The following is a 54,839-nucleotide window of genomic DNA, read 5'->3' on the forward strand; positions in this document are numbered from 1 at the left end:
CCGGCGGCGGCGCTCCGGCGGCGGCGCTCCGGCGGCGGCGCTCCGGCGGCGGCGCTCCGGCGGCGGCGCTCCGGCGGCGGCGCTCCGGCGGCGGCGCTCCGGCGGCGGCGTCAGGTGACGCGGCGCAGCCAGCGCCGCTGCCAGGGGGTTTCCACCGCCTTCGGGTGGTAACCGGCCCGCACCCACGGCACCGCCCGCTCGACCGGCAGACCGTCGAGGATCGCCAGCGCGGCCAGGGCCGTCCCGGTGCGACCCAACCCACCCCGGCAGGCCACCTCGACACGTTCACCGTCGTGGGCCCGTCGCAGCGCTTCCCGTAGGACGTCGAGGGCTTCGGCGCGGTCGAGCGGCACCCAGAAATCGGGCCAACGGATCCGCCGGTACGGCCAGGCGGGCTCCGGACCAGGTGCCAGCAGCACGGCGAAGTCGGCGGGCGAGGTCGCAGCAGCGATGCGGCGACCGCGCACCGTCGCCCCACTGGGGAGTACGAGTACGCCCGACTGCTCGGACCACGACTGTGCGTCAGTCACCCGGACATTGTGCCGCGACGATCTGACAGGTGAGCACAGACAGCGCCGCCCCCGGCCGGTGGGCCGGGGGCGGCGCTGGTGTCGGTGTGCAGGTCGCCTCTCGGCGAGTGGCACGACGCGGCTCCAGCCGAACGGTATTCCGCGAGGGCGATATTAGGTGAGGCCCGGGGACACTGAGTCACACCGACACCCTCCACAACCAGCCCGCCACCGCCATTGTTCCCGCACCCCGCCTCACCCACCCATCCGATCGCCGCCCGCCCGGCCCTCCGCCTAGTGGTCACTCCACCAGGCCGTCCCGCCGCCCCGCGCTGGTGCCGCCCGCCCCGCCATGGTGCCGCCCGCCCTGCCCTGGTGCCGTGGTGCCCTGGTGCCCTGGTGCCCTGGTGCCCTGGTGTGCCGTGGTGCCGCACCGATGGCCGAGGGCACTCCACTCCCGCCGCACCGCCTGCCGGAGTCGACCGGGTCGGCCGGGCGGGCCGCGCAGGCAGGCCGCGCAGGCAGGCCGCACAGGCAGGCCGCACAGGCAGGCCGCACAGGCAGGCCGCACAGGCAGGCGCATCAACGCCCGCTGCATCACCGGTGGTGCGGCGGTCGGTCTCAACGCCCCGCCGCTCTGCCGGACCGTTCTGCCGCCGGTCTCCATCGCTGCACGCCAGTCGCCTCACGACAGCGATACCCGCCCTCGCGCCGTGCTTCGGCCACAATCCACGAGATCTTGGACAGTTTCCGTTCTCGCCTAACGGAAACTGTCCAAGATCTGCTGACAGCCACCCACACCATCCGCTCTGCCGACGCTTATCCGCTTCCGGGCTCGCCCGACGTCGTGGCACCCACGAGCAATGACCAACGACATGTGGCTGCCACACGGAAACGGAAGCGCCGCTGGCCGGCACCCCCGGGTTGCGGGTGCCGGCGCTCCCAGCGTCTGTACCCATCGCCGGGGGCCGGTGGTGTGGGAACGGCGGTCAGCGTCAGCGGCCGCGAGGTGGCGGTCGGCGATCGGTGGCGGCAGGAAGGCCGCTGGCCGGCACCCCGGGTTGCGGGTGCCGGCCAGCGGCCGACGTCCTGGTGCGGTGGTGCGGTGGTGCGGTGGTGCGGGTCAGCTGTTCCAGTACTGGCCGACCAGGTCGGTGGCCTGCTGCTCCCACTGGGCGTAGGCGTCCGGGTAAGCCGACACCTGCACGGTCTGCGCGGCGTCGGTCAGCGCCATGTCCTGCCATCCGTCGACCTGCTTGAGGCCCTTGAGGAACGCGGTCGTGGAGTACTCGGGGTCAGTGATCTGCTCGGGTGTGCCCCAACCACTGGTCGGGCGCTGCTGGAACAGGCCCAGCGAGTCGTGGTCGTTGGCGTCGCCCAGGTGGCCGAGGTTCTCCAGCTTCGACTCCTGCAGGCTCGTCGCGATCGAGATGACCGCGGCCCGCTCCGGCAGACCAGCCTTCTTCGTCGCGGCGATGATCGCCTTCACGTTGGCGGTCTGCTCGTCGTTGAGGCTGATGTGGGACTGGTCACCCTGCGGCTTCGGCGCGGCCGACTGCACGGCCACCGCGACGGGCTTGGCGTCCACGGCCGGGCTGGCGGCATGGGCGGCGATCGGACCGGCGAACACACCACCGGCGAACGCGAGACCAGCAACAGACAGGACGCTTTTACGCAAGATCGTGTTCATGAGGGGTAGCTCCTTCGGGGGTAGGACACCCCGACCGCCAAAAGGGGGACGGCGGCAGGGTGTGAGCACCTCGTCCGGCGCTGCACCTACAAAGGGGAAAAGTCGAGGGGGTGACGCCTGATCGGGCGTCGGGGTCGGCGGCCTGGCGAGCGGGGGGCTCGTGGCGCCGGGACCCTGTGTAACGACCGGGGGGCCGGGGTCATTCCGGGGTGGCCCGTCCATCGGCACCCTCATCGCGGCGGTGCCAGCGGTCGTGGGGGTTGTAACGACCGGGTGGAGGCTGCCATTCCCACCTGCGCGACCCGCCCTCAAAGGTCGGGCGGCGAGCCGGTGGTACTGCGATCGTCAGAGTATGTAACGACCCCGCCCCGGCCATGATTCCAGCCCAGGCGTGCGGCCGGTCACCACCCACAAACGCCCAGCAACCGACAAACCACCCACGCCCCGCCGGTTCGGTGGTGTCGAATCGCCCCACACTCGGGTGGTCCACTCGGGTTCACGGAAGTCGGGGCATCCCGGACGCCCGGACACCCCGACATCAGGAAACCCGAGTTGATCATGCCTGGCCGGCCGCCGCATGCCCTGCCTAGAGCCCGAACGGGTCAGGAGCCCAGGTAGCGCAGGATTGCGAGGATTCGTCGGCTGTAGCCCGTTGCGTGTGCGAGGTCGAGTTTGTCGAAGATGGCGTTGACATGCTTCTCGACAGCGCTCTGCGATACGTGCAGCCGCTGGGCGATGGCGAGATTCGTGTGCCCCTGGGCCATCTCGTGCAACACGTCCCGTTCCCGCGGCGTGAGCCGACCGAACGGGTCGGGACGGTCCGAGCCGGCTACCACCTGACGGACCACCTCCGGGTCGAGGGCGGTGCCTCCGGCGGCCACCCGGTCGAGGGCGTCGAGGAAGTCGTCCACCTGGGCGACCCGGTCCTTGAGCAGGTAGCCGACCCCCTCGGGACGGTCCGCGAGCAGCCTCCCGGCGTAACGCCGCTCCACGTACTGGGAGAGCACGAGGACCCCGGTGTCGGGCCACCGGCGACGGATCTCCAGGGCGGCCCGCAGCCCGTCATCGGTGTGGTTGGGTGGCATCCGGACGTCGGTGACGACCACGTCGGGACGGGATCGTCCGACCGCCTCGACAAGCTGGTCGGCGGTCCCGACCGCCGCGAGCACCTCGTGCTCCTCGTCGGCGAGCAGCCGCGTCAGGCCCTCCCGGAGCAGTGTCGAGTCTTCGGCGAGGACTAGGCGCACGGCAGCTGCGCCAGCACGGTCGTCGGACCGCCGGCTGGGCTGGTCACCAGAAGTCGGCCGTCCAGCGCGGCGACCCGTCGCGCCAGCCCGGACAACCCGCGTCCGGTCGGTTCCGCCCCGCCGACGCCGTCGTCGTGTACGCGCATCCGGATCCACCCATCCCGTACTCCGATTTCGACGGTGACCAGGGTAGCGGCGGCGTGCTTCGCGGCGTTGGTGAGCGCCTCGCAGGCCACGAAGTACAGCACCGTCTCGACCTGCCGCTCGGGGCGGACCGGCAGCTCGCAGCGGATTCGCACCGGCACCTCGGATCCGCGGGCGACGATGGCCAGGACCTCACCCAGATCGCTGTCGTCCAGCGCTGACGGGTAGACCCGCCACGCCACCTCGCGCAACTCTTCGATGGCCCGCTGCACGTCCTCGTGTGCCTGAGCGAGCAGTGCGTGTGTGCGGTCGGCGTCGCGGGCGCGGCGGGCCCGGCCGAGCAGCATGCCGAGGGCGACCAGCCGCTGCTGGAGGCCGTCGTGCAGGTCGCGTTCGATGCGCTGCCGTTCGGCGTCGACAGCGGCGATGACCCCGGCCCGACTGGTGGTCAGCTCGTGGACCCGGCGGGTCAGCTCCGCCCGACTTCCCGCGCCGAGCAGTCGTCGCGCCAGCCAGATGTCCAGCGCGGCGATGCTGGCGACGGCCTGAACGTTGAGCAGTAACAGCACCGCCCCGACGGCGACCTGGGACAGGGCGTCGAGAACACTCAGCTCTCCGCGCACGGCCGCGCGCAGCACGATCCCGGCCAGCACCACACCGACGCCGAGCACGGCGTACGCCAGCAGACCGAGCGCGCCGGGTAACAGTCGGGCGGCCAGGTAGCCGAGCTGCCGCCGGGTCGCCACGGTGTGCGGCACGGGCAGATCCTGCGCGGCGAGCAGCCCGGCGAGGCGGCGGTGTTCCATCCGCACGAGCCACCCGCCGTACCTGCTGGTCAGGCCGGTAACCCGACGGCCCGCCGAAGGCGCGACCGCGAACACACCGCAGGCTGTGACCGCGACGGCGAGGAAGGCGAACTCGACGGCGGCCGTCGCGATTCCGACGGCGACACCGAGCGGCAGCCGGAGCCGGAGCAACCACCTGCCGGTCTGCCGCTCCCCCACCGCCTCGCCCGCCTTCCGCACCAAGCCTGCTTCCCCTTGCTCCGCTTCATGCGACGCGCCCGCAGGAAACGTCGGCGCGATGTGGGGCGTCACGTGACCCGTCCGCACGCGACGCTGGTGCAGTCTGGGGTGCAGAGCAAAGGAACAAGCAAACCAGAAGGGCTGGCTAGCGCTCGTCCGACGCCCACGATCCGCTTCGGTAGAGGGTGCCGCGACCGCCCGGGTCGGGCATCCCGTTCAGTGCGCCCTGCTCGGGTTCGGTCGGCTCGGGGTCGCGGGCAGCGCGGCGGGCCTTCAGCACGCGGGACCCGACGAACCAGGCGGCCGCCGCCGCGCAGACGACGATCACCACCTTCTGGAGCATGCCGGCGTAGCCCTCGACGAGATGCCAGTTGTCACCCAGCAGGTAGCCAGCGAGCACGAACGTGGTGTTCCAGATCAGGCTGCCCAGCGTGGTGTAGAGCAGGAACGTGCTCACCGGCATCCGCTCCACCCCCGCCGGGATGGAGATCAGGCTTCGGAAGATCGGGATCATCCGGCCGAAGAAGACGGCCTTCACACCGTGGCGCAGGAACCACGCCTCGGTCCGGTCCACGTCGCTGAGCTTGACCAGTGGAAGCCGGGAAACGGTGTTGCGCATCCGGTCGCGTCCCAGGGCCGCGCCGATCAGGTAGAGCGCGAGCGCGCCCACCACCGAACCCAGCGTGGTCCAGAAGATCGCACCGACCAGACTCATCCGTCCCTGTGCGGCGACGAACCCGGCCAGCGGCAGGATCACCTCACTGGGGATCGGCGGGAAGAGGTTCTCCAACGCCACTGCCAGGCCAGCGCCCGGTCCGCCGAGTCGTTCCACCAGGTCAGTGACGTAGCCGACGATCCCGTCCTGTGGTGGCTCCGCTGCGGCGGCGGGGGTTCCGGTGGCGAACACGGCGTGGGACGTTCGAATCATGCGCCCACGTTACGAAGTCATCCTGAGAGCCGACCATGGGGCCGACCGCCCGACCGCGCGGGTCGACCACACCGGTGGGGGTGCGGAAAGCCGCACCCCGCTGCGGCTCGCGGTGGTCCAGCCGCCGTGCGTACCCCTGGACGTCGCGGCAAACGCGCGGGCGCACGCCGCCGCGGTCCGCGCGGCGCGCGCCCGGGTGGTGGTCTTTCCGGAGCTGTCGCTGACCGGGTACGAGTTGGACGCGCCGGTCGTGTCTGTCGACGACCCGCGGTTGGCGCCGCTGGTCGAGGCGTGCGCCGAGGCGGGTGCGCTGGCCCTGGTCGGCGCGCCGGTCACCGGCGACCACATCGCGATGCTGGCGGTGACCGGTGGCGGTGCGACGGTGGCGTACCGGAAAATGTGGCTGGGGGACGCGGAGGCCCGCCGGTTCCGGCCCGGTGACACCCCGGTCGTGCTCGATGTGGACGGTTGGCGGGTGGGGCTGGCGATCTGCAAGGACACCGGCGTGGCCGCGCACGCGGACCGGACGGCCGCGCTTGGGATCGACGTGTACGCCGCGGGCGTCCTGGAGTCGGCCCGCGACGCCGCAGTGACAGACCAGCGGGCGCACCGGATCGCCGCCGCGCACCGGGTCTGGGTGGCGGTGGCGAGCTTCGCCGGGTCGACCGGCGGTGGCTACACCGAGGCGGCGGGGCTCTCGGGCGTCTGGACGCCGAAGGGCGAGGTGTACGCCCGGGCGGGCACCGACCCGGGCGAGTCGCTAAGTGTCAGCCTCACATGGCCCGACCGTGGCGGCGGGCGCGGCTAGGGTGGCGGACGGCGAAGGCGTTAGGGTCAGCCATGAGCACCGTCCCGTCCCGACTGTCCGTGGTCACACTGGGAGCGCGCGACGTCGCCGCGCTGCGGTCGTTCTACCGGTCGTTGGGATGGCCCGAGCTGCCGGCCAGTGACGACGGCTGGTCAGCCTTCCTGCTGGGTGGTGTGCTGTTAGCGCTCTACCCGCTACCGGAGTTGGCCGCCGAGGCGGCGCCGGGCGTGCCTGCGCCGGCCGGTGGTTGGTCGGGGGTCACCCTGGCCTGCAACGTCGACAGCCCTGAGCAGGTCGACGAGGCCTTCGCGGCGGCCGTCGCGGCGGGCGCGACGGTGGTGGCGGAGCCGACCGACCGGTCCTGGGGTGGGCGCTCCGGCTACATCGCCGATCCGGAGGGCAACCGGTGGGAGATCGCCTGGGCGGGCACCGCCCGCTTCGACGAGCGCGGCGCTCTTCTCTCCTTCGGCTGAATGTGCTGTTTGCGCGGCGCCAATGACCTTGGAATGCTTCGGGAATGACCTCCTTTCCTCCGACCTTCGACGATGATGTCGTCGGCCAGTCAGCCCAGACGCAGTTCGAGGCGTTCATCGACGAGCACCGCAGAGCGCTCAACGGCTACCTGGACGGGCTGACCGAGGAGCAGGCGCGGCGGTCGTTGGTGCCGTCCCGGACGACGCTGCTGGGTCTGGTGAAGCACGCCGCGTTCGTGGAGAAGGTCTGGTTCGACGAGGCCGTCACCTGCCGGCCCCGCTCCGAGATCGGCATCCCGGCCACGCCGGACGAATCGTTCATCCTGGACGACGGCGACACGATCGCCACCGTCCAGAGCGCGCACCGGGAAGCCTGCGAAGCCTCCCGCCGCGCCACGTCCAGCCTGGGCCTCGACGACCTGCTTCGCGGCAACCGGCGTGGTCCGCTGCCGCTGCGCTGGGTCTACCTGCACGTGCTGCGCGAGATGGCGCAGCACTGCGGACACGCGGAGATCCTGCGCGAGCAGATCCTGGCCGCCGAATAGCGTCGCCCGAGACACCGAATTCGGTCCGGCCCGGCGGTACTGGATCACGCTCTGGCCCACCCCCCGGTGTCGGCGAAGCGACGCAGCGTCCAGCGGGCCGGCGGCCAGCCGCCGGGGTCGTGGTCGGTGGTCCATTCGGTGATCGAGGCCGGGGGCACGTCCAGGTCGAACGCCCGGAAGACCGGCTGCGCGCCGAGCGCGTGGAAGGCGCCCTCGACGGTTTCGCTGTGGCCGACCAGGACCACTGTGGAGCCCCGGTGCCGGTGGGCGATCTCCATGATCGCGCGGCTGACGCGGACCACCAGTTCGGCCCAGCTCTCGTTGCCCTCCTCGAACGGTCGGAACACGCCGCCGCCCGCAATCGCATGGTCGGTACGGAAGAGGGAGGTCGGCAGGCCGTCGGCGTACGGGGGTGTGTGCCAGGTACAGAGACCACAGTCGGCCACGGGCCGGACGCCGAACGCCGCGCCGATCGGTTGCGCGGTCTCGACGGCCCTGCGCAGCACGGACGAGTAGACCGCCACCGGCCCGTCGGCGGCGATGTCGCCGGTGAGCCGGTTGGCCAGGTCGTGTGCCTGCTCGTGGCCGAGGGCGGTGAGGCCCCGACAGCCACGTGGCCCACCGATGATTCCTTCGAGCTGGTGGACCGACTCGCCGTGTCGCACGAAGATCAGACGTGTCCGCATCGGGACATCATGCCAGCGGTATCGACGGGGGTATCAGTCGTCCGTCCGGCTGGTGGAGAACGTGCCGGTCCGGGCGAGCAGAGCGTCCAGTTTCTCGCCCGTCTGCGCTGGTAGGCGGTTCCGCCGCACCAGCTCGGCGATGCGGTCCCGTAGGTCGGCGACGCGCTCGGCGCGGTCCCTGGTGCGGCGGTTGAGGTCGGCCAGGTCGTCACGCAGGTCTTCGGCGGTCTTCCGGTCGATGTCGTCGCGGGCGACGGCGGTGGCGAGGATGGCGGCGAACTCGCTGCTCACCTCGCGGAAGCTGACCGGTACCTGCTGCCCGACGGTTGAGGGCGCGGTGCTGGCGGCGGGGGGTGGCGAGGACGGTGCGGCCGGCGTCGGCGAGTGTGTCGTGGGCGCGGGGGCCGGGGCGGAGGTCGACGGCGCGGCGGCGATTTCGGTCGGGTCGGGTGTGCCCGGGTTGCCGAGCGGATTCTGCGCGATCAGGGTGCCGACGCCGATCAGCACGGCGAGCACGGCCGCGACGAGCACGCCGACGGGCCGACGCGACCGGCGTCGGGGCGGTGCGGTGGTCGCCGGGACGGGGCGGGCCACCACCGACCTGTCGATCAGGGTGGGCGGGTGGGCGGCCGGCCGGATGCGCAGCAGCTCGGTGGGCGGCTCGACCGGCTGACCGGCGCCGAAGCGGCGGGCCAGATGCGCGGCGCTCGGCCGGTCGGCCGGGTTGGCGGCCAGGCAGGCCACGGTCAGCTCGGCGATGTCGGCGGGAAGGCCGGGCACTCGCAGCGGCGGCACCGGGGTGCCGCGCCGGTGCACCTCCAGCGCGTCCTCCCAGCTCTGCACGGGCAGCGGCGCCCGCCCGGTGAGGGTGCGGTAGAGCAGTGCGCCGAGGGCGTACACGTCGCTCGCCGGGTCGGGCGGGCCGGCGGTCAGCCGTTCCGGGGCGAAGTAGGCGGGGGTGCCCATCAGCGGTTCGCCGGACTGGCTGTCGAGGCCGCCGAGCGCGGCGATGCCGAAGTCGAGCACCTTGGCGCCGTCGTCGGTGAGCATGACGTTTCCGGGCTTGACGTCGCGGTGCACGACGCCGATGCGGTGTGCGGCGGCCAGTGCGGCGGCGATCTGCCCGGCCACCCGGACCGCCTCCGGCCAGGGCAGCGGCCCGGTCCGCAGCCGGTCGGCCAGGTTGTGACCGTCGACAAGCTCCATCACCAGGTACGGGACCACGACGCCGCCGGCCAGTGTCGCCTCGGCGTAGTCGTACACCTGGGTCACGTGTGGGTGGGTCAGCCGGGCGGCCGCGCGGGCCTCGCGTTGGATGGTGGCCCGCAGTTGTGGGTCGGTGGCGAACTGCCCGGCTAGCACCTTGATCGCCACCGGCCGGCCGAGCACCTCGTCGTCGCCTCGCCACACCTCGGACATGCCACCGAGACCGATCCGCTCGTGCAGTACGTAGCGGTCGTGGAGGCGGAGAGTGGGCGTGAGCGGCGACATAACTTCACCAGTCTGCCTGGCAACACCGCAGTCGACCACTCTGCGTGCCCGGACCCACACTGTTCGTCCCGTGCGTACCGGAATGGGATTGGTGCGGGTCAGGAGCAGCGCGGGGTGCCGGGCAGCGGTCGCGGTTGGATGCGGTCGGCGAGCCGGCGCAGGGCGAGGGCGGTGGCCTGCCGGGTCGGGGCGAGCAGGGCCCGGCGGGGGTGTTCGACCTGGACCGGCGCGTCCGGTCGGGCCGAGTTGACGTGCCGGTTCATGGCGTCGAGCGCGGTGATGTACCCGGTGGGAAGTTCCATGGTCAACTCCTTGGGACCGGTCCGGTGGATTCCCGGACGACGAGTGCGGTGGGCAGCAGCACGTGACCGGCCGCGGCGTCCGCGGGCGGGTCGAGCAGCAGTTCGGCGGCGATGCGGCCCTTCTCCTCGGCCGGTTGCCGGACGGTGGTGAGGCCGGCAGCGGCGGCCTCGGGGACGTCGTCGAAGCCGGTCACCGAGACGGGGGGACGATCATGGGCCGGCCGTGCGGCCAGGGCGTCCAGCACACCGAGCGCGAGGACGTCGGAGCCGGCCAGTACGGCGGTCGGCGGTGCGGGTTGGTCGAACAGCCCAGCGACGGCTGCGGCTGCCGCCGGGCGGCTGTTGCCGGGGACGTTGACAAGTGTCAGCTCGGCCCAGCCGACGCCGACCTCGGCGAAGGCGTCGGCGAACCCGCTGAGCCGACCTCGGGTGGTCGGATGCGGCACCTGGTCCACCCCGGCCACTGTGAGCGGGCCGGCCGGCGCGTCGGGCAGCACGGAGTCGGCGAGCAGCGCCACCCGACGGTGCCCGAGCCCCGCGACGTGCGCGGCGGCGCTGCGTGCGGCGGCCCGCTCGTCGATGCCGACGAACCGTTCGTCAGCGCCGGCGTCGTCGCGGGCTGCGGTGCTGACGAACGGCAGCCCGCGTTGGCGGATCACGTCCAACGCCCACTCTTCGTCGGCGACGCAGTAGACGCAGAACCCGTCGACGGCGGCGTTCTCCACCGCCTGCCGGGCGTCGGTCACCGCCGGTGGCAGCGGCACCAGCAGCATGCTGGTGCCGTGCCGCTCGGCCGCCGCGCCGACACCGGCGAGGAAGCGGACCGCGAACGGGTCGGTGAAGGCGTACGACAGTTGCGAGGTGAACAGCACCCCGATCGACCCGACGAAACCTCGGCGCAGGGAGCGCGCGGTGGGGTTGGGGCCGGGGTAGCCGAGTTGCCGGGCGGCGTCCAGGATCCGCTCGCGCAGGGCGGCGGAGAGCTGGTCGGGGCGGCTGTAGGCGTTGGACACGGTGCTGCGCGAGACGCCGACGGCGTCGGCCACGGCTTGCAGTGTTGGCTTCACCGGCACCTCTCTGAATCGATCCAGTCTGTATCGATTCAGAGACTAGCTCGACCGGTCGGCGTCGGTCAATACGTGAACGGAGAGTGGGAGCGCGGTCGGGAGTCAGGCCGCGTAGAGGTCGTTCAGCAGGCCGCCGAGGATCTCCGCCGTACGCTCGGGCGGCTCGGCCTCGACGCAGAGCCGCTCCATGGCCACCGCGTAGTAATCCAGATCGTCGCGCTTGTCCAGGTAGATGGCGCTGGTGAGCTGTTCGATGTAGACGATGTCCGGAAGCTCCTGGTCGCCGAAGCGCAGGATGGTGAAGGCACCCCCGGCGGCGGCGTGGCCACCGGCGGCGAACGGAATGACCTGCAACCGGATGTGGGGCGACTTGGTCGCCTCGATGAGCGCGGTGAGCTGGCCGCGCATGACCTCCGCGCCGCCGATGGGCCGGCGCAGGGCCGCCTCGTCCACCACGGCCCAGAGCTGCGGCGGGTTCTGCCGCTGGAGCAACTGTTGACGCTGCATCCGCAGCGCGACACGCCTGTCGATCTCGCCCGGACCGGCAGTGCCGTGCCCGAGCAGCACGACCGCCCGGGCGTACTCCCCGGTCTGCAGGAGGCCGGGCACGAACTGCACCTCGTAGCTGCGGATCAGCGCGGCGGCGGCCTCCAGGCCCAGGTACGACTGGAACCAGGACGGCAACACGTCGCCGTATCGGTGCCACCAGCCGGGGCTGTTCGCGTCCCGCGCGAGCTTGAGCAACGCGTCACGCTCATGGTCGTCGGTGACGCCGTAGAGGGTCAACAGGTCGGCGACGTCGCGCTCCTTGAAGCCGACCCGGCCGAGCTCCATCCGACTGATCTTGGATTCGGAGGAGCGGATCTCCCAGCCGGCGCCCTCCCGGGTCACCCCGCTGGACTCCCGGAGACGGCGCAGTTGGGCGCCGAGCAGCATGCGCAGCACGGTCGGCCCGGTTGTCGGGCCACCCTCGGCGGGAACCATCGTCACGTGCGGACCTCCGGACACCGACCCACGACGGCCGGGCGCCCCGGCCCGGCCGACGTGTAAGCATGCCATGGACCGACAGTGAGGTGAACTCCTCCGCGCCGGTGAATCAGTCTCGTCGCCGGGACGACCCGCCCCCGGACGGTCAGTTGATCAGGTGGTCGAAATCTCCGTCCCGCGCACCGAGAACGAAGGCGGCGATCTCATCCACCGTATAGATGAGCGCCGGCCCTTCCGGGTGTCGTGAGTTGCGGACCGCGATGCCCGCTCCCTCGGGCAGTTCGGCCAGTTCGACGCAGTTGCCGCTGGGGTTGCTGCGGCGACTCTTCTGCCAGCTCAGCGGAGGCAACTGGTGGATCGGTACGCCATTGGGTGGCTGCTGCATGGGGGCGTCTTTCTGTTACGAGCCCGCCGGTGGCCGTGGGAGGAGCGGTGACGGCGAGGGGGTGCGGTATCGACATTGGACGGTTCTGCACGTGCATCTGCTATTGCATCTGCACCCGACGGCGAGCATGATAACGCACATGATCGGTGCCCATCCGTTCACTTTGTGTTACCCCCACACGGGCAACGATCAGGCAAAACTGGGCCCGACGCGGCGTACCGCGTCAACCGAAGGCTGGAGGCGGTCGCGGCGATGGGAGGGTTCGTGCCGGATCCGATGAGTGTCGCCTCCGGCGTCTGCGCGGCGGGCGCGCTGCTCTCCTCCTGGCAACTACGCCGACGGGCGGTGCGCGCCGAGGCCGAGATTGGTCACCTCCAGGCAGAACTGGCCGCCGAACGGCACGCCGCCAGTCACGACCCGCTGACCGGGCTGCCCAATCGCCGCGCCTTCTACCGCCTGGCAGCCGCACTGCTCACCGACGCCGCCGGCCAGCCGCTGATCGCCGTGGTGCTCGATCTGGACGACTTCAAGCAGATCAACGACCGGTACGGGCACGCCGCCGGCGACCAGGTGCTGATCAGTGTCGCCGAACGGCTGGCCGGCTTCGCCGGGGACAATCTCGTGGCGCGCCTCGGCGGCGACGAGTTCGCCGGGTTGCTCTCCAGCCCCACCGTCGACCGGCGCTGGATCGAGCATTCGACCCGCCGGCTCAGCGAGACCGTCGCCGCGCCGATCCGGCTGAGCGGGTGCAGCGTCCGGGTCACCGCGTCCGTCGGGCTCGCCCCGGTGACCGGCCCGGCCCAGCTCACCGACGCGCTCAGCCGCGCCGACGCGGCCATGTACCAGGCGAAGAGCCTCGGTGGCGCCCGATCGCCCCGCCAACTGGTCGACAGCGCGTTCCTCGGCGAGCGCTGACCGTTCAGCTGACGGGCGCGCCGAACCACCTGGGCAGCTGGCTGAGCAGGTCGCTCTGATCGTCGCCCACCCACGCCACGTGACCGTCGGGCCGTAACAGCACGGCGGGCACCTCCACCTCATCGCTGACGTCGACGACGTGGTCGACCCGCTCCGCCCAACCAGCGACCGAGAGCTGGCCGGTCTGATCGAGCAGCAGGCCACGGCCGCCGCGCATCAGCTCGTAGAGGCGCCCCCGCCGCAGCGGTACGTCACGCATGTGACGCCCGAGCAGTTCGTGCCCCGCGCCGAGGTCGTAGCGGACCCCGATCGCGGTGATCTTCTCGATCAGGTACCGGTTGACGTCCTCGAAGTCCAACAGCTCCGACAACAGTTGGCGCACCGACCGCGGCCCCGGCTCGGGTGAGAGCAGCACCATCTGCGCCCGGGTGTTGTTCAGCACGTCCGCGGCCACCGGATGCCGTTCGCTGTGGTAGCTGTCCAGCAGCCCCTCCGGCGCCCAGCCGTTGAGCTCGGCGGCCAGTTTCCAGCCGAGGTTGAACGCGTCCTGGATGCCGAGGTTGAGCCCCTGCCCACCGGTCGGCGGGTGGATGTGCGCCGCGTCGCCTGCCAACAGCACCCGGCCGACCCGATAACGCTCGGCCAGCCGGGTGGCGTCACCGAAGCGGGAGAGCCAGCGCGGTGAGTGGACACCGAAGTCGGTGCCCGCGTACACCCGCAGTTGGTGTTTGAAGTCCTCGATGGTCGGTGGGACAGTGCGGTCCTCGACCACCCCCTCGGCCGGGACGAGGACGCGGTAGACCCCGTCTCCGAGGGGCCCGAGACCGAATCGGAGATGGGTCTTGCGGACCTCGGCCACCACGTCGGCCACCTTTTCCGGTGGCACGCCCACCTCCATCTCCCCCAGCAACGTCTCGACGCTGCTGGGCTCGCCGGGAAAGCCGACACCGAGCAGCCCGCGGACGGTGCTGCGACCGCCGTCGCAGCCGACGAGGTAGCGGGAACGCACCTGCGTGCCGTCGGCCAGCCGCACGGTCACCCCGTCGTCGTCCTGGCTGAGCCCGACGAGTTCGCTGCCGCGCCGGATCTCGACGCCGACCTCACTGGCGTGCTCGCCCAGGAGACGATCGGTGATGGTCTGCGGAATGCCGAGGACGTACGCGTGTGCGGTGTCCAGCCCGCCCGGCGACGGCTTGGGGATCGCGGCGAAGAAGCCCCCGACCGGGTACTGCGTTCCGAGCGCGAGGAACCGCTCCAGCAGACCTCGCTGGTCCAGCACCTCGATGCTTCGCGCGTGCAGGCCGAGCGCACGGACGTAGCTGGTCGGCTCGGTCTCCCTCTCGAGCACGAGCGCGTGCAGTCCGTGCAGCCGCAACTCGGTGGCCAACATCAAGCCGGTCGGCCCGCCGCCGGCAATGATGACATCGATCATGTAATCCCCCGATTTTCCCAGATTGGGCGTCGGATGGAGATTCTGCGGCATCACCCGGGTCTTGCCGCAAGGCCCCCAGTGCGATATATGTTGGAGGTGGCAGAGAGCGCATCCGCTCTTTGCCTTACTTTTTGTCCGGCGTAGACGGCGACGTGGTCGCCGCTCAGAGCCGCCGGTCGAGGTCGCGCACTGCCGCGTCGGCGAGGGTGACCAGACCCACCGGTGACACCAGCCCCCGCACGATCCGCGCGGCCCGGTCCCGGTCGGCCGGCTCGACGTCGAGGTCCAACGCCTGGCGGGTCCAGTCGCTGAGGTCGTCGAGAGCGCGGACCGCGAGAAACCAGGCCAGGCGCAGCGGGTCGACGTCGGTCCTGCCGTAGCCGGCGAGCACCGCCTGCTGCTGCTCGGCAGTGATCGGCGCGAAGGCGAGCACCCCGCCGAGGACGAACATGAGGTCGCACTCGGGTGGGGCGAGCACCGCGTCGTCCCAGTCGATCAGCCAGACCTGCCCGTCCGCGCCGAGCAGCAGGTTGCCCAGGTGCGGGTCGCCGTGGCAGACCACCGCCGGCCCCGACCGGTCGACGGCGAGTCGCTCGACCCCACGGAGCAGCGTGGACACCCGGTCGGCGTTCGCCGCCCAGACGGCGGCCAGTTCGGCGACCAGCGGATCGCCAGAGTCGGCCTGGTCGCGGAGCCGTCCGGCCATGTCCCGGGTCGCGGCCACGATCGAGGGGTACGCGTCACCGCCGCCTGGCAGCAGCCGTTCCAACTCGTCGGTCACCGGCACCGCGTGCACGGCGGCCAGCAGTTCGCCGTAGGCACGCCAGTGCGCCTCGCTCATCGGGCCGTCCAGCGCCCGCAGGTCGGACACCCACGGGACCCACGGACAGGCGGTGCCCGTCACGCTCGGCGTACAGGCGTCCGTCGCAGGTGCGGACCTGCGCCGCTACACCTGGCACGCCCCGCTCGGCCAGGTGCGCGGTCACGATCAGGCCGGCCGGCGTACCGCCACCGCTGACCTTGACGGCATACCGCTCGCCGTCGCCCGTCTCACCCCGCCAGAGCCGAGCCCGCAGATCAGCCCCGTGCGAAACCTCATCCACGGTGGACAGCCAAAGCCCAAACTCCTCCCGGACCCACCCCACCACGTCCACCGACCCACCCCCACCCCACCCCGCCTGCTCGCGGTGATCAAGAAGTTCGCGTCACTGTCGGCCCGGATTCTGACGCAAACCTCTTGATCACGTGTGCCTGGTGGGGGGCGTGGGCGGAGATGATTCGGGTACGCGAAGGGACGGCCCAGCCGACCGACGAGAGGAACCCCTCGTGCCGAGCATCCGTGCCCTCGTACTCAACTGCACCCTCAAGCCGTCGCCTGCCCCCTCCAGCTCCGAGCAACTGGGCCGGGAGGTGTTGGCCGAACTGGCCCGTCAGGGCGTGGACGGCGAAATCGTCCGGGTGGTCGACCACGACGTGCGCTTCGGGGTGTCGACCGACGAGGGCCACGGCGACGGTTGGCCCGCCATCCGCGCCAAGCTGCTCGCCGCCCAGATCCTCATCATCGCCACCCCGATCTGGCTCGGCCAACCCGCGAGCGTCACCAAGATGGTCCTCGAACGCCTCGACGCCGAGCTGTCCGAGACCGACGACGAGGGACGGCTGCTCACCTACGGCAAGGTGGCCGGTGTCGCGGTCGTTGGCAACGAGGACGGCGCGCACCACAGCATCGCCGAGGTGCAGGGGGCGCTCAACGAGGTGGGCTTCACCGTCGCCGCCGCCGGCGCGACCTACTGGGTCGGCGAGGCGCTGCACACGGTGGACTACCGCGACGCCGGCCCGAAGCCCGACACCACCGGCCGCACCACGAAAGCTTTGGCGCTCAACAGCGCACACCTGGCCCGGCTCCTCGCCGACCAGCCGTACCCGCCGCCGGACGCGAAGGGCGCGGCGGTCGGTCCGAGCCGCGAATAGACCTCACCGCCAGGGGCGTCACCGCCCGGGCCGCCTACTGTTGGGCAGCTCCGCGCGCGGCTCGCCGCCGATCCGCGCCCGGCGCGGTCAGCGCCAGCCGTAACCGGCGCGCAACGCCTGCCCGACCCGGTCGAACCGGGGCCGGTCCAACACGGCACCCTCCCGGCGGATGCTGTCCTCGCGCATGGTGAGCACCCGATCCAGCCGGACCCAGCTCGGCCGGTTGTCGCGGTCCCACTCACCCGGCCCGAGCGCGAACCAGTGCCGCTGCCCGTCCCGGTCGCTCTGGCTGGACAGCATCAACCCGAACAGTGTCCGGCTGTGCCGACCGACGACCAGCACCGGCCGGTCCTTGCCCTGGCGGGGGTCGTCCTCGTACGGCACCCACGTCCAGACGATCTCGCCCGGGTCGGCCTGACCGTCCCGCTCCGGAGCGTAGGTCAACTCCCGACGCTGCAAGGCGCTCACCTGACGGCGGCGGGCGACCTGCGCGGGCGCCGGCCCGGTACGCCGGGGCAACGGGATCACCGCACCGACCCGGGAGATACGCGCCGCGACATTCCTCAACAGACCAGCCACGGCGGGCAGCCTACCCGCCGCCGAAGGAAACGCTACGACAGACTGGCCCCATGAACGAGCTGCCCCGCGACCTGCCGATCCTGGAGCGACGCACGGTGCGGGTGGTGGTCACCGACGGCACCGACCGGGTGCTGCTGTTCCACACCCACGACCCGGACCATGCCCGGCTGGGCACCTGGTGGGAGCTGCCGGGCGGTGGCATGGATCCCGGTGAGACCTATCGCGACACGGCGGTGCGGGAGCTGCGGGAAGAGACCGGCATCGTGATCACCGCTGACCAGGTGGGCGCGCCGGTGTGGCGGCGGCGGGCGAGCTTCCTGCACCGCCAGGTGCGGCACGTCCAGGACGAGGTCGTCGTCGCGGTACGGCTGGCCGGCCCCGGCCCGGACGTGGACGAGGCGCACCGGCTCGACTACGAGCGGGAGGACTACTTCGGCTTCCGCTGGTGGCCGTTGCCGGAGGTGGTGGCCAGTCGGGAACGCTTCTATCCCGGACAGCTCCCCCGGCTGATCACCCCCTTTCTCGCCGGCACGCAGATCGACGAGCCGTTCGAACTGTGGTCGTGAGCCGGGTCGGCGGGCAGAGTGTGGGCATGAGGAGCGATCTGCACGGCCCGTTGTCCGCGTACGCCGCGCGACTGCACGCGACGGTCGGCGACGGGCACCATGTCGCCTCCCCGCTCGGCGCCTGGCTGCTGCTCGCGGTCACCGCCACGACGGCCGACAGTGATCCGGCCGTAGCGGACGGAGCCGCCGTGAAGCTGGCGCAGGCGCTGGGCACCGACCTGCCGAGCGCGGCCGAGGTGGCCCGAACGCTGTTGGACGCGCCGCACCCGCTGGTCGGGTCCGCCACCGCGCTCTGGCACACAGCGGGGCAGGGCGACGACGGATCGGCGGCGTGGCGGGCCGCGCTCCCCCGCACGACCGAGGTCGGCGCACTTCCCGAGCAGGCCGGGTTGGACGCCTGGGCGCGCGAGCACACCCTCGGCCTGATCGAGACGTTTCCCCTGACGGTCGAGTCGGAGGTGGTGTTCATCCTGGCCAGCGCGTTGGCCACCCGGGTGTCCTGGGCGACCCCGTTCGACGTCGCCGACGCACGCGCGCTCGGCGCCAACAGCCCGTGGGCCGGCCAACTACGGCGGGCACTGCGCAGCCCGAGCGACAGCCACCGCTGCGCCATCGTGTCCACCGCGCGGGCCGGTGACGTGATCGTGCACGCCGCACCGGCCCAGACGACCGACGGCGCGGGGCTGGTCGTCCTCTCGGTGGCCGCCGCGCCGCAGGTGCCACCGGCCGAGGTGCTGGCCATTGCGTACGACCTGAGCGCCGGCGCGGCCGACGGCGCCCCACCGGCGGGCGGCCGCTCGCTGTTCGACCTGCCGCTCGGCGAGACTCCGCTCTGGACGCTGACCGAGGAGCGGGTACACACCTGGCAACGCGACGGCCGCGAAGAACGGCACAACGCCGTCCTTCCCTGCTGGTCCGCTCGGAACGACCATGACCTGACCGCCCCGGCGCTCGGCTTCCCCGCCGCGGCGACCACGCTCGCGACGGCGCTGGCGCTACCGATGAACGAGTTCGAGGCACGGCAGACGGCGGTGGCCCGGTTCGACAGGTACGGCTTCGAGGCGGCGGCCGTGACAGGCATGGCCGGAATTACCAGCATGCCGCCGGAGGGTGTGGCCCGCACCGCCGAGCTGCGCTTCGGCCACCCGTACGCGGTGGTGGCCGTCGCCACCGACACCCGGGCCGAAGGCGTCACCGGCCCCTGGCACGGGGTGCCGGTCTTCTCCGCCTGGGTCGCCGAGCCCGAGGACGTGCCCGAGGCATAACGACCCAACGGGTCAGGACGGCCACGTGGCCTGGTGCGTGGCGGCCGTCACCCGGGCCGACGTCACCAGGGCACTCCTGGGCTGACCCCGCCGGGCCGGGTCAGGGACCGCCGTCGCGCGGCAGTCGCGCCACCATCGTTTGGAATTCCCCTACCGTCATCGCCGTGCGCAACGTGGCGAAGACCGCCCCGGTTCCGGCCCGGGCGGTGGCCGGGTCCACCCCGGCACGCTGTTCCACCCGACGAAGGAACTCCGTCGGGCCGGCCTCCATCGGGGTCGCGCCGGCACCGCCGACCTCCAGGCCCAGCCCGCTGGTCAACCCGGCGGCCGCGGGATCCGGGCCGAGGGTCCCGGCCGGATCCGGGGCTGGGAGGGCCGTCCCGGCCGGATCCGGGGCCGGAAAGGCCGTCCCGGCCGGATCCGGGGCCGGGTCGGTCAGATAGCCGTCGACCTCGTTCGGAAGGTGCACGACGAGGTCGCCGGGCGCGCCGCCGGTCACCCGTTCGGCCAACGTCTGGAGCACGGCGCGGGCGAGCACGGCGGCCTCCTCGGCGGGCAGGCCAGACTGTTGGGACACCGCGTCGATGAAGTACGGGAACCCGTCGCCGTCGGTCACGCCCGGCCGGTTACCCCTGGCCGGCCGCGACAAACTGCCGCTAGGCCAGCAGACCCTCGGCCAGCAGGTGGTCGAAGATGATCTGGTCGACCGGTGAGGTGCGGTGTCGGTCCGCGTACCCGAGCCAGGCCATCTCGGCGATCTCGCTGGCCGGCCGCAACTGCCCCCGATAGCCCGCCCGATAGCAGGTCATCCGCACTGTGATGCCGGGCGTGTGGCCGTGCGCCTGAGCGGTGAAGGTGCCCAGGTGCACGGCACCTGGCACGTCGACCTCGACGCTCAACTCCTCGTCGATCTCCCGTCGCAGGGTCTCCAGGTCGGTTTCGCCCGGCTCGCGCTTTCCGCCCGGCAGGTACCAGACGTCCTTGCCCACCGACCGGGTGCTCAGCACCCGACCGTCCTCGACGAGGATCCAGGCCACCTTGTCGATCTCGCGCACGATGCTCCTTGCTGCCGCCGGGATCGGGGACGCTACCACCCGGCACCGCGCTCAGTCGGCGAGCAGGTCGAGCAGCAGCGCGGCGCTCCAACTGAACGCCGGTGAGCCCAGCCCGGCACCGGTGTCCGGGTGGAAGTACTCGTGGCAGCCGGCCCCGGCGACCAGACCGATCATCGAGCCGCGCAGCCCGGCGGCCAACTCCGGGTGCCCGTGACCGAGCAGCCCACGCCGGACCAGCCAGCCGATGTTGAGCCAGCTCGGCCCACGCCAGTAACGCAGCGGCTCGAAGTCGGGTGCGGTGCGGTCGTGGGTGGGCAGCGGCCGGTCCATCCGACGGGCCACCCCGAAGCGCGCCGACCGGGCCTCGACGACCAGCGCGTCGACATGCCGGGTCGGCAGGTCGGGCAGGATCAGCGGGGTCAGCCCGAGCACGGTACGGGCGCTCAGCAGACGGTTGGTGCGCAGGTCACGGGGCTGGAACGTGCCCGTGTCCGGGTCGTACAGCCGGCGTACCAAAGCTTCTGTGATGCGGGCCGCGCGGGCCCGGTGCGGCCCGGGGTCGCCACCGACGAGCGCGGCGATCTCGGCGAGAGCGTGTTCGGCGGCCCCGAACGCCGCGTTGAACAGCGGGCACTCCACCAGGAACGGGTGCCCGCCGGCCAGGTCCCGGTCGGAGTAGCAGTGGTCGCGGTAGGCGGCGACGATCGCCAGGTAACGCGCGTAGTCGAGGTCTGTGGGGCGGTGCGCGGCGTCGGCGTGCGTGGTGTCGTGCCGACGGTACGCCCGCATGACTGCCACCTCGGCCGGCACCGCGGCCATCGGCTCGTCCCACGCCGGGCTGTTGTCCAACCCGGACTCCCACGGGTGCACGATGCAGACCAGTCCGTCACCGGCCACGTCCCGCCGGTCGGCCAGGTAGCGCTGTTGGGCGACCAGCGCGGGGTAGAGCACGCGCAGCGCGGCCAGGGCGGTGGGGTCGGGCGTCCGCCGGTACGCCAACAACGCGGCGAGCGCGTGCACCGGCGGCTGGACCAGGCCGGAGGTGGCGACCGTCGGTGCTCCCGGCACGTCGGCCGATCGCCACATCTCCGGCCCCGGGAAGTACGCGCCGACCCGCAGCGCCGGGTTGAACACGATGTGTGGCACCCGTCCGTCGGCCCACTGCGCCCCGAACAGGCTGGCCAGCTCCCGCCAGGCGCGGTCGGGACGGACCTGGGCCAACCCGATCGCGATGAACGCGGAGTCCCAGCTCCACTGGTGCGGGTAGAGCGTGCGTGAGGGCACCGTGTGGTCGTGCTCCCAGTTGGCGTCGAGCGTGTCGATCGCGAGCCGACGCAGCCCGGCCGCGTCGGCCGGGCCACCCGTGCCGGCGGTGTCGGCGCGCGTCGGCCCGGCGTCAGCGGGCAGCCCGACACCGGCGGTCGCGTCGACGCCTGTCGGCCCGGCGTCGGCGGTCACGCGGCGGCCCGCCGGGGCAGCGCGTGTCGCAGCACCGTGGCCGCCTGTTGCAGGGCCCGGACCGGGTCGCCGCGGAGCCGGCACTCCAGCGCCAGCCAGCCCCGGTAGTCGATCTCCAGCAGGGTACGCACCAGCGCCGGCCAGTCCAGGTGCCCGGCACCGGGCTGGTACCGGTTGGAGTCGCTGACCTGGACGTGCCCGAGGTACGGCGCGGCGGCGCGCAGCGCGCGGTGCACGTCGTCCTCCTCGATGTTCATGTGGAAGGTGTCGGCGACCACCCGGACCGACGGCAACCCGAGCGCGGCGCAGAGCGCCACCGCCTCGTCGAGACGGTTGACCATGTGGTCCTCGTACCGGTTGAGGGGTTCCAGGAAGAGGGTGACCCCCTCGGCCCGGGCGTGTTCGCCCAGCTCGCCGAGGGCGTCGAGGAGCACCTGCCGGTCGCCGTCCGGCCGGCGGGGCGGATCGAACGGCGGCAGCCGTCGGGAGAACATCCCCCAGGCGGCCGGGGTCATCACCCCGACGCCACCCAGCTCGGCGATCACCGTGAGTTGGGAGCGCAGGTTGCGGACGGCGTCGGCGGACCGGGCGGGGTCGAAGTCGCCGATGAAGTGGTCCATCTCGACGCAGACGGTGGGCATCACCACCCCGGCGGCGCGGGCCCGGCGCAGCTCGGGCAACCGGCGGGCGAACGCCAGGTCGCCGCGGCCGCGTAGCTCGATGCCCTGGTAGCCGAGGGCGGCCGCGAGGGCGTACTTCTGGATCAGGTTGGTGCCCGGCAGGAGTTGTTCCTGACAGGCCAGCGCGATGGTGGTCATGAGAACCTCAGCACGACTTGGAGGACGTCACCGGCGCCGCGGTCGAGCAGCGCGAGGGCGTCGGCGACCGCGCTGGCGTCGACGATGTGGCTGACCAGCGGCAGCGGATCGACGCTGCGGTCGGCCACCAGGTCCATGAAGGTCTGCGCGACCCGGTCTCCGGTCCACCGGCCGGCCATGCTCGGCGCGGGGGTGGGCCCGGAGACCTGGGCGGCCACCAACTGGATGCGGTTGTGGTGGAACTCCTCGCCGAGGCCGAGCGCGTCGGCCTGGCCCTGGTAGAAGCCGGCGGCCACGACCCGGCCGGCGTGGGTGGTGGAGCGGATCGCCTCGTGCAGCGCCGGGTACGCCCCGGACAACTCCAGGCAGACGTCGGCCCCCCGGCCGGCGGTGGCCTGGCGCAGCACGGCGGCGGCGGAGGTGACACTGGCATCCACAGTCGAGTGTGCGCCGTAGCGGGCGGCGTACTCCAACCGGTCGGGTACCGGGTCGACGGCCACCACCCGGGCCCCGGAGAGCACGGCGAGCCGGGTGGCGAGCAGCCCGATGACGCCCTGGCCGAAGACGCCCACCCAGTCGCCGAGGTGCAGATCACCGGCGAGCACTGCGGTCAGCGCGATGGCACCGGGGCGGGCGAAGACGGCGGCGAGCGGATCCAGCCCGGCGGGGAGCACGCGGACCGCGTCGGCGGCGAGCACGGCCTCGGCCCGGTGCCCCCAGATGCCCCAGACGAGCTGCCCCGGGTGTCGGTCGGTGACGTCCGGCGCGACCTCGACGACCTCGCCGACCTCTTCGTAGCCGAAGCCGATCAACGGGTATGGCACCGGGGTCTGTCGGGGGACGAACATCCGGGCGGCGTCGTCCCAGTCCTTGCTGAGCCGGGGATTGCTGCCCCGGTAGAGGGTCAGCTCGGTGCCGGCGGAGATGCCCGAGTAGCAGGTGCGGACTCGGACCTGGCCGGGGCCGAGCTGATCCGGCGGGCAGGGCTCGAGGCTGATGCGTCGAGGTCCGGCGAGAGAGACCACCCAGTTGCCCATGTGTCACATCCCGGTAGCACTGGGCTCCAGGATAGCAAAAAATCGCCATATGTCTTGCTATTGATCAATCGAAGGTGTTGGATCCTTCATGTACCCTTCGAGAGGAGTGCCACCGATGTCAGCACCTCCGAGGCGGATACTCGCCACCACAGTGATCCTGGCACTGACCGCGTCCACCCTGCTGGCCTGCGGCGACGACGAACCAGACAGCAACAGCAAGAAGATCACCGTCTGGAGCCTGGAGGACGTGGCCGACCGGGTCACCGCCACCAAGGCGATCATCGCCGATTTCACCGCCAAGACCGGGATCCAGGTCGATCTCGTGACCGTCAACGAGGACCAGTTCCCCTCCTTGATCGCCGCAAACGCCGCCGCCGGTGACCTGCCCGACGTGGTCGGGTCGGTCTCGCTTGCCGGCATCCGTACGCTCGCCGGCAACGAGCTGCTGCACGCCTCGGCGAACGCGGAGGTCGTCGACAAGCTGGGCAGGCAGACGTTCTCTCCCCGAGCGCTGGAGCTCACCTCCGACGACGGCACACAGCTCTCCGTGCCCAGCGACGGGTGGGGGCAGCTGCTCGTCTACCGCAAGGACCTGTTCGCCGCGGCCGGCCTGCCCGCCCCCGACACGTACGAGCGGATCACCACCGCCGCCGCAAGACTGAACACCGGCGGCGTCGCCGGCATCACCGCGGCGACCGCCCCCAGCGACGTGTTCACCCAACAGACCTTCGAGCACCTGGCGCTGGCCAACGGCTGCCAGCTCACCGACGACTCGGGAAAGGTGACACTGGATTCGCCCCAGTGCGTCGAGGCGTTCCGCTTCTACGGTGACCTGATCCGCACCAGCTCGGTGAAGGGCGCACAGGACGTGGACACCACCCGGGCCACCTACTTCGCGGGCAAGGCGGCCATGGTGATCTGGTCACCGTTCATCCTCGACGAGCTGGCCGGGCTGCGCAACGACGCCAAGCCGACCTGCCCCCAGTGCCAGCCGGACCCGGCGTTCCTCGCGAAGAACAGCGGGTTCGTCACCGCGATCAAGGGCCCGAACGGCACCGAACCAGCCCAGTACGGCGAGATCAGCTCGTGGGCGGTCCTCGACGGCGCGGTGACCGACCCGGCGAAGTCCTTCGTGGAGTACATGCTCGGTGACGGCTACCCGCGCTGGTTCGGCATGTCGCCGGAGGGCCGCTTCCCGGTGCGCAAGGGCACCCCCGCCGAGCCGGAGGCGTACCTGACCGCCTGGAACACCAGCCAGGCCGGCGTGGACGCGAAGAAACCCCTCACCGACGTGTACGGCGACGAGGTGCTGGCCACGCTACGCCGCAGCCCGGACACCTTCGGGCGCTGGGGCCTCAGCCAGGGGCAGGGCAAACTCGTCGGCGCCATGCTCGGCGAGTTGCCGGTGCCCAACGTGCTGGGCGACCTCGTCTCCGGCAAGTCCGACGCGGCGGCCACCGCCAAGCGCGCCACGAAGGACGTGGACGCCATCAAGGCGGGCGTCAATTGACCACCACCGCGCCCGGCCCCGGCCGCTCCCCCACCAGGGAGCAGCCGGCGCCACCCGGGCGCCGACCGCTGACCCTGCGCCGCCGCGAATCCCGGGCCGGGCTCGCGCTGGTCGCACCGACCCTGCTCGTCACCATCGCGGTCATCGGCATCCCGATCGTGTGGACAGTGGTGCTCGCCTTCCAGCGGGTCCGGCTGGCCACGCTGCGCAAGACCGGCCTGTTCGGCGAGTTCACCATGGACAACATCGACCGGGTGCTGCACACCCCCGGCTTCGCCGAGACGCTGTGGGTCACCCTGATCTACAGCATCGGCGGCACCGTCGGGTCGATAGTGCTCGGCCTGGTGGCCGCACTGGTCGTCCGCCGCCCGTTCCGGGGTCGCACCCTGGTCCGGGCGTCCATGCTGCTGCCGTACGTGGCGCCGGTGGTCGCCGTCACGTTCGTCTGGCAGGTGATGCTCGACCCACAGCTCGGCATCGTCAACGCGTGGGGTCAACGCCTGCTCGGCTGGGACGCCCCGGTGCCGTTCCTCACCCAGGAGTCGACAGCGCTGGCCACCGTGATCGTCTTCGAGGCGTGGCGGTACTTCCCGTTCGCGTTCCTGTTCCTGCTGGCCCGGCTCCAGGCGGTGCCCGGCGAGTTGGAGGAGGCCGCCCGGGTCGACGGCGCCACCCCCACCCAACGGTTCCGGCACATCCTGCTGCCGCAACTGCTGCCGGTGATCGCCCTGCTGGGCGTGCTGCGCTTCATCATGACGTTCAACAAGTTCGACGACGTCTACCTGCTCACCGGCGGTGCGGCCGGCACCGAGGTGGTCAGCGTCCGGGTGTACGAGTTCCTGACCGCCCGTACCGACATCGGAGCCGCGGCCGCGCAGGCGGTCGTGCTGGCCGTTGTGCTCATCGTGTTCGTGCTGATCTATCTGCGCTTCTTCGGACGGAGGGTGGGCTGATGGACCGGGACGTGGTCGAGACGGTGAGCCTGCGTTGGCTGCGCCGCCTGGTGATCGCCGTGTTCCTGGCGATCACGGTCTTCCCCTTCTACTACATGCTGGTGCTCTCGGTGCGCCCCATCGAGCGGCTGCTGCTCGACCCCGGGGCGCTGGTGGTCGGTTTCGGTGAGCTGACCGTGGCCACGTACGCCGAAGTGCTCAAGGCCACCGACGACGGCGGCCAGGGTTTCCTCACCTTCATCCGCAACAGCGGGCTGGTCGCCGTCGCGGCGACCGTGCTCACTCTCCTGGTCGCGATCCCCGGTGCGTACGCGGTGGCCCGGCTGCGGTTCTTCGGTCGGCGACAGGTGGACTTCCTGTTCCTGGCGGTCTACCTGTTCCCGTCGATCGTCATCGCGATCCCGCTGTTCGTGGTCTTCACCCGGGCCGGGCTGCGCGGCTCGCTGTTCGGTCTGGTGCTGGTCTACATCTCGCAGACGTTGCCGGTGTCGGTCTACATGCTGAAGAACTACTTCGAGACCATCCCGGTCAGTCTGGAGGAGTCCGCCGCCATCGACGGCGCCGGCCGGCTCGGCATCATCCGCCGTGTCAGCCTGCCCCTGGCGATGCCGTCGATCATGGCGGTCGCGCTCTACGACTTCATGATCGCCTGGAACGAGTTCCTCTTCGCCCTGCTGTTCCTGGTCGACAAACCCGACAGGTGGACGGTGTCACTCGGGTTGTCCCTGCTCGCCGACGGGGTGGAGGTCCCCAAGACCGTGCTGATGGCCGGGTCGGTCGTGCTCACCCTGCCCATCGTGATCCTCTTCTTCGCCAGCGAACGGCTGCTCACCGAAGGGCTGACCAGCGGCGCGGAGAAGGGATGATCGTCTCGTCCGGGTCGCCCGCCCGACCCCCACCCGCCCGGATACGGTGGCCTCATGGCCAACCCGACCCGCTGGGCGACCGACACCGGTCCCGAGCACTCACAGTGGTACATCGACCGGTTCCGCAAGCTCATGGCCGAGGGCGCGGACCTGGCCGGCGAGGCCCGACTGGTGGACGCCCTCGTCGCTCCCGGCTCCCGCATTCTCGACGCCGGCAGCGGCACCGGCCGCGTCGGTGCCGCGCTGGCCGAGCGGGGCCACACGGTGGTCGGGGTGGACGCCGACCCCGCGCTGGTGGAGGCCGCCCGCGCCGACTATCCCGGCCCGACGTGGCTCGTCGCCGACCTCGCCGAGCTGGATCTACCGGCGCTCGGTGAGGCCGAGCCGTTCGACGCGGCGGTGCTGGCCGGCAACGTGCTCGCCTTCGTCGCCGTCGGCACCGAACCGGAGGTGCTGCGCCGGGTGGCAGCGCACCTGCGACCCGATGGTGTGCTGACGGTGGGCTTCGGCACGGAGCGCGGCTACCCGCTGACCGCGTTCGACGCCGACGCGGTGGCCGCCGGGCTGCGCGTGGAGCAGCGCTTCGCCACCTGGGACCTGCGACCGTGGCGCGACGACGCCCCGTTCGCGGTCACCGTCCTGCGCCGCCCAGCCGACTGAGCACCGCGGCCGGCGGGTTTCGGGCGGGGTCAGTCCGGGGCGGCGACGGCGCGGGCGGCGACCGGGTCGAGGGTGGCGCCGGCAGGTACCAGGCTGACCAGCCCGGACGGTAACCGCACCGGCCGCACGTCGCGGTAGCCGAGCATCGGGAGCACCTCCCGGTCGGCCAGCACGTACCGTCGGCCCAGGTCGGTGACCACGGAGACCGCGCCACCGGTCGCGCCGGGCGCCGCGGCGGCCTCGACCACCGCGCCGCGGCCCGGCTCCACCACCACGTGGTCGGCCAGCACCGCGCCGCCGGTCCGCGCCGTCCGGGGCACGGCCGTCAGGTCCCGCAGCGGTACGCCCCACCGCACCTCACCAACCCCGCCGTCGTCACCGATGCGCGTGCAGAGCGCCCCGCCGTCGCCGGCCGCGAGCCGGGGCGGGGTCGGTGGCGGTGCGTTCGGGCCGGTCGGCGCGAGATCAGGCACCGTGGGCAGCGCGGCGAACCGACCCAACGTCATCGGCACCGGCTCGACCTGCCCGGTGCGGGCCAGCAGCAACCCAGCCTGCAACTCGGTGATGCCGGCCAGGCCGGCGTCGAGCGCCACCGCGTACTGCCGACCGCCGCCGGAGTTGCTCACCAGGTAGACAGTGCCGATCGCGGCACCCGGCACCCGGGTGGCGGGCCGACCCAACGCGGGCAGATCGAGCGGAGCGAGGTCGGTGCCGGCGGGCAGCGAGTTGAGCAGTGCCGGCGCGACCCCGACCGCCTGGGCTCGGGTGGTGGCGAGCGCCGCCAGCACCCGGCTCGGGTCACGGACGAGGTAGCGGCGCTGATGCCAGACCAGGTGCAGCCCGCCGTCGGGGTGGCGCAGGAGCAGCGCGTTGTCGCCCAACGGCCGACCGCCGTCGGGCTCGGTGCCGATCAGCAACGCGGAGTGGGGCGCCTCGACGCCCGTGCCGGCCGGGACAGTCGAGCAGACCGTCCACGCCGTGGCGGCCAGCCGGCCCGGGGCGGGCAGCGAGTCGGGTGCGTCGGCGATCCCCAACGGCAGCCCGCGCGGCACTCCGTCGATCGTGCGTCGGGACACCAGGACGGTCTTCGAGCGGTCCGCACCGACGATGAGCAGCGCCGAGGCGTAGTTGAGCACCGGGTGCAGCTTCTGCTCGCGGTAGACGAACCGGGCGCCGGACTCCTTCTCCACGATCACCGCACCCGGGTCCCGCCAGCCCTTGCCGCCGCCGGCGAACAGGCCGTAGAGGGCGAAGCCACCGAGCCCGATCGCCGCGACCAGGACGCTGGCCAGGCCGGCGCCGGCCAGCCGCCGAAACGGCGACTGTGCGGGGTCGGTCTCCCGCATGACCAGGGCGGCGACCGCACGCTGGACGCTGAACTGGTAGGAGTGCAGCTGGTCCTGCCGCGACGGCATGAGTCCCCTCCGGTGGATCGGCCGGGCACAGGATATGCGCTGCGTCAATGTCCCGTGGACCCTGCGTGGCCGCCCGTCGCGGGGCAACCGGTACCATCCGTGGACGAATCCGGCGGCGAGAGGGCACCCGTGGGCGCGCGTTTCGAAGAGCTGGCCTGGCGGGAGACGCCGATCGGCGCGATCAGCCTGCGCCGACGCCGGGACCCGGCACTCCAGGTCGAGGTGTACGAGGTCAAGCTCGACGACGAGTACCTGATGTCCAGCCTCTTCCCGGTCGCGGAGATCGAGCTGGCCCGGCTCGGTCTCGCCGAGGTGGCCGGTGATTCGCTCGACGTGGTGGTGGGCGGCCTCGGGCTGGGCTACACCGCCTGCGCGGCGCTGGGCGACCCCCGGGTGCGCTCACTGTTCGTGGTGGAGGCCATCGAGGACGTGATCGACTGGCACCAACGAGGGCTGCTGCCGTTCGCGGCGGGGCTCGCCGAGGACCCCCGGACCCGCTTCGTGCAGGCCGACTTCTTCGCGGCGGTGGCCGGTGACACCGGCTTCGACGCCGAGGTGCCCGGCCGGCGGTTCGACGCGGTCCTGCTCGACGTCGACCACTCCCCGCGCAACGTCCTGCACCCGAGCCACGCGGCGTTCTACCAGCCGGCCGGGTTGCGTCGCCTGGCCGCCCTGCTACGCCCCGAGGGAGTCTTCGCGCTCTGGTCGGACGACCCGCCGGACGCCGAGTTCACCGCCGCGCTCAGCGAGGTGTTCGTGGGCGTACGCGCGCATGTCGTGCCGTTCGCCAACCCGCTGACCGGCGGGGAGTCGGCGAACACCGTCTACGTGGCGCGTACCGGCCTCTGATCGACTTCGGTTGTGCCGCCCGCGCATGGTGTCGGCCGGACGGGGAATGAGAAACCGGGGCCGGCCGCACCAGGCACGGCCGGTCACTGGAGGTCGACATGCGCGCACTGCTCTGGGTCGTCGGCGTGGTCGCCGGCGTGCTGATCCTGCTCGGCCTGATCCTCGAGGCGGTCCGCTGGTTGATCATCATCGGTCTGATCGCGCTGGTGATCGTGATCGTCTGGGGCGTCGTCAAGGGGCGGCAGGCGGTGCAGCACCAGGGCCGACGACGCTGAGGGTCAGAACCAGTCCGGGCGCATGTCGAGCGTGGTCCGGTCCCGGCTGTCCAGCAGGTCGAACTGCGGGCCGGTCCGGGGCAGCTCGACGGTGAAGAAGTAGCGGGCGGCCTGCCGCTTGCCGGCGTGGAACGCGTCGCCGGCGCCTTCCGGCGGCAGCACCAGCACCTGCTCCAGCCACATCCACGCGATCACCACGTGCCCGACGGCCTCCAGGTAGGCGCTGGCGTTGGCCAGCGCGAGCACCGGGTCACCGTCAGCCCACAGTCGACGGGTGACAGCGGTGACCCGGTCCACCGCGGCGGCCAGCCGCTCGGCCAGCTCGGACGCCTCTCCCCCGACCTTGCGGGCCCGCTCGACCGTGTCACCGATCGTCGTGGTCAGCAGGGTGAGACCTGCGCCGCCCTGCATGACCATTTTGCGCCCCAGCAGATCCAGTGCCTGGATGCCGTGGGTGCCCTCGTGGATCGGGTTGAGTCGGTTGTCCCGGTAGTGCTGCTCCACGTCGTGGTCGCGGGTGTAGCCGGCGCCCCCGAGGACCTGGATCGCCAGGTCGTTTGCCGCCAGGCACCACTGCGACGGCCAACTCTTGGTGATCGGGGTGAGCACGTCCAGCAGCAGGTGCGCGCGCTCGCGGTCGGCCTCGGCCGGTGCGGTCCCCTGCTCGTCGAGCAACCGGGCGCAGTAGAGCACCAGCGCCAGCGCCCCCTCCACGTAGCTCTTCTGGGCCAGCAGCATCCGTCGTACGTCAGGGTGGTCGATGATCGGCACCTGCGCGGCGGCCGGGTCCTTCGCGCCGACCGGCCGGCCCTGCGGCCTCTCCTTCGCGTACGCCAGGCTCTTGAGATAGCCGGTGTAACCCAGCGCGGTGGCGCCCGCCCCGACCCCGATCCGGGCCTCGTTCATCATGTGGAACATCTGCGCCAGACCCTGGTGCGGCGCGCCGACCAGGTGGCCCACCGCTCCGGCGCGGCCGGCGGGGGTGTGCGCGCCGTCGCCGAAGCTGAGCAGGGTGTTGGTGGTGCCCCGGAACCCCATCTTGTGGTTGAGCCCGGCCAGCGCCACGTCGTTGCGCTCACCGAGCGTCCCGTCCGGGCCGACCAGCACCTTCGGCACGATGAACAGCGAGATGCCCTTGACGCCGGGCGGCGCGCCCGGGATGCGCGCCAGCACCAGGTGGACGATGTTCTCGGCCAACTCGTGGTCACCACCGGAGATCCACATCTTGGTGCCGTGCAGCCGGTACGTGCCGTCCGCCTGCGGCTCGGCGCGGGTGGTGATGTCGGCCAGCGAGCTGCCGGCGTGCGGCTCGGACAGGCACATGGTGCCGAAGAATCGGCCGTCCAGCATCGGCCGGACGTAGGTGTCCACCTGCTCGGGGCTGCCGTGGGCCAGCAGCAGGTTGGCGTTGCCCAGGGTGAGGAACGGGTACGCCGAGGTGGCCACGTTGGCGGCCTGGAACCAGGTGAAGCACGCCGCCGCGACGGCATGCGGCAGTTGCAGGCCACCGACACTGGCGTCCAGCCCGGCGGTGAGCAGGCCCGTCTCGGCGAAGCTGTCCAACGCGGCACGGATCTGCGGGATCAGCCGCACCCGCTGCCCGTCGAAGGTGGGCTCGGCCAGGTCGGCGGCGCGGTTGTGCGGGGCGAACTGCTCGGTGGCCACCTGTTCGGCGAGATCCAGGGCGTCGTCGAAGGTCTCCCGGGAGTGCTCGGCGTAGCGGGGGCGCTCGACGAGCTCGGACACCCGCAGCCACTCGTGCAGCAGGAAGTCGAGGTCACGGCGGGAGAGCAGGGTGGACGGCACGGCACTCCTCAGCGGGCACGGGCGGCTGGTCGGGCCAAGGCGACGGCCCACTGTCGCCCCGGCCCATCCTGGCCGATCGGCACGGCGCGCACCACCGGGCGGGGTGGAGTTCGACGAGCGGAACTTGTCACACCGTACGGCTAGCGTCGTTGCCCGTGACCGCACCCGGAGACGTCCCGCCCGAGGTCCTCGACCGGCTGCGGCCGATCTGTCTCGGCCTGCCGGAGACCTACGAGGAGCTTGCCTGGGTGGGCACCCGCTGGCGGATTCGCAAGCGGACCATCGCCCACGTGCTCACCGTCGACCCGGATCGCCAGCCGGTGCACGCACGGGCCGCCGCACTCGACCAGCCCGCCTGCCTGCTGACCTTCCGGTCGCCACTCGACGAGATCGCCGGGCTCCTCGCCACCGGGCACCCCTTCTACAAACCGGACTGGAGCCCGACCGTGATGGGCATGGTCCTGGACGACAACACCGACTGGGAGGAGGTGAGTGAGTTGCTCACCGAGAGCTACTGCGTCATGGCTCCGAAGCGGCTCGCCGCCCAGGTCGGCCCCCCGGCACCGCAGATGCGCTGAGCACGGCGGCGCCTTCAACCGGCGGTTTCGGCCGGCACGATCCGGGGATACCGCGCGATGTCGTCGCTGCCCACCGAACAGGATCACCGTTTGACGCCGGTGTTCCAGGAAGACCGTGTGTGCACGGGCGTGACCACTGTGCGGGGGCGGGTGTTCCTGAGCTACCCGTCGGCGGATCGGCCCGGCGTGCAGGTGGTGGAGGCGCTGCCGGACGGTCGTCGTGTCCCGTACCCCGATGTCGCCTGGAACCGTGCCGACCAGCCGCCGGACGGGGCGTTCGTGCACGTCAACGGGTTGCGCGCCGGCCCGGACGGCCGGTTGTGGATCGTCGACTCGGGTTCGCCGCGGATCGGCGGCGCGCAGGTGCCGGGCGGCGCTCGGCTGATCGCTGTCGACCCGGACGACGACCGCGTGAAGCGGGTCTACCACCTCGACGAGGCGGTGCACCCGGGCAGCTACGTCGACGACGTCCGCTTCAACGGCCGGCTGGCGTACGTCAGCGACGCCGGGGCGGCGGGCCTCATCGTGCTCGATCTCGACTCGGGTCGGTCGAGACGGGTGCTGGACGGGCATCCGAGCACGGCGGGCGGGCCGGTGGTCGCCGACGGTCGCGTGCTGCGTGACCCGGGCGGGGCCGAGGTACGCCTGCACGTGGACCAGTTGGAGGTGTCGCCGGACGGTCGCTGGCTCTACTACCAGCCGGCCTCCGGCGGAATGTCCAGGATCGCCACCCGGTGGCTGGACGATCCGTCGGTGTCCCCCGACGAGCTGGCCCAGGCTGTCGAACATTGGTGTGACACTCCCAGTACCGGTGGCACGGCCATCGACGCCACCGGCACCATCTACCTCAGCGACCTGGAACGGCGGCGCGTCCTCGTCCTCGCACCCGACCGCAGCGTACGGACGCTCGTCGCCGACCCCCGACTGGCCTGGGTGGACGCGATGTGGCTCGACGCCGATGCCCGGCTCTGGATGCCGGCGGCCCAGCTGCACCTGACCGCTGGGCTCAACGGCGGCGTCGCGGCCGTCGACTACCCGGCCCAGATCTACCGGATGCCCGTCGAGATCGGGCCGCCCGCCCGGGACCACGTCTGAGTGCTGAGTCCCGCAGCCGCCGATCCGCACCGGGTGTCCCCCGTCCTGGCCACCGGCTGACCGTTCGCGGTCATCGGCCAGGCACGCGTTTGTCCTGACGTGTCGGCGGTGTCGCAGGGTGCCGCTAGGGTCCCGGGCCATGGCTGATTTCGTGTTGGTGGCAGGGGCGTGGCTGGGGTCGTGGGCGTGGGACGAGGTGGTGCCGCCCCTGCGGGCGGCCGGGCACGGCACCCACCCGCTGACCCTCTCCGGCCTCGCCGACAAGCGGGGTGTCCCGGCCGGGCAGCAGACCCACGTGCAGGACATCGTCGACGAGATCGAGCGCGGCGACCTGCGCGATGTGGTGCTGGTCGGGCACAGCTACTCGGGCATTCCGGTGGGTCAGGCGGCCGAGCGGATCGGCGACCGGTTGAGCCGGGTGGTCTTCGTGGACTCCGAGGTTCCGGTCGACGGTGGGTCGTTCGCCTCCGGCTGGTGGCAGGGCCAGGCGGCGTTCGAGGCGCAGCTCGCCGACAACGGCGGCGACTGGGCGCCGCTCGGCGCGGCCGACTTCGATGGTCAGGGTCTCACCGACGAGCAGGTCGCCCGGCTGATCGAGGGTTCCACGCCGCATCCGGGCGCGACGCTGACCGAGCCGGCCATGGTGGGCCGGCCGCTGGGTGAGCTGCCGGCGACGTACGTCAAGTGCCTGCTCGACGGGCCCGAGCCCAACGACACGGTGGCCACGCTGCTGACCAGTGACAACTGGCGACTGGTCACGATGGACACGGGCCACTGGCCGATGTTCTCCCAGCCCACCGAGCTGGCCCGGATCCTGCTGGCGCAGACCGCCTGACGGGCGGTGTGCTGGGCCGCGGCCCAGCACACCGCGCCGCCTCGTCGGTCAGGTCGCCGTTTCGTCGAGGGTGTGGATGTGGCGCACCGGTGACGCGAACAACCACAGCACGGCGAGCACGCCGCCGAGGCCGGCGATGGCCAGGGTGGGCCGCAGCCCGATGGTGGTGCCCAAGGTGCCGCCGACCAGCGCGCCGAGCGGTCGGATGCCGTAGTTGACGGCGCTGTAGGCGCCGGCCCGGCGGCCCCGCGCGTCGTCGGGTGTCACGGCGGTGAGCAGGGCGTTGAGGTTCACGTCCATGAGCATCACCCCGATGCTGGAGACGAGCTCGATGGCCGCCAGCATGGCCACCTTCGTCCAGGTCGGTCCGGAGACCAGCGCGGTCAGCGCCAGCGGCGCGGGGAAGAGCACCGCGCCGATCATGGCGGTACGGCCCAGGCCGATGGCGCGGGAGACCCGCGGTGCGAGCGCCGCTCCCGCGAAGCCGCCGAGCGCTCCGAACCCGAGGGCGATGCCGATCGCGCCGGCCGACAGGCCGAGTTCGCGGCTGGCGTAGAGCACCAGCAGCGCGCCGGAGATGAAGGTGAAGAAGTTGACGGTGCTGGTGCAGCCAAGGGCGGCCCGCAGCACCGGGTGCCGCAGCACCAGCGTGAGCCCTTCGCGGACCAGGCCCAGCGTGGACGTTCGACGCGGCGGTGGCGGCGTTTCGGTCACCGGGATGCGGCGGAGCAGCAGCGCGGAGCCGAGGAACGACACCGCGTCGACGAGGATCGCGACCGGCGCGCTGAGGGCCTGGACGAGCCCGCCGCCGACGGCCGGGCCGGCGATGAACGACAGCGACCGGCTCATGCTCAGCTTGCTGTTCGCGTCCACGTACGCCGATCGCGGCACCAGCGCGACGAAGAACGCCTGACGCGCCATGGCGAACAGGACCGCTCCGAGGCCGGTGAGCAGTGCCACCAGGTAGAGCTGGGTGAGGGTGATCGCGTCGAAGAGGTAGGCCACCGGCAGGCTGAGCAGCACCGCGGCGCGGACCAGGTCCGCGATGATCAGGAGTCGCCGCTTGTGGGTGCGCTGGTCGACCCACGCACCGAGGAACAGGCCCAGGAGGTTGGGCAGCCAGATCAGCGCGGTGAGGACGCTCACCTGAATGGGCGTCGCGGTGAGCAGGGTGACGGCGATCAGCGGCAGAGCCAGTTCGCTGATCCGGTCACCGAACTGGGAGATCGTTTCGCTGATCCAGAAGGTGCGGAACCGTCGGTGGCGGTGCAGGGCCGGCGGGGGCACGGCGCCGGTGGCGCTCACGGAGCCGGTGCCGGTGGCGGTCATGACGTGGCCGCGTCGTCGTCGCCGGGCTCGGGCAGGAGGTAGCGCAGCATCCGGACGATCCGCGCGCCGTCCGGGGCCGGCTCCTCCTTGCGCCGCACGTACGGGGCGATCAGCTCTTCGATCGACTCCTCCAGCTGGCGGAGCTCATCGGCGGTGGCCACGAACCGGGTGTCGGCCATGCCGGCCAGCGCGCGCCACTCGGGGTCCAGCCGGGGCTCCTCGCGCAGCAGCCACTGCTGGGGCGCGTCGGCGTTGCGGGCGAACATCTCGCCGCGCAACTGCTGGCTGGCGGACTGCCCTTCGGCGCTGTCGGGCACGGTGAAGCGGAAGCCCCGGGCGACGGCCTGCCACCAGCGTTCCCGCTTGCTGGTGGCACCGTCCCAGTCGCTGACCAGACCGAAGGTCGCGAGGTGCCGCAGATGCCAGCTGACCACCGACGGTGTGGCGCCGACGTGCGGCGAGAGCCCGGTCGCCGTCGCCGGGCCGTGCCGCTGAAGGTGTTCGAGGATGGCCAGCCGCACCGGGTGGGCCAGCGCCCGTAGCGCCTGCGGCTCGGTGATCTCGAAATCCCCGTACGGATTCTTGAGAGACATGTTTCGAGAGTAGTCTCTCAGATTGGATCGGGGCAACCCCGAGCCGCCACAGCGGCGCGCTGATCAGGCGATGCCCAGACGCGCCAACGGCTCGACCAGTTCCCGCTCCTCGTAGCTGAGGTGCGACAGGAGGGCGTCGGTCAGCAGATCCACCGCGGCCCGCAGCTCGGCGAGCCCGTCCGGAGACCCGACGTACGCGACCAGGGCCCGATCGACACCCTCCAGCACGTCGTGGATGACGTGATGCTCCTGCTCCAGCCGGTCGACCACCGGGGCGAGTCGCGGGTCACGAGCCCGCAACCTGGGAAAGAGCGACTGGTCCTCGATCGTGTGGTGGGTGGTGACGATGCGGCAGTACGACTCGCAGTAGACGCCGAGGGTCCACCGGTTCTGCCGCATTGTCATGGTGTTGATGTGGGACCGAGCCGCACCGGCGTCGATCTCGCCGGCCGCCACCTGCTCGATCAGGTCGTGGATCTGGGCCAGCTCGGCGCGCAGCCCGTCGTGGACCTGCACGAGATGCGCGCCGGTGGCCTGCTCCTGCGGGGTGTAGGTGCGCTCCGGGTCGGGCGCGGGCCCGGTCGGCCGGGCCGCCTCGTCCCACACCTGCCGCTCGCTTCGCCGTACGCCGTCGTCGGGGGTCGGCACCACCGCGAACGCACCACCGGTCGCGGTGGCGCGGCTCGCCCGGACCGGCTGCGCAGCGACCGGCTCCGGCGTACGTGCCGGAGCCGCGCCCCGGTCACGTTCGGCGGCGACGAGCTCGCGGACGGCGGGCGCCACCTCGCCGGCGAAGCGGCGCAGGTCGTCGGGGTCGTCGCTGCCCAGGATGAAGGTGCCGACGCCCTCCTCCAGCGCCAGCTCGGCCAACTCCTCGGCCCACTGCTCGGCGGGTCCGTTCAGCGGGCCGCGCCCGACGGCCGAGAACTCCCCGGCGATGTTGAGCAACCGACGCACGTCCTGCGGGGACCGGCCAGCCTGCTGCGCGGCGTCGTCGATGATCGCGTTGCCCCTGGTCAGATCACCGGGCTGGAGGTAGCCCAGCGAGGGCAGCCAACCGTCGGCCCGACGACCGGTGAGCTGGAGCATCCGGGGCTTGTACGCGCCCAGCCAGATCGGCACCGCGTGGGCCGGAGCCGGACCGCGCTTGGCACCCACCACCCGGTAGAACTCTCCGTCGACCCGCACTCCGCCGCGCGTCTCGACGTCCCAGAGCTGACGGACGACCTCGATGGCCTCCTCCAGCGCCCGTACGCCCTGGCCGGGGCTCAGCCGCCGACCGCCCATCGCCTCGATGGCGTCCCAGAACGCCCCTGCCCCGAGGCCGAGGCCGACCCGGCCACCGCTGAGCAGATCCAGGCTGGCCACACTGCGGGCGAGCACCGCCGGCGGGCGCAGCGGCAGGTTCGTCACGTTCGCCGCCAGGTGCACCCGGCTGGTGCGGGCCGCCACGAAGCTCAGCAGCGTCCAGGTGTCGAGGAACGCCGGCTGGTACGGGTGATCCTGAAAGGTGACCAGGTCCAACCCGACCTGCTCGGCTAGGACGGCGACACCGACCGTACGGTCCGGATTGTCAGCGCTGGGCGTGACGAAGGAGCCGAAGACCAGGTCGTGGCCGTAGTCGCTCATCTGCGAGCCTCCCGATTTCCCCGACGCCTCGGTCGATGCGCCGTGGCCATAACCTTATGCCAGTCAGAACATCTTCTGCCAACAAGGTCTGCCTCGCTGCGGTATTGTCGGGGGATGACGGGTGCCTCTCACCGGCCGGACCGGCCCGATCCGCTCGACGACGACCTGGGCTGGATGCTCGGCATCGTCTTCCGCGGCTACGTCCGGGCGGCCGAGCACGCGCTCACCGACTTCCCCGGTGGCCCGCGCGGCTACCAACTACTCACCGCGGCCAGCAACGGGCCGGCCCGAAACCAGGGCGCGATCGCCGAGGAGATCGGCATCGACCGCACCGTCCTCACGTACCTGATCGACGACCTGGAGCGGCCCGGGTTCGTTGCCCGGCGCGCGGACCCGGCCGACCGGCGCAACCGGCTCATCGAGGTCACCGACGCCGGCCGTGCCGCCTGGGAAAAGCGGCGGGTTGCGTTGCGGCAGGTCGAGTCGCATCTGCTGGGGGCGCTCACCCCGGCCGAGTCGGCGACGCTGCGGTCACTGCTTCAGAAGGTCGCCTGCTCGGCCCAGGCGGCGGACCCGCTGCGTGACCTCTGCGAGGTGGTGACACAGGTGCAGGCCGACCCGGAGCCCGCCGCACCCGCTGCGCCTCGCAGCGGTGCCGCGGCGGCGCGGAGTGGGCGAACCGCCACTCCCCGGGCCCGGCGCAGCAGGCCCGACTGACCTGCGACTGCAGCGCAACGGGCCTGCCCCGCACCACCGGACGTCGTCCGTCGAGCGGTGCCGGACAGGCCCGCGATATCGCTACCGCATCGGTCAGCGCACGTGCACGAAGACCGGGTTCGAGTAGAACCACAGGTCGTCCCACGGGCTCTCCAGCCCGTCGGCGAGCGGCTCGGCCTCGTCGGTGCTGGTGCCGCGCACCCGTGCGTAGGTGTCCGCCTCGACATTGCGCAGGGTGTGCCGGATGACGTAGCTGTCGCCCCGCCGACGCCAGTCCCGCGGGCCGAACCGGGCCGCCACAGTGGTGGTGGGATTGGTGTCGGCGTCCAGGCTGGCGCTCGGGCCGGTGATCTGGCCGACGATCAGGTCGACCCGGCGGACCGCGGGCCGGTCGCCGTTCGCGTTCACCCCGCCCAGCGGGCGGAAGGTGATCTCGATCTCGACATCGGTACGGCTACGACGGCTCACCGTGATCGTCTCGCCGACCTCGGCGGTCCTGCCCTGGGACGTGGCGGTGACGTCGAGGCTGCGGATCAGGTCACCGGTGGTGACCCAGATCCGGCCGTTGCGCAGGCCGTCCATGATGTCGCCGTAGTCCTGACGGGCGTGCACGTACGTCTTGCTGTACTCGCCGGGCCAGAAGTCGGAGCCACCCCGGGTCCAGTGCACGTGCGAGTCCGAGGTCGCGGTGATCCACCAGCGCCGGCCCTCGCCGAGCAGTGAGTCCCACAGGCCGCCGACCCGCGCGGTCATCTGGTCGAAGCCGCCGTAGGTGGGGTGGTTGCCGTAGCCGCCCCGCTTGCCGCCGTTGAGCGGGCCGGCCTGGTGACCGGGCGCGCCCTCGAAGCCGATGTAGACGTCCGGCGCGGCGTTGTTGCCGTTGCGGAACTCGCGCGGGGTGTCCTGACCGTAGACGCCGAGACCGGGCGCCGAACGGGACGCGTGGTGGGCGATCACCAGCGGCTTGTGCGGCATGCCCCGGGCCACCTTGAGGAACTCCACCATCTTGGCCTCGGTGTCGCGGGCCGGGTCGGTGGGGAACGCGTCGTACTTGGCGAACCGGCTCTCCAGCTCGAAGAGCTGCTTCGCCTCGTCCTCATGGCGCGGGATCATCAGCGTGTGGTGGTCCAGCGAGGGCGCGTCGAACTCCATGCCCCAGAACTGGAGCACCTCGGGGACCAGCTTGCGGGATCGCAGCAGGTCGGGGTATGCCTGCTCGATGTTCACCTTCGAGTGGGTCGGTCCACCGTGGTCGGTGCACATCGCCCAGGTCAGGCCGAAGTTCTTCGCCATGATGGCGTTGGTGACGATCGGGTAGACCGCGTCCGCGCCCTTGTGGAAGACGATCGGGGACTTCGTGGTGTCGAACTCGCCGCTGTACTCGGAGTGGATGTGGTGGTCGCCCGCACGCCACGCCCGGTTCTTGGAATTACCCCGGTCGGTCTTGTCGTCGTCACCCGGCCTGCGGTCCTCAGCGGCCCAGGCCGCGCCGGCGCCGACCAGTGGGCTGGCCGCGGCCAGCGTCGCACCGACGCCCGCGTACTTGACCAGCTTGCGCCGGGACAGCTGCGCGTGCTCGGTCTCTTCGGGATGCTTGTCTCTCACCTGAGAGCCTCTCCTCGATCAAGCGAATGCTCTTTCGATCAAGGAGCCTCGGAGAAGGCGGTGAACAGCCGCCGTACGCAGCGGGTGCGCGCGATGAACACCCTGCCCCGACCTGGCCGAGGCGCCGGGCCGGTCAGCAGCGGGTCACCCCGTGGTCGCGCCGTGTCCAGACCGGCCCGGCCCCGGCGGGGCCGGGTCAGGGCGTTCGCCGACCGGTCCCCCGCCGACGGCCCGGTCAGATCCGGGCCCGCGGCAGCCAGCCCAGGAAGCGGAGCCGGACCCGGGGCAACGGCATCGTGGGCAGGTCCTGAGCGGCGGCGACGAGGCAGGAGCCGAGATAGACCGCGAGGGAGGCGCGCGCTCCACCGAACTCGGCGAGCAGTTGGCTCTGCTTGGTGGCGCAGGGCCACTCGCGGCCGCATCCGGTGCAGGTCCAGCTTGGCGGGTTGGGAAGGTGCTCCGGAAGCTTGGCGCGCCGGTACCGACCGACGACGCTGTTGTCCGAGCGCACGTCGCGTCGCCGTGCGGCGGGACCTTCGTTGCGGTGGGCCACCGGACGGGCGCCGGGCAGGTAACGCCCGACCGTGCCGAAGAGCACGCCGACGCGGATCAGGGCGTCCGGTCCGACGTGCTGGGCCAGCAACGCGGTCAACAGGTAGTGCCCGAGCAGGTCGAAGGCGTCACGGTGCAGACGCAGGTCCCGGCAGAGGTCGACGAACTCCGGCGTGGTCAGCGGCACCCGGTCATCGAGTGCGCGCCGCAGGACCTCCCGGAGCCCACGCCCGAGCCTCTCCAGCGCGTCCCCCTCGCCCAGACCCAGGCTGTCCTCGTCCGCCACCCGGGCCAGCGCCTCGGCGACAGCCAGCCGAACGATGCGGTCAGGATCGGTACTGTCCAACGCTTCCCCCTCCGTGGGTCGGCCTCCCGGCAACGAGCCGGTCGGTCATCCTCCGACGAATCATGAACAAGATTTCGCTGTCGGCCGCGCGGATGGCTAGGACAGCGGACGCAGAACCACGTGGCGCGCTAGCCGGAAAACGAAGTCGAGCTGCTGACACATCGCCGTGATTCGGAGCACGACACGTCGGCGATTGTCGTATGGTGACATTCCCATCTACAGATATTGCGCATCAGCATCAGTGAATGGTCTGACCAGAGCCAGAGCCGACACGCTCAACCGGTCGCTGCCGTCCCGCTCGCGACGTTTCATCCCACCCGCACCGCCGGCCAACGATGTGCCGGGTCACCGCCGAGTACCCCGGCACGTCCCGAACCTGCCGCCGGCAACCGTTCCAGCACCCGGCGGCACCTCCACCCGACGGAGACAGCGGATGACGTCATCGCACGTGCAGACCCACCAGTTCGACAGCCGTGATCCAACGGCCATCCAGGAATTCCTGTCCGACACATACGACCCGAAGCTGCGCATTCGGAGCAGGAACGCCTATCGGCTCACCCATCACCGCGTCGACACCGGCCCCTTCGCCATCGCGACCACGCGCCAGAACGGGCACCTGGAGATCGACGTCAGCGCCCTCGGCAGGCTGGCCATCGGTCGCAACCGCACCGCGCACGGCGGTCGCTCCTGCGCCGGATCGGCCCACCGGTTCGGCCCCGGCGATGCATTCCTCGTGACGAGGCCCGAGGAGCCGTGCACCATCCACTGGAATCCCGGCGAGGTGGAGCTCTGCGTACTGGACCTGTCGGTGCTGGAGCAGGTGGCCACCACCGCGCCGGCCCGCCGGCCCGGTCGGATCGAGTTCACCGAGCTCGGTGCCGCCAGCACTGCCCTTGCCCGGCAGTGGCGCAACACCACCAGCTTCGTCCGCGACATCGTGTTGAACAGTCCGGCCGACGGGGCACAGTCGCTGGTGATCGGCAACGCTGCCCGGATGCTGGCCGCGGCGGCGCTGGCGGTCTTCCCCAACACCGCGTTCACCGAGCCGACCGCGGCGGACCGGAACGACGCCACCACCGCCACGCTGCGACGGGCGATCACGTTTCTGGAGGAGCACGCCGACCGGGACATCAGCGCGGCCGACATCGCCAGCGCCGCCGGTGTCTCCCTCCGGGCGGTGCAACTCGCCTTCCGCCGTCACCTCGGTACCACCCCGATGGCCTACCTGCGTCGGGTCCGGCTCGTCCGGGCGCACCACGATCTGGTACGCGCCGACCCGCGCCAGGAGACGGTCTCGGCGATCGCCAGTCGGTGGGGATTCGCCAGCCACAGCAGGTTCACCGCGCGCTACCACGCCAACTTCGGTGTGCCGCCGCGCGAGACGCTGAATGCCTGAAACCCACGCACCGGACGTCTACCAGCCAGGCGACCAGTGTTCAACCGAGGACGCGGGCGAGGCGTCGAACGGCCTCGTCCATGAGTTCGGGTGCGGCTGCCGCGTAGGTGAGGCGTAGGTGCGGGGCCGGGGGGTCGGCCGCGTACCACGGCCGGCCCGGGAAGACGGCGACGCCCTCGGCCGCCGCGGCAGCGACCAGTGCCGCCTCGTCGGTGCCGGCGGCGAGGCGCACCCAGAGGTGCATGCCGCCACGTGGGATCGATAGGGGGGCAATGCCTGGCAGGTGCCGGCGTAGCGCGGTCAGCAACGCGTCACGGCGTATCCGGAGGGCTCTGCGCAGTGCCCGGTGATGCCGCGACCACGACGGGGAGGTGACGAAGTCGATCGCCGCCTGTTGCAGCGGTCCGGCGACGAAGAAGTCGTCGAGCAGCCGGGCGGCGCGCAGTCGCGCTCCGGCCGGGCCGCGGGCTCCGATGGCGGCGACGCGCAGCCCGGGGGCGGTCGACTTGGTCAGTGAACGAAGGTAGATGACGTGACCGTCGGGATCATCGCTGGCCAGTGGTGGCGGAGCCGGATCGTCGATGGTGAGGTCACGGGCGTAGTCGTCCTCGATCAGGAACGCCCCGGCCTCGCGGACGACAGCGGCGACCTGCGCCCGGCGGTGCTCCGCCAACGTCGCGCCATGGGGGTTGGCGTACAGGGGCTGGCAGTAGAAGAGCCGGGCGTCGGTGCGGGCGAACGCGGCGGCGAGTTGGTCGGGTCGTACCCCGTCGGCGTCAGCCGGCACGGGCACCACCCGCAGCCCGGCCGCGCGGGCGGCGGCCAACGCACCCAGGTAGGTCGGCGACTCGACGAGCAGGGCATCACCGGGCGCGGTGAGGGCCCGCAACGCGGACGACAGGGCGGCCTGCCCGCCGGGGCAGATCACCATGTCCTCGGCATGCAGCCCCGCCCCGGCCTCGCGGGCGAACCACGCGCGCAGGTCCGCGCGGCCCTCGACCGGCCCCCGCTGCCAGCTCGCGGGCTGGCGGGCGGCTCGGGTGAGGGCGGCTCCGAGCGCAGCGGCAGGCTGTAGGTCCGCGTCGAGGTAGCCACCGGACAGCGGGATCGTTCCGGCGGGCGTCAGCGCCAACAGCGCCTGCATCTCATCCTGACCGAACCGGCGGGGCCCGAGCGCGACGGTCTGCCAGGACAGGTCGGGTACGCCCGGCTCGTCCGGTGCAGTGGCCACAAAGGTGCCTCGGCCGGGTCGCGCCTCGATCAGCCCTTCGGCCGCCAACTGTCGGATGGCCTCGGCGACGGTGACCGGCGAGGCCTGATGTCGGGCGGTCAGCTCTCGTACCGAGGGCAGCCGGGCGCCGGGGCCGGCGACGGCCGCGAGGGTCCGAAGATCTTGGATAACGCGTTGGGCTGCGTTACCGTTTTCCATGAGGGACAAGAGTAGCGCTACTGCGGAAAACACGGTAACAGCGGACCGGCTCTCCGGGCTCGGTCTCGGCGCCCTGGGCGTGCTCGGCTTCAGCCTGTCACTTCCGGTCACCCGCATGGCCGTGCAGCAACTCGACCCGTGGTTCGTCGCCTTCGGCCGGGCTGTCGGCGCGGGCCTGCTGGCATGGGCGTACCTGCGTCTCACCGGCGCACCGCGGCCCACCCCCGGTCAGTGGCGACGGCTGCCGATCGTCGCTCTCGGGGTCGTCGTCGGCTTTCCCCTGTTCACCTCGATGGCGCTTCTCACCCAGACCTCCGCGCACAGCGCGGTCGTCATCGCCGCGCTGCCCGCGATGACGGCCGTGTTCGCGGTGCTGCGGGCCGGCGAACGCCCACCGCCGCTGTTCTGGATCGTGAGCGCCGGCGGGCTGCTGGCGGTTCTCGCCTTTCTCGGCGCCAGCGGTGCGGTACGCGGTGCCCTCACCCTGCCCGACCTGTTCCTGCTCGCGGCGGTCGTGCTCTGCGGCCTTGGCTACGCCGAGGGCGGCGCGCTCGCCCGCGAGTTGGGCGGCGCTCGGACGATCTGCTGGGCGTTGCTGCTCTCGCTGCCCATCACCGTTCCGGTCACGGCCGTTGCCGCCGTCGTCAGTCCGCCGCGGGCCGACGCTCTCGGCTGGTCGGCGTTCGGCTATCTCACCGGGGTCTCGATGTTCCTGGGCTTCTTCGCCTGGTACGCGGGCCTGGCCCGGGGCGGTGTAGCGCAGGTGGGCCAGGTCCAACTCGCCCAGCCGGTGCTGACCCTGGGGTGGTCGGCGCTGCTGCTCGGCGAGGTGGTCTCCCCCGCCTCGATCGTGGCGGCGCTGGCGGTGCTGGGATGCGTCGTGGCCACCCAGCGCATCCGCCAGAGCCCACGGTCGGTCGTGACGCGACGCGAGGCCAGCGCGGGTCCGTCGTAGGGCCTGTGTCAAAGCAACTTGCCGGACCGCCGCCTGGACTCCACCTCGGCTCGACCGAGGACGTTGACACAGGCCCTAGCCCCGGTCGCGCTCGCGGCTGTCGCGGGCGGTCTGCAACTCGGGCACCGAGGCCTCCAGCAGATCGGCGAGGCCACGCAGTTGCTCGGCGACCCGGGCGCCGAGGGGGGTCAGCGAGTATTCGACGCGCGGTGGGATCGCGGTGAGCACCTCGCGGGTGAGCATCCCGTCGCGTTCGAGTGTCTGCAGGGTCTGGGAGAGCATCCGCTCGCTGACCCCGTCGATGCGCCGACGCAGCGCGTTGAAGCGGTAGCGACCCTCTCCGAGCGCCAACAGGGCCAGCGAGGCCCACTTCGAGGTGACGTCCTCGAAGGCCGCGCGGGAGGTGCAACCCCGGGCGAAGACATCGCTGACGAATTCCTGGGTAGGCCCCGCCGGGTCCTGGGCCGGCATGTCGCTCACCTCACCAGCCTAACCCACGCTGCCCGTTGGTTAGTGCTGTAGATTCGTAAGTGCCTGCTGATCTGTCACTAACTCCGGAGGTTCCCATGCCCACCTATGCCGTCACCGGCGCCACCGGCCGGCTGGGCCGCCTCGTGATCGGGCAACTGCTCGACAACGGGGTACCCGCCACCGACATCGCCGCCATCGTCCGCAGCCCGGAGAAGGCCGCCGACCTGGCCACGCGCGGCGTCGAGATCCGCAAGGCCAATTACGACGACCCGTCGACGCTGCCCGGAGCCGTGGCCGGCGTACGCCGCCTGCTGCTCATCTCCGGCGACACTCCCGGTCAGCGCGTCGCGCAGCACACCGCGGTCATCGACGCCGCCAAGCTCGCCGGCGTCGAGCGTCTCGTCTACACGAGCATCCTGAGGGCCGACACCACCGCGAACCCGCTCGCCCCTGAGCACAAGGCCACCGAGGAGGTGCTCGCCGCGTCCGGCCTGGCCTACACCGTGCTGCGCAACAGTTGGTACATCGAGAACTACACCGACCAGCTACCGCAGTACCTGGGGTCCGGCACGATCCTCGGCGCCACCGGCGGCAGCAAGATCTCCGCCGCGACCCGGGCCGACTACGCGGGGGCGGCCGTCGCCGCGCTGACCCGGGATGAGGACGGCAACGCCGTCTACGAACTGGGCGGTACGGCGTTCACCTTCGACGAACTGGCCGAAGCCGTCACCGAGGTGACCGGCACCCCTGTCGTTCACCAGGACATGTCCGCCGCCGCGCTGGCCTCGGCCCTGGAGAACGTCGGCCTGGACGCGGGCACCGCCGGTTTCGTCGCCGCGCTCGACCAGTCCATCGCCGACGGCGAACTGGCGACCGACAGCGACGACCTGAGCCGGCTGATCGGCCGACCGAGCACCCCACTGCGCGACGCCGTCCGGGCGGCGCGGGCCTGATCGGGGTCATCGCCGAAGCGGGCGGCGGTGGCATGTCGCCGTCGCCCGCCACCCGGTGACCGTATCCTCGGCGCCATGGTGAGGCACATCGACAGCCGGCTCTCCCGGTACGAGGGGCAACGACGTCGGCATTCCGTGCCGTCCGATCTGGACAGTCTGGCGTCGACTCGGTGAGCGGCGACGTCGTCATCCGCGCCGCCGTGGCGCAGGACGACCCCGAGCTGGTCTTTGACGTGCTGTGGCAGCTCGCTCCGGACGACGCACGGCCGCACGTCGACCGGCTCGCCACCGCCTGGCGTGACCTGCACGCCCAAGCTGGCCGCCGCCTCCTGCTGGCAGTTGCCGGGGACACCTTCGTGGGCACGCTGGACACCGTCGTCGTCCCCAACCTCACCCACGGGGCGCGACCGTACATGGTGGTGGAGAACGTGGTGGTCACGTCCGACTGGCGTCGTCGTGGAGTCGCCCGGGCCCTCATGCTGGCGGCGCTCGACGAGGCGACGGCGGCCGGCTGCTACAAGGTCCAACTGGTGTCGAACGCCGCGCGTACCGACGCCCACCGGTTCTACGCGTCCCTCGGGTTCGCGCAGTCGGCCCTCGGCTACCGCCGATACCTCACCACGACAACCTGACGCCGCCCGCTGCCGCGTCCCGCCCGACTACTCCGCCTCGTCCTGCTCCTCGGTGAGCTCGGCCAGGACGTCGGCCGCGTCCCGGTTCCCGCCGTCGGCGAGCCGGCGAAGTTCACCGACGTCGGCCCGCTCCGCGGCCAACTCGACGAGCTGGTCAGCGGCGTCCTTGTCGCCCCGGTCGGCGAGACGCCGCAACTCGCCCATGTCGCCGAGTTCGGTGGCGAGTTCGACAAGCTGGGCCGCCGCGTCGGCGTTGCCGTTCTCGGCCAGCTGACGCAGTTCGGTGAGGTCACCCCGCTCCCCCGCGAGCTCGACGAGCTGGTCGACCGCGTCCCGGTCACCGTCAGTGGCCCGTCGGCGCAGGTCGGCAAGATCAGGGTCGGACATCGCGCACCTCTTCGCAGCTGGTCCCGCTCACCATCGAGAACCTAGACCAGCGGGCGTCGCGGTGGCGGACGAACGACGGACACCGCCCGTACGCCGATCCGCTCAGCCCGACTCGGTCGACTCCGCGACCAGCAGGCCGGTGAGCAGACCGCGCAGGGTCCGCTCGACGAGGTCCGCCCGGGGCGGTGGTCCGGCGGGCTGGCTGAACGCCGCGACGAGGTGCGGGTACGTCGTGAGGTCCACCCCGGCCAAGCTGAACGCCCCAGCGGCGGATTCGCGGCGGGCGAAGAGGCTCACCACGCCTGTCATCATCGCGATGGCCTCGAACTTGGCGGTCACCGGGCAGCGCACGGGCTCCAGGACCCGGATGCAGTTGTCGAACCAGGCCAGGCTCTCCGGGCCGGCGCCCGAGGGCCGATGGATCACGTCAGGCAACCACGGGTGGGCTGCGAACAGCGCCAACTGCCGTCGCCCCAGCAGCACCATCGTTTCCAGCCAGTCGCCCTTCACCTGCGGGTACGGGCGCAGCTCCCCCACGGCCCGGTCGGTCATCAGGTCCAACAGGTCGTCGCGGGACGTCAGGTAGCGGTAGAGGGACCCGGCGCCGGTGCCGAGCGCGGCGGCCACGGCGCGCATCGACACCGCCGCCAGCCCTTCGGCGTCGGCCAGGGCGATGGCGGCCTCCACGATGGCGTCCCGACTGTGTGCCGGGGCGGGGCCGCGGCTGCCGCGTTCGGGTCTGCTCCAGATCGACTGCCGCTCGGGGCCGCCGTCGCCGGTACTCGCGGGTGCGTCGCTCACCGACCTACTGTAAACTGCGAACGTCGTTTGCAGTTGTTTGTCGGTGGGAGAAGGGTGGACCAGACATGGAGCAGGTCAGGGCACGGGACGGCGCGACGATCGTGCTGCACTCAACCGGGACGGGGCCGGGGATCGTCGTGGTGCACGGCGGCGGCGTGACGATCGACGTCTACCGGCGGCTGGCCACGGCACTCGCCGACCGGTTCAGCGTTCACCTCTACAACCGACGGGGACGGGCCGACGCGCCACCGAGGTCGATGCCCTACACCGCTGATCAGGAGGTCGACGACCTCGCCGCCGTACTGGAGCACACCGGGTCCGGCAACGTCATCGGCCACAGCGGCGGCGGTTTCCTGGCGCTCGAAGCCGCGCTCCGACTGCCGATCGACCGGCTCGCCCTCTACGACGCCGCCGTCTCGATCGACGGCAGCTTCCCGTCGGGCTGGCTCGCGCCGGCCCGGGCAGCGGCCCAGGCCGGCGACACCGCCCGCAGCCTCGCCATCACGACCGCCGGAATCAACTCGCAGATGGCGGCGGCGAAACTCCCACTCGGCATTCGGACCGCGATCATCCGTGCGTTCCTGCGAACGCCGATCGGCCGGACCATGGGCGAGCTGCTGCCGACGACGCTGGACGAGGCCGCGCTGATCCTGGCGCACGACGGCCCGGCCACCCGGTGGGCCGGGGTGCGCGCCGAGGTGCTGCTGGCCTGCGGGGCCGACGGCCCGCCCTACTACGTGCACCAGAACGCGGCGCTCGCCCGCGCGCTGCCGCACGCCCGGACCCTGACCATCCCGCGCAGTGGCCACGACGCCATCAACCGGGCGCACCCGAGGACCGTCGAACCACTCGCCGCCTTCTTCGCCACGCCCGTGACGACAGAGCGGACGCCCCACTCCTGAGCGGTCACGCGATCTCCACTGTCTTGATCTTGGCTAGTCTGGTGGGTATGCCCGCACACCATTCGCACCGTCACACGATCGAGTCGGCCGACTGGTGAGTGACGCACCCGTTCCCGCCCCCCGGGGTGGGCCGTCCACACCGGGCCCGCGCTCGGGATGGGCCGACCGGTGCGACCAGCTCGCCCGGTCCCGCCCCTTCGAGATCGCCATCGTCGTGGTCATCCTCGCCAACGGCATCGTTCTCGGCTTGGAGACGTACGACGACCTGAGCCCGGCGGGCACCGTGCTGCACGGGCTGGAGCTGTTCTTCCGAGCCGTCTTCGTCGTCGAGATCGCCATCCGGTTGGCGGCGTACGGCAGACGCCCGCAGGACTTCTTCCGGCACGGCTGGAACGTCTTCGACTTCGTGGTGATCGCGGCGATCTTCATTCCGGGCCTGCACGGCGACCCGGCGCTGCTACGGGTCGTCCGGGTCGTCCGCATGGTCCGCCTGGTGCGGTTCTCGCCAGGTCTGCGGACCATCGTCTCCGCGCTGTGGCGCAGCCTGCCGGGCGTCACCGGATTCTTCGCCCTGGCCGTGGTGACGCTCTACGTCTACGGGATGGCCGGCTGGCTCATCTTCGGCAACAGGTATCCGGAGGAGTACGGCGACATCGGCCGGTCACTGCTGACGTTGTTCGTGCTGTTGTCTCTGGAGACGCTGCCTGACCTCATCGAGCAGGGCATGGCGATCTCACCGTGGACACTGCTCTACTACGTCAGCTACGTGATCGTCACCGTCAACCTGCTGCTCAACATCCTCATCGCGGTCATCGTGAACTCCATGGAGGAGGCCCGCCGGCTGGAGATGACCGAGCGACTGGCCCCCGGATACGACGAGGACGGCGACGGCGTACCGGACGAGGTGGACCGGATCGCGCTCACCCAACGACTGGACGATCTGCGGGCTGTCATCACCGAGTTGGAACGAGAGCTGCGCATCGACCGCGACGACGGGCACGGCCGATCCCACCGGGACAACGCCCGCGCCAGACGGTGATCCGACGCTCGCGCTGCGTTCTCGCGTTCGGATAGGGTCGGCGGAGGTCCCATCGGCCCTTCTGAAGGGGTACCGGCATGACGGCCAGTGTCGACAATGCCCAGACCGCCACCGATTCCACAGACACGCTCGGCACGGTGATCGACGACGTGATCCGCCCGCAGGCACCGTTCGTCGACCGGGACGGGGCCTTTCCCCGTCCGGGTGTCGATGCTCTCGCCGCAGCCGGCCTCCTCGGCCTGGCCTCCTCGACCGAGGTCGGCGGCGCCGGCCACGGCATGCGGGCGGTCGCCGAGGTGATCGAGCGGCTGGCCGCCGAGTGCGGGTCCACCGCGATGGTGGTGCTCATGCACTACGCGGCGACCGCCGTCATCGAGGCGCACGGTCCACGCGACGTCCGCGCGGCCATCGCCGCCGGCGATCACCTCACCACGCTGGCGTTCTCCGAGTACGGCTCGCGCAGCCACTTCTGGTCGCCGACCGGCACCGCTACCGCCGCCGACGACGACGACACCGTCCGCCTCGACGCCCGGAAGAGCTGGGTCACCGCGGCGGGCGAAGCCAACAGCTACGTCTGGTCGAGCCTTCCGCTGACCCCCGACGCCGGCCCGATGACGCTGTGGCTGGTGCCTTCCGACAGCGCCGGCCTCAGCGTGACAGGCGACTTCGACGGGCTGGGCCTGCGGGGCAACGGCTCCCGCCCGATGACCGCGGACGGGTTGCGGGTTCCGTCGACGGCGAGGATGGCGGCCGACGGGGCCGGGCTCGACACCGCGCTCGGGGCGGTCCTGCCCTGGTTCCTGGTGCTCAACGCCGCCTTCTGTCTCGGTCTCGCCGACAGCGCGGTGGCCGAGGCCGGCCGACATCTCACCAGGACCACGCTCGCGCACACCGGCGCCGCCCTGCGCGACGCGCCCGTCACCCGACGCGACCTCGCCCGGCTGATGATCCGCACCGACGCGCTGCGGGCCTTCCTGGGTGACACGCTCACCGCCCTGGAGACCGGCCGCGACAACGCGATGCTGCGGGTGCTCCAGGTCAAGGCGCTCGCCGGCGAGACCGTCGCCGACGTGACCGACGGCGCGATGCAGCTCTGCGGCGGCAGCGCCTTCCGCAAGGAGTTGGGCCTCGAGCGCCGTTTCCGGGACGCCCGCGCGGCCCGGGTGATGGCACCGACCACCGACGCGCTGCACGATTTCGTCGGTCGGGTCGCCACCGGGCTGCCACTGCTCGACGAGGCCAACCGCTGATGCCCGCGCCAACCGTTCTGCTGGGCGCTGTCGCGTACGACCCGAAGGTGGTGACCATCTGGGAGGGCTCCCGCACCTGGCTGCGCGGGCGGGGCCTGGACTTCGACTTCGTCCTCTACTCGCACTACGAGCGACAGGTCGAGGATCTCATCGCCGGGCGGATCGACGCGGCCTGGAACTCTCCCCTGGCCTACCTGCGGGCCGAGCGGCTGGCGTCCGCCAACGGCACTGCCGTACGCGCGCTCACCATGCGCGACACCGACCAGGACCTCACCTCGGTCGTGGTGGTCCGCGCGGACTCGCCGGTGCGCCAACTCGCGGACCTCGCCGGACGGGTGGTCGCCGTCGGGGCTGTCGACAGTCCACAGGCGACGCTGATCCCGTTGGATCACCTCGCCGCGCGCGGGGTCACTGTCGACGTACGCCGCTTCGACGTGGGTGTCGGCCTGCACGGCGACCACATCGGCGGTGAGCGCGACGCGGCCCGCGCCCTGGTGGCCGGGGAGGTCGACGCCGCCTGCATGATCGACGCCAACCATCTGACTTTCGTCCAGGAGGGCACGTTACCGCCCGAGGGCACCCGGATCGTGGCGCAGACCGCACGCTACGACCACTGCAACATGACGGTCCGCGCACCGGAATCCGAGGGGGTCCGGCTCTTCGGCACGCTCCTGCTCGGCATGTCGTACGCCGATCCGCAGGTGCGTCCGCTGCTGGACCTGGAGGGGTTGACGGCCTGGCGGGAGGGCCGCACCACGGGGTACGACGTCCTCGCCGACGCCGTCGACACCAGCGGTTTCTACTCCCCCGACGGGCGGGTGACGGCCACGGACTACCGGCCGTGAGCGCGACACCTGTCGCCGCGCTCGACCTGGGTGTGCTGGGTTTCGGCCGGGGCGCACACCTGCTGGTGCAGCGCGCCCTGGCCGGGTTGCCGCCGGGCGGCCGGTTGGCGGTCTCCGGTCGCGACCCGGCGCTACGCGTTCACCTGCCCGCCTGGTGTCGTGGCCGGGGCCACCGCGTCGAGTGGCCGGATCGGGGTGACCGGAGCGACCTGGTCGCCGTCGTCATCCGGGGGTCGGTGGACGACGACCGCTGGTTCGGCGCGGAGCGGGCCGGACCGGCCCTGCCGTCGGCGCTCAGCAGCCGACCACCCGCACGATGGGGGCTCGGCGCCCGGGGCGCGCTCCTGGAGGCCGGTGGTCCCGAAGCCCGGTTCGACCTGGACGACCGCGACCTGGTCTGGGCCGACATCGCCCCCCACCTGTACGCGCAGGCCGCCGCGCGACAGTGGGACCCGCAGACCGCAGTGCCGTGGGACGACCCGTTCGCGTTGCCGGCCGACGTCGAGGCCGCGGTGGTGCAGGTGATGACGTACCTGGTCGAGAACGAGCAGGCAGCGCTCGTCGTGCCGGCCCGGTTCGTGGGGCGCATCCACCCGCACTTCCGGGAGGTCGTGCAGCTTCTCGCCGTGCAGATGGCAGACGAGGCCCGACACATGGAGGTCTTCAGCCGGCGGGCACTGCTACGGGGCACCGAGATGGGCACGTCGTCCGCCGGCGGTCGGCAGTCGCTGTTCACCCTCGTCGCGGAGTCGGACTTCGCGTTGGCGTCGTTCCTGCTCTCCGTGCTCGGCGAGGGCAGCTTCGTCGATCTGCTGTCCTTCCTGCACGAGTTCGCCCCGGACCCGGTGACACGCCGGATCTGTTGGCTCGCCATGCAGGACGAGCGCCGGCACGTGGTGTTCGGCATGGCACACCTGGAGCATCAGGCGCAGTCGGATCCACTGCTGCGCGACCGGCTGCGGGCGGCCATCCACCGCCGTCACGACGCGCTCGTCGACACGGCGGGCCTCAACGCTGACGTTCTCGACGCGTTGGTGGTGCTCGCGGCGGGTGGGTGGCACCCGGACGACGTGTCCGCCGGCTTCGACCGGGTGCGGGCTCTGCAACACGCCATGGACCAGGGCCGTCAGCGCCGGCTGGTCCGGCTGGGTTTCCGGCCCGACGAGGCGGCGGCGCTCTCCGCCCTGCACACCCGCAACTTCATGTAGCCGATCCCCGCGCACGCCGTGCGGTGCACGGGGATCGGCGTACGGCAGGTCAGCGAGAACTGGTCACTGGCCGAGCAGGGTGCGGATCTGACGCGCGTAGCCGGCCACCGTGAAGTCCGGGCCGACGGAGTCCACCAGGACCAGGTCGTTGATGGTGTGATCGACGCGTAGCGCCAGGATCGCCTGGTACTCGGGCGAGTTGTACCAGGTCCTGGCGGTCTCCGCGTCCGGGAACTCGATCAGCACGACCGACCCGGGCCAACTGCCCTCAAGGACCTCCACCTGGGCATCCAGAACGAGCCACTTGGCGCCGTACGCCTCGGTGGTGGCCTGCACCTGCTCCAGGTAACGCAGGGACTCCTCGGTCGGCACTCCGCCCGGGATACGCAGGTGATTGATCAGGTACGTGCTCATGTCTCACTCCTCAATTCGGGTGCTGCTCCCGGCCGAAGGCGTACGACCGGTCGTCTTGGATTGGGTACACGCCGCGCCGGATGGAAAGACCCGGACTGTTACCGACGGGATCGGACGCGGATCAGGTGAGGATCCGGGCCGTGGTGATCGTGAAGAACTCCCGGAGGGCGGCCGGGTCACCGGATGCCTTCGCCCGGGCTGCCGCGCCCTCGTAGCTGGAGACGACGAAGCCGGCGAGATCGGTGGCAGGTTCGTCGCCGTGCAGTTCACCGGCAGCCCGCGCCTGCTCGATCGCCATGGCGAGCGCGGCGACCCAGCGGCCGAAGCCGGCGTCGACGGCGTTGCGCAGGGCATCGCTGTGCGCCGGGATCTCGGTGGCGAAGTTGCCGAGCAGGCATCCGCGATCACCCATGGTGTCGCCGAGGCCGGTGACGTATCTCAGATGATCGGTGATCCGCTCAAGCGGTGTGCCGCCCTGCTTCTCGTCGAGCATCTCCAGCCCCATCGCCGCGGAGTATCTCGCCACCGAGTCCAGGGCGAGGTCCTCCTTGCTGGCGAAGTGGTTGTAGAAGGTGCCCTTGGGCGCCCCGGCCGCGGCGACGATGTCCTGGACGCTCGTCCCGTTGTAGCCCCGCAGGTGGAACAGGTCCAACGCGGCGTCGGACAACCGTTGCCGGGTTCCGGCGGAGGTCGGTGACTTCGGTCGTGGCATCTCGTGCACTCCTTCCGCCCAGGGTTCCGACTGGCTGACAGACACCACGATATGACCGGTCGTCTCGGAATGCCAGTGATGTGACCGCTGTCATCCCCCAGGTACTGTGAAGAGGCCATGAACAGGGATTCCAGCGCGGTCCGCGAGGAGCTGCTACGGCTGCGCGAGCAGACCGAGGCCCAGGCCACCGCCCTGGACGGCGACCTCCGGAGCCTCTTCGAGGCGTCCCGCTCGTCCAACGCCGATGACGAGCACGACCCCGAGGGCAGCACGATCGCCTTCGAACGCGCGCAGCTCACGGCCGTCCTGGACGCCACCCGCCGACGCCTGGCCGAGCTGGACGTCGCGCTGCGACGGGTCGACGACGGCAGCTACGGCGTGTGCGAGGGCTGTGGCAACCCGATCCCCGCCGCACGGCTGGCTGCCCGCCCGTCAGCCCGTACGTGTGT

The 54,839-nt window shown here is 71.7% G+C and carries 60 protein-coding genes (1 of these 60 running past the window's edge); 28 read left to right on the forward strand and 32 right to left on the reverse strand.

Annotated features, from left to right (window positions below; translation table 11 throughout):
* Window positions 1–110: 110 nt before the first annotated feature.
* The 5 genes from ACFYPG_RS22330 to ACFYPG_RS22350 form a co-directional block, all read right to left on the reverse strand.
* A complete protein-coding gene (locus tag ACFYPG_RS22330) occupies window positions 111–530 on the reverse strand; it encodes a protein-tyrosine phosphatase family protein (protein ID WP_355009134.1) in 420 nt (139 codons plus the stop codon).
* Between the two features lie 1,102 nt (window positions 531–1,632).
* Window positions 1,633–2,199, reverse strand: coding sequence for a hypothetical protein (locus ACFYPG_RS22335; RefSeq protein WP_387353736.1), 567 nt, complete (start codon window positions 2,197–2,199; stop codon window positions 1,633–1,635).
* 602 nt (window positions 2,200–2,801) lie between these two features.
* Window positions 2,802–3,446 carry a response regulator transcription factor gene (locus tag ACFYPG_RS22340; RefSeq protein ID WP_328654771.1) on the reverse strand — a complete coding sequence of 215 codons (645 nt, stop codon included), beginning with the start codon at window positions 3,444–3,446 and terminating at the stop codon, window positions 2,802–2,804.
* The gene (locus ACFYPG_RS22345) at window positions 3,437–4,615 is read right to left on the reverse strand and encodes a sensor histidine kinase (protein WP_387353737.1); all 1,179 of its coding nucleotides are present in this window, start codon (window positions 4,613–4,615) and stop codon (window positions 3,437–3,439) included. Before ACFYPG_RS22345 ends, ACFYPG_RS22340 begins: the two co-directional genes overlap by 10 nt.
* Before the next feature lie 145 nt (window positions 4,616–4,760).
* Window positions 4,761–5,543, reverse strand: coding sequence for a DedA family protein (locus ACFYPG_RS22350; protein ID WP_387353738.1), 783 nt, complete (start codon window positions 5,541–5,543; stop codon window positions 4,761–4,763).
* Between ACFYPG_RS22350 and ACFYPG_RS22355 the strand changes: the two genes are divergently transcribed.
* Genes ACFYPG_RS22355 through ACFYPG_RS22365 form a run of 3 tightly spaced genes read left to right on the forward strand, consistent with a single transcriptional unit; the run spans window position 5,542 to window position 7,369 of the window.
* Entirely contained in the window at window positions 5,542–6,351 is an 810-nt protein-coding gene (locus ACFYPG_RS22355; RefSeq protein WP_387353739.1) for a carbon-nitrogen hydrolase family protein, read from the forward strand. The two genes, ACFYPG_RS22350 and ACFYPG_RS22355, sit on opposite strands and share 2 nt — an antisense overlap.
* A gap of 32 nt (window positions 6,352–6,383) precedes the next feature.
* Window positions 6,384–6,824: a VOC family protein gene (locus ACFYPG_RS22360; protein WP_387353740.1), complete on the forward strand. Its 441-nt coding sequence runs from the start codon at window positions 6,384–6,386 to the stop codon at window positions 6,822–6,824.
* Between the two features lie 44 nt (window positions 6,825–6,868).
* Window positions 6,869–7,369: a DinB family protein gene (locus tag ACFYPG_RS22365; protein ID WP_387353741.1), complete on the forward strand. Its 501-nt coding sequence runs from the start codon at window positions 6,869–6,871 to the stop codon at window positions 7,367–7,369.
* Between the two features lie 44 nt (window positions 7,370–7,413).
* Here the strand turns inward: ACFYPG_RS22365 and ACFYPG_RS22370 are convergent, their stop codons facing one another.
* The 6 genes from ACFYPG_RS22370 to ACFYPG_RS22395 form a co-directional block, all read right to left on the reverse strand.
* Entirely contained in the window at window positions 7,414–8,055 is a 642-nt protein-coding gene (locus ACFYPG_RS22370; protein WP_355009995.1) for a histidine phosphatase family protein, read from the reverse strand.
* A gap of 33 nt (window positions 8,056–8,088) precedes the next feature.
* The gene (locus ACFYPG_RS22375) at window positions 8,089–9,546 is read right to left on the reverse strand and encodes a serine/threonine-protein kinase (RefSeq protein ID WP_387353742.1); all 1,458 of its coding nucleotides are present in this window, start codon (window positions 9,544–9,546) and stop codon (window positions 8,089–8,091) included.
* 98 nt (window positions 9,547–9,644) lie between these two features.
* On the reverse strand, window positions 9,645–9,848 hold the full coding sequence (locus tag ACFYPG_RS22380) for a hypothetical protein (protein WP_170158647.1): 204 nt from the start codon (window positions 9,846–9,848) through the stop codon (window positions 9,645–9,647).
* A gap of 2 nt (window positions 9,849–9,850) precedes the next feature.
* Complete coding sequence (locus tag ACFYPG_RS22385; RefSeq protein ID WP_355009997.1) at window positions 9,851–10,894, reverse strand: substrate-binding domain-containing protein; 1,044 nt, start codon at window positions 10,892–10,894, stop codon at window positions 9,851–9,853.
* Window positions 10,895–11,017: 123 nt separating this feature from the next.
* On the reverse strand, window positions 11,018–11,905 hold the full coding sequence (locus ACFYPG_RS22390; RefSeq protein ID WP_355009998.1) for a helix-turn-helix transcriptional regulator: 888 nt from the start codon (window positions 11,903–11,905) through the stop codon (window positions 11,018–11,020).
* 142 nt (window positions 11,906–12,047) lie between these two features.
* Entirely contained in the window at window positions 12,048–12,287 is a 240-nt protein-coding gene (locus ACFYPG_RS22395; RefSeq protein ID WP_091406718.1) for a DUF397 domain-containing protein, read from the reverse strand.
* 264 nt (window positions 12,288–12,551) lie between these two features.
* Here ACFYPG_RS22395 and ACFYPG_RS22400 point away from each other — a divergent pair, with 264 nt between their 5' ends.
* On the forward strand, window positions 12,552–13,202 hold the full coding sequence (locus ACFYPG_RS22400; protein WP_091407349.1) for a GGDEF domain-containing protein: 651 nt from the start codon (window positions 12,552–12,554) through the stop codon (window positions 13,200–13,202).
* A 4-nt stretch (window positions 13,203–13,206) separates the two neighbouring features.
* On the opposite strand, the gene rox is transcribed toward ACFYPG_RS22400, so the two are convergent.
* The gene (gene rox / locus ACFYPG_RS22405) at window positions 13,207–14,634 is read right to left on the reverse strand and encodes a rifampin monooxygenase (RefSeq protein ID WP_387353743.1); all 1,428 of its coding nucleotides are present in this window, start codon (window positions 14,632–14,634) and stop codon (window positions 13,207–13,209) included.
* 163 nt (window positions 14,635–14,797) lie between these two features.
* Window positions 14,798–15,505, reverse strand: a complete 708-nt coding sequence (locus ACFYPG_RS22410) for a phosphotransferase family protein (protein ID WP_387353744.1) — start codon at window positions 15,503–15,505, stop codon at window positions 14,798–14,800.
* A gap of 22 nt (window positions 15,506–15,527) precedes the next feature.
* Here ACFYPG_RS22410 and ACFYPG_RS22415 point away from each other — a divergent pair, with 22 nt between their 5' ends.
* On the forward strand, window positions 15,528–15,875 hold the full coding sequence (locus tag ACFYPG_RS22415) for a hypothetical protein (RefSeq protein WP_387353745.1): 348 nt from the start codon (window positions 15,528–15,530) through the stop codon (window positions 15,873–15,875).
* Between the two features lie 85 nt (window positions 15,876–15,960).
* Window positions 15,961–16,605: an NAD(P)H-dependent oxidoreductase gene (locus tag ACFYPG_RS22420; protein WP_355010001.1), complete on the forward strand. Its 645-nt coding sequence runs from the start codon at window positions 15,961–15,963 to the stop codon at window positions 16,603–16,605.
* An 87-nt stretch (window positions 16,606–16,692) separates the two neighbouring features.
* Here the strand turns inward: ACFYPG_RS22420 and ACFYPG_RS22425 are convergent, their stop codons facing one another.
* Complete coding sequence (locus tag ACFYPG_RS22425) at window positions 16,693–17,184, reverse strand: type II toxin-antitoxin system PemK/MazF family toxin (RefSeq protein ID WP_387353746.1); 492 nt, start codon at window positions 17,182–17,184, stop codon at window positions 16,693–16,695.
* 50 nt (window positions 17,185–17,234) lie between these two features.
* Here ACFYPG_RS22425 and ACFYPG_RS22430 point away from each other — a divergent pair, with 50 nt between their 5' ends.
* Window positions 17,235–17,750: an NUDIX domain-containing protein gene (locus ACFYPG_RS22430; protein ID WP_355010003.1), complete on the forward strand. Its 516-nt coding sequence runs from the start codon at window positions 17,235–17,237 to the stop codon at window positions 17,748–17,750.
* A gap of 26 nt (window positions 17,751–17,776) precedes the next feature.
* Window positions 17,777–19,015, forward strand: a complete 1,239-nt coding sequence (locus ACFYPG_RS22435; protein ID WP_387353747.1) for a hypothetical protein — start codon at window positions 17,777–17,779, stop codon at window positions 19,013–19,015.
* Between the two features lie 100 nt (window positions 19,016–19,115).
* Here ACFYPG_RS22435 and ACFYPG_RS22440 read toward each other — a convergent pair whose 3' ends face one another.
* From ACFYPG_RS22440 to ACFYPG_RS22460, 5 genes are read right to left on the reverse strand one after another with little or no spacing between them, the layout of a single operon-like run.
* Window positions 19,116–19,631 (reverse strand): DUF2267 domain-containing protein, encoded by a 516-nt coding sequence (locus ACFYPG_RS22440; RefSeq protein ID WP_387353748.1) that lies wholly within the window; start codon window positions 19,629–19,631, stop codon window positions 19,116–19,118.
* 40 nt (window positions 19,632–19,671) lie between these two features.
* On the reverse strand, window positions 19,672–20,070 hold the full coding sequence (locus ACFYPG_RS22445) for an NUDIX domain-containing protein (protein WP_387353749.1): 399 nt from the start codon (window positions 20,068–20,070) through the stop codon (window positions 19,672–19,674).
* Between the two features lie 51 nt (window positions 20,071–20,121).
* Window positions 20,122–21,477, reverse strand: a complete 1,356-nt coding sequence (locus ACFYPG_RS22450) for a hypothetical protein (protein WP_387353940.1) — start codon at window positions 21,475–21,477, stop codon at window positions 20,122–20,124.
* Window positions 21,478–21,524: 47 nt separating this feature from the next.
* The gene (locus tag ACFYPG_RS22455; RefSeq protein WP_355010007.1) at window positions 21,525–22,346 is read right to left on the reverse strand and encodes a sugar phosphate isomerase/epimerase family protein; all 822 of its coding nucleotides are present in this window, start codon (window positions 22,344–22,346) and stop codon (window positions 21,525–21,527) included.
* A complete protein-coding gene (locus ACFYPG_RS22460; RefSeq protein ID WP_357204587.1) occupies window positions 22,343–23,383 on the reverse strand; it encodes a zinc-binding alcohol dehydrogenase in 1,041 nt (346 codons plus the stop codon). The genes ACFYPG_RS22455 and ACFYPG_RS22460 overlap by 4 nt, the downstream gene beginning before the upstream one ends.
* 115 nt (window positions 23,384–23,498) lie before the next feature.
* Here ACFYPG_RS22460 and ACFYPG_RS22465 point away from each other — a divergent pair, with 115 nt between their 5' ends.
* The 4 genes from ACFYPG_RS22465 to ACFYPG_RS22480 are packed head-to-tail and all read left to right on the forward strand — an operon-like array spanning window position 23,499 to window position 27,372.
* Entirely contained in the window at window positions 23,499–24,893 is a 1,395-nt protein-coding gene (locus ACFYPG_RS22465) for an ABC transporter substrate-binding protein (RefSeq protein WP_387353750.1), read from the forward strand.
* Window positions 24,890–25,846 carry a carbohydrate ABC transporter permease gene (locus ACFYPG_RS22470; RefSeq protein WP_387353751.1) on the forward strand — a complete coding sequence of 319 codons (957 nt, stop codon included), beginning with the start codon at window positions 24,890–24,892 and terminating at the stop codon, window positions 25,844–25,846. The genes ACFYPG_RS22465 and ACFYPG_RS22470 overlap by 4 nt, the downstream gene beginning before the upstream one ends.
* Window positions 25,846–26,712 (forward strand): carbohydrate ABC transporter permease, encoded by an 867-nt coding sequence (locus ACFYPG_RS22475; RefSeq protein WP_355010011.1) that lies wholly within the window; start codon window positions 25,846–25,848, stop codon window positions 26,710–26,712. The genes ACFYPG_RS22470 and ACFYPG_RS22475 overlap by 1 nt, the downstream gene beginning before the upstream one ends.
* A 54-nt stretch (window positions 26,713–26,766) precedes the next feature.
* The gene (locus tag ACFYPG_RS22480; protein ID WP_355010012.1) at window positions 26,767–27,372 is read left to right on the forward strand and encodes a class I SAM-dependent methyltransferase; all 606 of its coding nucleotides are present in this window, start codon (window positions 26,767–26,769) and stop codon (window positions 27,370–27,372) included.
* Between the two features lie 29 nt (window positions 27,373–27,401).
* On the opposite strand, the gene eccB is transcribed toward ACFYPG_RS22480, so the two are convergent.
* The gene (gene eccB / locus ACFYPG_RS22485) at window positions 27,402–28,787 is read right to left on the reverse strand and encodes a type VII secretion protein EccB (protein ID WP_387353752.1); all 1,386 of its coding nucleotides are present in this window, start codon (window positions 28,785–28,787) and stop codon (window positions 27,402–27,404) included.
* Between the two features lie 129 nt (window positions 28,788–28,916).
* Here eccB and ACFYPG_RS22490 point away from each other — a divergent pair, with 129 nt between their 5' ends.
* Together ACFYPG_RS22490 and ACFYPG_RS22495 are read left to right on the forward strand one after the other, a co-directional pair.
* Window positions 28,917–29,636 (forward strand): spermidine synthase, encoded by a 720-nt coding sequence (locus ACFYPG_RS22490; RefSeq protein ID WP_387353753.1) that lies wholly within the window; start codon window positions 28,917–28,919, stop codon window positions 29,634–29,636.
* Between the two features lie 98 nt (window positions 29,637–29,734).
* A complete protein-coding gene (locus tag ACFYPG_RS22495; RefSeq protein WP_355010015.1) occupies window positions 29,735–29,911 on the forward strand; it encodes a hypothetical protein in 177 nt (58 codons plus the stop codon).
* A 3-nt stretch (window positions 29,912–29,914) separates the two neighbouring features.
* On the opposite strand, the gene ACFYPG_RS22500 is transcribed toward ACFYPG_RS22495, so the two are convergent.
* Window positions 29,915–31,717 (reverse strand): acyl-CoA dehydrogenase, encoded by a 1,803-nt coding sequence (locus ACFYPG_RS22500; RefSeq protein ID WP_355010016.1) that lies wholly within the window; start codon window positions 31,715–31,717, stop codon window positions 29,915–29,917.
* A 155-nt stretch (window positions 31,718–31,872) separates the two neighbouring features.
* On the opposite strand from ACFYPG_RS22500, the gene ACFYPG_RS22505 reads away from it, so the two are divergent.
* The 3 genes from ACFYPG_RS22505 (at window position 31,873) to ACFYPG_RS22515 (ending at window position 34,225) form a co-directional block, all read left to right on the forward strand.
* Window positions 31,873–32,295 carry an MmcQ/YjbR family DNA-binding protein gene (locus tag ACFYPG_RS22505; RefSeq protein WP_387353754.1) on the forward strand — a complete coding sequence of 141 codons (423 nt, stop codon included), beginning with the start codon at window positions 31,873–31,875 and terminating at the stop codon, window positions 32,293–32,295.
* A 129-nt stretch (window positions 32,296–32,424) separates the two neighbouring features.
* Window positions 32,425–33,390, forward strand: coding sequence for an SMP-30/gluconolactonase/LRE family protein (locus ACFYPG_RS22510; RefSeq protein ID WP_387353755.1), 966 nt, complete (start codon window positions 32,425–32,427; stop codon window positions 33,388–33,390).
* Between the two features lie 139 nt (window positions 33,391–33,529).
* Window positions 33,530–34,225, forward strand: a complete 696-nt coding sequence (locus tag ACFYPG_RS22515) for an alpha/beta hydrolase (protein WP_355010018.1) — start codon at window positions 33,530–33,532, stop codon at window positions 34,223–34,225.
* Between the two features lie 48 nt (window positions 34,226–34,273).
* Here the strand turns inward: ACFYPG_RS22515 and ACFYPG_RS22520 are convergent, their stop codons facing one another.
* The 3 genes from ACFYPG_RS22520 to ACFYPG_RS22530 form a co-directional block, all read right to left on the reverse strand.
* Window positions 34,274–35,554 carry an MFS transporter gene (locus tag ACFYPG_RS22520; RefSeq protein WP_355010019.1) on the reverse strand — a complete coding sequence of 427 codons (1,281 nt, stop codon included), beginning with the start codon at window positions 35,552–35,554 and terminating at the stop codon, window positions 34,274–34,276.
* On the reverse strand, window positions 35,551–36,147 hold the full coding sequence (locus ACFYPG_RS22525) for a helix-turn-helix domain-containing protein (RefSeq protein WP_355010020.1): 597 nt from the start codon (window positions 36,145–36,147) through the stop codon (window positions 35,551–35,553). The genes ACFYPG_RS22520 and ACFYPG_RS22525 overlap by 4 nt, the downstream gene beginning before the upstream one ends.
* 63 nt (window positions 36,148–36,210) lie before the next feature.
* Window positions 36,211–37,776 (reverse strand): LLM class flavin-dependent oxidoreductase, encoded by a 1,566-nt coding sequence (locus tag ACFYPG_RS22530; RefSeq protein WP_387353756.1) that lies wholly within the window; start codon window positions 37,774–37,776, stop codon window positions 36,211–36,213.
* 114 nt (window positions 37,777–37,890) lie between these two features.
* On the opposite strand from ACFYPG_RS22530, the gene ACFYPG_RS22535 reads away from it, so the two are divergent.
* Window positions 37,891–38,493: a MarR family winged helix-turn-helix transcriptional regulator gene (locus ACFYPG_RS22535; protein ID WP_355010022.1), complete on the forward strand. Its 603-nt coding sequence runs from the start codon at window positions 37,891–37,893 to the stop codon at window positions 38,491–38,493.
* A gap of 93 nt (window positions 38,494–38,586) precedes the next feature.
* On the opposite strand, the gene ACFYPG_RS22540 is transcribed toward ACFYPG_RS22535, so the two are convergent.
* Both ACFYPG_RS22540 and ACFYPG_RS22545 read right to left on the reverse strand, forming a co-directional pair.
* A complete protein-coding gene (locus ACFYPG_RS22540; RefSeq protein WP_387353757.1) occupies window positions 38,587–40,098 on the reverse strand; it encodes a phosphoesterase in 1,512 nt (503 codons plus the stop codon).
* A gap of 235 nt (window positions 40,099–40,333) precedes the next feature.
* Window positions 40,334–40,996, reverse strand: coding sequence for a hypothetical protein (locus ACFYPG_RS22545; RefSeq protein WP_355010024.1), 663 nt, complete (start codon window positions 40,994–40,996; stop codon window positions 40,334–40,336).
* Between the two features lie 433 nt (window positions 40,997–41,429).
* Here ACFYPG_RS22545 and ACFYPG_RS22550 point away from each other — a divergent pair, with 433 nt between their 5' ends.
* Window positions 41,430–42,392, forward strand: coding sequence for a helix-turn-helix transcriptional regulator (locus ACFYPG_RS22550; RefSeq protein WP_355010025.1), 963 nt, complete (start codon window positions 41,430–41,432; stop codon window positions 42,390–42,392).
* Window positions 42,393–42,432: 40 nt separating this feature from the next.
* Here ACFYPG_RS22550 and ACFYPG_RS22555 read toward each other — a convergent pair whose 3' ends face one another.
* A complete protein-coding gene (locus ACFYPG_RS22555; RefSeq protein WP_387353758.1) occupies window positions 42,433–43,821 on the reverse strand; it encodes a PLP-dependent aminotransferase family protein in 1,389 nt (462 codons plus the stop codon).
* Here ACFYPG_RS22555 and ACFYPG_RS22560 point away from each other — a divergent pair.
* A complete protein-coding gene (locus ACFYPG_RS22560) occupies window positions 43,820–44,776 on the forward strand; it encodes a DMT family transporter (protein WP_387353759.1) in 957 nt (318 codons plus the stop codon). The two genes, ACFYPG_RS22555 and ACFYPG_RS22560, sit on opposite strands and share 2 nt — an antisense overlap.
* A 75-nt stretch (window positions 44,777–44,851) precedes the next feature.
* Here the strand turns inward: ACFYPG_RS22560 and ACFYPG_RS22565 are convergent, their stop codons facing one another.
* Window positions 44,852–45,247: a helix-turn-helix domain-containing protein gene (locus ACFYPG_RS22565; RefSeq protein ID WP_196924914.1), complete on the reverse strand. Its 396-nt coding sequence runs from the start codon at window positions 45,245–45,247 to the stop codon at window positions 44,852–44,854.
* Window positions 45,248–45,342: 95 nt separating this feature from the next.
* On the opposite strand from ACFYPG_RS22565, the gene ACFYPG_RS22570 reads away from it, so the two are divergent.
* On the forward strand, window positions 45,343–46,200 hold the full coding sequence (locus tag ACFYPG_RS22570) for an SDR family oxidoreductase (RefSeq protein WP_387353760.1): 858 nt from the start codon (window positions 45,343–45,345) through the stop codon (window positions 46,198–46,200).
* A 170-nt stretch (window positions 46,201–46,370) separates the two neighbouring features.
* A complete protein-coding gene (locus ACFYPG_RS22575; protein ID WP_387353761.1) occupies window positions 46,371–46,832 on the forward strand; it encodes a GNAT family N-acetyltransferase in 462 nt (153 codons plus the stop codon).
* 27 nt (window positions 46,833–46,859) lie between these two features.
* Here the strand turns inward: ACFYPG_RS22575 and ACFYPG_RS22580 are convergent, their stop codons facing one another.
* A complete protein-coding gene (locus ACFYPG_RS22580; RefSeq protein ID WP_355010030.1) occupies window positions 46,860–47,219 on the reverse strand; it encodes a hypothetical protein in 360 nt (119 codons plus the stop codon).
* Between the two features lie 102 nt (window positions 47,220–47,321).
* Window positions 47,322–48,020 (reverse strand): helix-turn-helix domain-containing protein, encoded by a 699-nt coding sequence (locus tag ACFYPG_RS22585; protein ID WP_355010031.1) that lies wholly within the window; start codon window positions 48,018–48,020, stop codon window positions 47,322–47,324.
* Window positions 48,021–48,085: 65 nt separating this feature from the next.
* Here ACFYPG_RS22585 and ACFYPG_RS22590 point away from each other — a divergent pair, with 65 nt between their 5' ends.
* The 5 genes from ACFYPG_RS22590 to ACFYPG_RS22610 all read left to right on the forward strand — a co-directional run bounded on the left by ACFYPG_RS22590 (window position 48,086) and on the right by ACFYPG_RS22610 (window position 53,264).
* Entirely contained in the window at window positions 48,086–48,922 is an 837-nt protein-coding gene (locus ACFYPG_RS22590; protein ID WP_387353762.1) for an alpha/beta fold hydrolase, read from the forward strand.
* Between the two features lie 94 nt (window positions 48,923–49,016).
* Window positions 49,017–49,961 carry an ion transporter gene (locus ACFYPG_RS22595; RefSeq protein WP_355010033.1) on the forward strand — a complete coding sequence of 315 codons (945 nt, stop codon included), beginning with the start codon at window positions 49,017–49,019 and terminating at the stop codon, window positions 49,959–49,961.
* 77 nt (window positions 49,962–50,038) lie between these two features.
* The gene (locus tag ACFYPG_RS22600; protein ID WP_387353763.1) at window positions 50,039–51,211 is read left to right on the forward strand and encodes an acyl-CoA dehydrogenase family protein; all 1,173 of its coding nucleotides are present in this window, start codon (window positions 50,039–50,041) and stop codon (window positions 51,209–51,211) included.
* Window positions 51,211–52,056, forward strand: a complete 846-nt coding sequence (locus ACFYPG_RS22605; RefSeq protein ID WP_387353764.1) for a phosphate/phosphite/phosphonate ABC transporter substrate-binding protein — start codon at window positions 51,211–51,213, stop codon at window positions 52,054–52,056. Before ACFYPG_RS22600 ends, ACFYPG_RS22605 begins: the two co-directional genes overlap by 1 nt.
* On the forward strand, window positions 52,053–53,264 hold the full coding sequence (locus ACFYPG_RS22610) for a ferritin-like domain-containing protein (protein WP_355010036.1): 1,212 nt from the start codon (window positions 52,053–52,055) through the stop codon (window positions 53,262–53,264). Before ACFYPG_RS22605 ends, ACFYPG_RS22610 begins: the two co-directional genes overlap by 4 nt.
* 63 nt (window positions 53,265–53,327) lie before the next feature.
* On the opposite strand, the gene ACFYPG_RS22615 is transcribed toward ACFYPG_RS22610, so the two are convergent.
* Both ACFYPG_RS22615 and ACFYPG_RS22620 read right to left on the reverse strand, forming a co-directional pair.
* Window positions 53,328–53,678: a DUF1330 domain-containing protein gene (locus ACFYPG_RS22615; RefSeq protein ID WP_357201402.1), complete on the reverse strand. Its 351-nt coding sequence runs from the start codon at window positions 53,676–53,678 to the stop codon at window positions 53,328–53,330.
* A gap of 121 nt (window positions 53,679–53,799) precedes the next feature.
* Window positions 53,800–54,390, reverse strand: coding sequence for a TetR/AcrR family transcriptional regulator (locus ACFYPG_RS22620; protein ID WP_387353765.1), 591 nt, complete (start codon window positions 54,388–54,390; stop codon window positions 53,800–53,802).
* 117 nt (window positions 54,391–54,507) lie between these two features.
* On the opposite strand from ACFYPG_RS22620, the gene ACFYPG_RS22625 reads away from it, so the two are divergent.
* A protein-coding gene (locus ACFYPG_RS22625; protein ID WP_387353766.1) for a TraR/DksA family transcriptional regulator crosses the window boundary here: on the forward strand, window positions 54,508–54,839 show its 5' portion. It continues 22 nt past the right edge of the window; 332 of the gene's 354 nt are visible here — the first part of the coding sequence; the start codon lies at window positions 54,508–54,510; its stop codon lies beyond the right edge, outside the window.

Origin of the sequence: Micromonospora sp. NPDC005553 (assembly GCF_042871765.1) — a bacterium.
In the GTDB taxonomy this organism is placed as follows: Bacteria; Actinomycetota; Actinomycetes; order Mycobacteriales; family Micromonosporaceae; genus Micromonospora.

Coding starts and splice junctions, on each gene's coding strand:
- ACFYPG_RS22570 (WP_387353760.1), top strand. CDS start 45,343: ATGCCCACCTATGCCGTCACCGGCGCCACCGGCCGGCTGGGCCGCCTC.
- ACFYPG_RS22365 (WP_387353741.1), top strand. CDS start 6,869: ATGACCTCCTTTCCTCCGACCTTCGACGATGATGTCGTCGGCCAGTCA.
- ACFYPG_RS22465 (WP_387353750.1), top strand. CDS start 23,499: ATGTCAGCACCTCCGAGGCGGATACTCGCCACCACAGTGATCCTGGCA.
- ACFYPG_RS22355 (WP_387353739.1), top strand. CDS start 5,542: ATGCGCCCACGTTACGAAGTCATCCTGAGAGCCGACCATGGGGCCGAC.
- ACFYPG_RS22520 (WP_355010019.1), bottom strand. CDS start 35,554: ATGACCGCCACCGGCACCGGCTCCGTGAGCGCCACCGGCGCCGTGCCC.
- ACFYPG_RS22435 (WP_387353747.1), top strand. CDS start 17,777: ATGAGGAGCGATCTGCACGGCCCGTTGTCCGCGTACGCCGCGCGACTG.
- eccB (WP_387353752.1), bottom strand. CDS start 28,787: ATGCCGTCGCGGCAGGACCAGCTGCACTCCTACCAGTTCAGCGTCCAG.
- ACFYPG_RS22455 (WP_355010007.1), bottom strand. CDS start 22,346: ATGACCACCATCGCGCTGGCCTGTCAGGAACAACTCCTGCCGGGCACC.
- ACFYPG_RS22555 (WP_387353758.1), bottom strand. CDS start 43,821: ATGGAAAACGGTAACGCAGCCCAACGCGTTATCCAAGATCTTCGGACC.
- ACFYPG_RS22475 (WP_355010011.1), top strand. CDS start 25,846: ATGGACCGGGACGTGGTCGAGACGGTGAGCCTGCGTTGGCTGCGCCGC.
- ACFYPG_RS22580 (WP_355010030.1), bottom strand. CDS start 47,219: ATGTCCGACCCTGATCTTGCCGACCTGCGCCGACGGGCCACTGACGGT.
- ACFYPG_RS22550 (WP_355010025.1), top strand. CDS start 41,430: ATGACGTCATCGCACGTGCAGACCCACCAGTTCGACAGCCGTGATCCA.
- ACFYPG_RS22395 (WP_091406718.1), bottom strand. CDS start 12,287: ATGCAGCAGCCACCCAATGGCGTACCGATCCACCAGTTGCCTCCGCTG.
- ACFYPG_RS22430 (WP_355010003.1), top strand. CDS start 17,235: ATGAACGAGCTGCCCCGCGACCTGCCGATCCTGGAGCGACGCACGGTG.
- ACFYPG_RS22530 (WP_387353756.1), bottom strand. CDS start 37,776: ATGAGCGACTACGGCCACGACCTGGTCTTCGGCTCCTTCGTCACGCCC.
- ACFYPG_RS22495 (WP_355010015.1), top strand. CDS start 29,735: ATGCGCGCACTGCTCTGGGTCGTCGGCGTGGTCGCCGGCGTGCTGATC.
- ACFYPG_RS22515 (WP_355010018.1), top strand. CDS start 33,530: ATGGCTGATTTCGTGTTGGTGGCAGGGGCGTGGCTGGGGTCGTGGGCG.
- ACFYPG_RS22350 (WP_387353738.1), bottom strand. CDS start 5,543: ATGATTCGAACGTCCCACGCCGTGTTCGCCACCGGAACCCCCGCCGCC.
- ACFYPG_RS22525 (WP_355010020.1), bottom strand. CDS start 36,147: ATGTCTCTCAAGAATCCGTACGGGGATTTCGAGATCACCGAGCCGCAG.
- ACFYPG_RS22370 (WP_355009995.1), bottom strand. CDS start 8,055: ATGCGGACACGTCTGATCTTCGTGCGACACGGCGAGTCGGTCCACCAG.
- ACFYPG_RS22480 (WP_355010012.1), top strand. CDS start 26,767: ATGGCCAACCCGACCCGCTGGGCGACCGACACCGGTCCCGAGCACTCA.
- ACFYPG_RS22605 (WP_387353764.1), top strand. CDS start 51,211: ATGCCCGCGCCAACCGTTCTGCTGGGCGCTGTCGCGTACGACCCGAAG.
- ACFYPG_RS22600 (WP_387353763.1), top strand. CDS start 50,039: ATGACGGCCAGTGTCGACAATGCCCAGACCGCCACCGATTCCACAGAC.
- ACFYPG_RS22460 (WP_357204587.1), bottom strand. CDS start 23,383: ATGGGCAACTGGGTGGTCTCTCTCGCCGGACCTCGACGCATCAGCCTC.
- rox (WP_387353743.1), bottom strand. CDS start 14,634: ATGATCGATGTCATCATTGCCGGCGGCGGGCCGACCGGCTTGATGTTG.
- ACFYPG_RS22335 (WP_387353736.1), bottom strand. CDS start 2,199: ATGAACACGATCTTGCGTAAAAGCGTCCTGTCTGTTGCTGGTCTCGCG.
- ACFYPG_RS22590 (WP_387353762.1), top strand. CDS start 48,086: ATGGAGCAGGTCAGGGCACGGGACGGCGCGACGATCGTGCTGCACTCA.
- ACFYPG_RS22620 (WP_387353765.1), bottom strand. CDS start 54,390: ATGCCACGACCGAAGTCACCGACCTCCGCCGGAACCCGGCAACGGTTG.
- ACFYPG_RS22615 (WP_357201402.1), bottom strand. CDS start 53,678: ATGAGCACGTACCTGATCAATCACCTGCGTATCCCGGGCGGAGTGCCG.
- ACFYPG_RS22535 (WP_355010022.1), top strand. CDS start 37,891: ATGACGGGTGCCTCTCACCGGCCGGACCGGCCCGATCCGCTCGACGAC.
- ACFYPG_RS22375 (WP_387353742.1), bottom strand. CDS start 9,546: ATGTCGCCGCTCACGCCCACTCTCCGCCTCCACGACCGCTACGTACTG.
- ACFYPG_RS22380 (WP_170158647.1), bottom strand. CDS start 9,848: ATGGAACTTCCCACCGGGTACATCACCGCGCTCGACGCCATGAACCGG.
- ACFYPG_RS22565 (WP_196924914.1), bottom strand. CDS start 45,247: ATGCCGGCCCAGGACCCGGCGGGGCCTACCCAGGAATTCGTCAGCGAT.
- ACFYPG_RS22360 (WP_387353740.1), top strand. CDS start 6,384: ATGAGCACCGTCCCGTCCCGACTGTCCGTGGTCACACTGGGAGCGCGC.
- ACFYPG_RS22560 (WP_387353759.1), top strand. CDS start 43,820: ATGAGGGACAAGAGTAGCGCTACTGCGGAAAACACGGTAACAGCGGAC.